This window comes from Pseudooceanicola lipolyticus (assembly GCF_002786325.1).
GTDB classification, from domain to species: Bacteria; Pseudomonadota; Alphaproteobacteria; order Rhodobacterales; family Rhodobacteraceae; genus Pseudooceanicola_C; species Pseudooceanicola_C lipolyticus.
This window is the reverse complement of the sequence record NZ_PGTB01000002.1, coordinates 56,622-113,025: the sequence shown is the minus strand read 5'-3', so window position 1 is coordinate 113,025 and position 56,404 is coordinate 56,622. Positions and strand designations below refer to the sequence as shown.

Genomic DNA, 56,404 nt, shown 5'->3' with positions numbered 1-56,404 from the left:
CGAAATGCGCTCGCCCATGCCGGCAAGAGCAGCCGTCGCGTCATATCAGCCTTCATCGCCACCGCCTTCGCCCAGCCGGACCATGCGGCGGCCAAGACCCAATGGCGAAACGTCGCCGACCAGATGCGGGGCAAGCTGCCCAAGCTCGCGACCCTCATGGATGGCGCCGAGGAGGACGTGCTGGCCTACATGACCTTCCCCCAGCAACACCGGGCGAAGTTACACTCGACCAATCCGATCGAACGTCTGAACGGCGAGATCAAGCGGCGCACCGATGTCGTCGGGATCTTTCCCAATGAAGCCTCGATCCGGCGTCTCGTCGGCGCGATCCTGATGGAGCAGACTGAGGAATGGGCCGTCCAGCGCTCTCGCTACATGACACTGGAAACCTTGGGCCCGTCTGCGATGATCCCATCGTCAGCCTGCCTGCCGCGCAGACGGACTGACCAGCTCGGCGCGCCGAAAACCAGCTGGCCAGCCTTGAGCTACACCACCAATTGGGACGTGATCGATGAATGCGGCGAAGGAGCCTTCCTCTTGGACGACCTCGAAAGTACGGCGAGCGTTGTTGATCACGGCTTCGATCTTGCCTCGATAGCGAACAATTCCTTCATCGGCAAGTAGGCGCTCAATGTCGTTGTCGTCAAAGTTCGCAACTCCCCGAAAGTCGAACCCGGCGAAGGCAGCACGAAAGTTCTCGCGCTTGGCCAGAATGGTGCGCCAGCTCAGCCCTGACTGGAAACTCCGGCGTGACGGCAGCCCATCGGCACCGTGGGCGTCCATCCGTTCCAATTACGGTTGCAGCATCAGGCCGCTGCCGCATAAACTTGAACAGAAACCGAACCAGATCCTCCGTTACGATACAGTCTCAGCTCTCCGAAAAACCCTGACGACGGACAATCGGCGACCGCACTGCTAAAAGCTAACATTACCGCTTGACAGGTCTGAACCTGCTGGCGGCGATCTGGATACCGCGCGCGCCTACGGGAAACGGTTGGCCGAGGTCGCGAGCCGCTGGAACAGCTGATCCAGCTGTCTGAATAATCGGCCCGGCCGCCCGGATCGGATGTGCTGCGGCCGGGTTGCGCTCAGTCCGCGACCCCCGCCCGCCCGATCAGCGCCATGAGCGTTCCGGTCATCGTTGCGACGAGCTTTTCATCCTGGCCCTTCACGGCATAGGCACGCGCCTCGCATATGGTCAGCGTCCTGCCTGGTTTCACCACGTCAGCGACGAAGCGAAACCGTTCGCCGTCCGCCGGGTTGAGTAGGTTGATCTTGAATTCGGCCGTCAACACTGCCGCGTCCGCTGGCATCAGCGAAAAGGCCGCGTATCCGCAGGCGCTGTCCAGCGCTGTCGACACGATTCCGGCATGCAAAAACCCATGCTGCTGGGTCAGTGCAACCTGATGTGCCATTTCCAGAACGATGCGGCCGGGTAACAACTCGGCAATGCTGATCCCCAACGTGTTCATCACCTTCTGGCGATCGAAACTGTTGCGCACGCGTGCGTCATAGTCGGGGTTTTTCGGTTTGAATTGTGTCATGGCGGGTCTTCCTCTTCGATTTCATTCGTCAATGACCAATCTTAGGCGGTCTTTGAGGCGCGTATCTTGTAGCGAAAGGTCAAAACGACGCGGAATAGACAGAGCGCGCAACGCGCCGGGCGGTTTGCCGGCGAAGATCCGGCAAGCGGCGGACAAGTGAGATTGATCGTAATATCCGGCGTCCAGCGCCAGATCGCTCAGCGGCAGGGTCTTTGACGCAAGCTGCCCGAGAGCCCGGCGAAAGCGTCGCAAGGTCGCAAGCCGCCGCCGCGACACGCCGGTTTCCGCCCGCACCTTTCGACGTTTGGTCCGGTCGCTGTAAGCTCCGGGTGGTGCGGCAAAGCGCAGGTCTCTCGCAAGGCCGTCAAGCACCGCGATGAGCGCAGGCAGGTCATCGTCCCCGGTCTGAACCCGGGCCAGTTCTGAGGCCAGCATGTCCAGCCCTTTGGAGTCGGGAAATCGCTGCGGTCGTGACGACAGTCGCAGCCCGGCCACGACACCCTGGAATGGCCTTGGGCGGGGCGAAAAATAGGGGCGCGGTTCTGCCAGCGATACGCGCCCGCCGCCGCTGTCGTCGCGCGTTACCGAAAGGGTAAAGAGGTCGGTTGCGAACCGCCCGCGTCCACCACCGCTCAGCACACCGGTATCGCGGAACACGAACAAATGGTCGATCTGTTTGGCCGCTTCCTCAGGCGGCGCCAGTTCGAGATAAAGCGGCGCCGCCATCAGGTTACTTGACGAAAGCATCCCGGTTCTCGGCGACGAAATCGGCAAATCGGCGCGCCGGGCGTCCCATCACATCGCTGACCGTGGTCTCGATGCCGGCAAGGTAGCCCTTGGGCGCGATGGAAGCCAATTCGACCATGGCTCTGGCGACCTCGTCCTGCATTCCGCCAGCCACCATGCCCGCCTTGGCATTTTCGGCCGACAGGGGTGCGCAGGTGACAGTGCGCCCGGTCACCCTGGACAGGAGGGCGGCGATATCTTCTCCGGTAAGAGCTTCGGGCCCGGTCAGACCAAGAGCCTTGCCTTCGTAACCCGGAGCGGTCAGCGCCTCGGCGGCGACATCCGCGATGTCGCGGGCGTCGATCCAGGCCACGGGGCCGCCCAGATCGTTATAGTACACGGCGCCCTTTGCAATGTTACCGGCCTGCCACAGCAGGTTCTGCATGAAATAGGTCGGCTGGACAAAGGTCCAGTCAAGGCCGCTTTGCTTCAGCAGCTCCTGGGTTTCGGAATGCCACTTTCCAAAGGTCAGCCCCGCCTTGGGCGACGCGCCAAGCCCCGTGGCCACAACGATATGGCGCACGCCCGCGGCCTTGGCCGCCTCGATCACGTTCGCCTTCCACTGGCGCATGTTCAGATGGGCAGGCGTGACCAGGTATATCTTTTCTGCCCCGTCACAGGCCCGCGCCAGCGCGGCAGGGTCCGTGAAATCCGCGACGACCGCCTCGCATCCTTTGGCCTTTAGCGCGTCTAACTTTGAGAGGTCGCTGGTGACAGCGCGCACGGTCGCGCCTTTTGCCAGAAGCGTGTCGACGAGGGGCGCACCAGTCGTGCCCGTGGCTCCGAAAACAGTGATCATGACTTTTCCTTTTGCAGGTCTGCGATGGGCTGAATGGTTTCCGGGTTGCTGATCGACGACAGATCGCCTGGATCTTCACCGAGAAAGGCGGCGCGCACGACACGGCGCATGGTTTTCATGCTGCGGGTCTTGGGCAGCGCTTCGACAAAGTGGATCTCGCGCGGGCGGAAGGGTTTCGAGACGATCTCCCCGACACGATCCTTGAGCCGGTTCACGAGCTCCGCGTCCGGCGACACATTTGGTGCCGCCACGCAGACGCAGACGACAGCCACGCCCTTGATGTCATCAGGTGCCGCGATGGCCGCGGCGTCCACCACCTCTCCGGTTTCGGTCAGGGCCGCCTCGATCTCGGGCGGGCCGATGCGTTTGCCGGCGATGTTCAGCGTGTCGTCCGACCGGCCCAGGATATACCATGTCCCGTCCGGATCGCAGCGCACCCAGTCGCCGTGCCGCCAGAGGCCGGGGAAGGTGGACCAGTAGGTGTCAAGGTAGCGATCGCGGTCCCCCCTGATGGCCGGGGTCAGACCCAGAGGCGGCTGGGTCACGACCAGTTCGCCGACCTCGCCCGGTGCGGCTTCGCTGCCGTCCTGGCGCAGAACCTTGGCCCCGACACCCAGGGCCTGGGCCGAAAATCCGCCGGGCTTGAGCTCGTGCAGCACGGTCGAGGTCAGGATCGCGCCAAAAAGCTCGGTCCCGCCCGAGATGTTCAGCGGCACGGCGCGGCGGCGACAGATATGATCGAGCTGCCAGAGCCAGGCATCCTCGGTCCAGGGCTCGCCGGTCGAGGCGACGATGCGCAGGGACGACAAGTCGTAGCCCGACAAAGATTCAGTATCCTGCGTCATGAACTGCCGTACCAGGGTCGGGGCCACGCCGAGATGCGTGACCTCCATCTCGGACGCAAGACGCAGCAGCCTGAAGGGATCGCCGGGCATTGATGGTGCGCCCTCGGCCAGCACCAGAGTCGAACCGGACAAGAGCACCGATAAAAGGGTGAGCGGTCCCATGACCCACCCCATGTCGGTCATCCAGAGGTGCCGGTCATCCCGTTTCATGTCGAGGCAAAGCAGGAAATCGGCCGTGGCCTTGGCCTGCACGCCCAAATGGGTATGCACGACACCCTTGGGCCGCCCGGTGGTGCCCGATGTATAGGCGATGAGAAAGGTGTCATCGGCACTGACGGGAACGGCGGCAAACTCCGGACTGGCGCGGCCCACTGTTTCGGTCCAGTCCAGATCGCGGGCCGGATCGGCCACCGCATCGCCGAACCGTCGCAGGCTGATCACGGTATGAACCGATGGTACGTCGGTCAAAGCCTGGGCAAGGGTCGCTTCCATCCAGACCGGCTTGCCTCGCCGGGGTGTGGCATCCGCCGTCAACACCGCCACGGCATCCGCGTCGTTCAGGCGCGATACGATGGCATGGGGCGCAAAACCGGAAAACAGCGGCACCGCAACCGCGCCCAGCCGGGCAATACCCAGAAGCGCGGCCTCGATTTCGGGGATCATCGGCATATAGATGCCCACCGCCTGACCGGGCCTTACACCGCGCGTGGCAAGGGCCGAGGCGACGCGGGAGGCTTCGGCGGTAAGGTCGGAATAGGTCCAGCGGCGGCGGCTTCCGTCTTCGCCGACCCAGTCGATTGCGACCTTGTCGCCCAAGCCATCGGCAATTCGGGCGTCAAGACAGGTTTCCGTCAGATTCAAAGTACTCCCGACGGCCCACCGGATCGATTCGGGCCCTTCGGAGATATCTCGCAACCGGCTGTAGGGCCGCGCGAACCGTATCCCGGCATGGTCAATGATCTGGCCCCAGAACCAGTCTGGGTCTTCATTCGAACGGCGGACGAGTTCCTCGTAACTGTCAATGCCGCAGCCCTTCAGAAATGAGGTCAGCGTGCTTGTCCGCTGGATGTCAGAGCCTGGCTGAAACATTCGCAACCTTTCTAGAATGAAAAAGGGCCGCACATAAGGCGCGGCCAGTCGGGGAGGTAACTCTTGGCACGGTATGGCAGCAGCGCCTTGAGTCCGGCGCTGCTGCCAGCGTTTTAACCGTGCATGGACAGGCCGCCCGAAACCGAAATCACCTGGCCGGTAATGAACCCTGCGTCGTCCGACGACAGGAAGCAGATGATGCCAGGGTAATCCGTCGGCTGCGCAAGACGCTTCATCGGAATCGCCCGCTTGAGACCTTCGGCGATCTTTTGACCGGCCTCGCCCTCGGCAACCTGAGCGAACAGCGGCGTATCGGTCGGGCCGGGGGCGACCGCATTCAATTGAATACCTTTACGCGCCAGTTCGCGCGCTACGGTTTTGGTGAACGAGATGATGCCACCCTTGCAGGCCGAATACACGGCTTCGCCGGATGATCCGACGCGTCCGGCGTCGGACGCGATGTTGACCACACGGCCGCCGCCGTTCTTGACCATACCCGGAAGCACCGCGTGATGCATATTCAGCGGACCGTAAAGATTTATGTCGATGACCTTTTTCCAAAGGTCGGGATCGGTGTCGAGGAACGGTTTGATCACGTCCCAGCCGGCATTGTTCACCAGCACATCGACCGGACCCCCGGCCTCGAACTCGGCTACAGCCTTGTCGACCTGGGCACGGTCGGTGATGTCCACCTTGAAGGCCTGCGCCTTGCCGCCGGCCTCGGTGATCAGGCGAACCGTTTCCTTCGCCCCGTCTTCGCTCATGTCAAAGATCGCAATCTCGGCACCTTCTTCGCCGAACCGTTCGCACACCGCGCGCCCGATGCCGCTGCCGCCGCCGGTCACGATCACGCGTTTTCCACTCAACCCTCGCATATGGAGGTCCTCCTCTTCCGCTATCATCTTGGCAAAGAACTTGATTCGGAACGTTCCTTGCGTTATTCTAACATTTGTTAGATTTATTGCAATGGACAGTCTCGTGTCCCGCAAGTATCGAAATGGAATGGTACACAAGACTGACCCACCCAGGACACTGAGCGAAGACTTGAGCAAGTCTGAGAGGACACGTGAGGGTATCCTTTCGGCGGCTGCGCGACTTTTTCGGTATGAAGGCTATCACGCAACGACTATGCGCGACATCGCGCAGGAAGCTGGCATTGAGGCCGGCAGCATTTATTATCATTTTCAATCCAAGGACCAGATTCTGAGCGATGTTCTCGATCTTGGCGTCCGTCAACTATATCAGGCGGTCAGTGAAATCGTTCGGTCGGCACCGACAAGTTCGGAGGATTTTCGCAGGACTTTCAGACTGCTGATTGAAACACACCTTACCTACCTATTGACCGACAGCGACTTCACGTCAGCCAATATTCGGAACTATCCGATGTTGTCGGACGAAACACGCGCCCCGCATCGCGAATTGCGTGCATCATATGCAGGGGCCTGGGGCAAATTCCTGAATGACGCCAAACGCGCCGGCCACCTTCGAAGCGACATATCCACTGCTGTGATCCGCCAGTTCATCCTAAGTGCCATGAACTGGACCGTAGAATGGTACGATGTCGACAAGTATCCGGTGCGCATCCTCGCGGAACGAATGAGTAAGCTGATACTTGACGGAATGTGTCCACATCGCAAGGCGGGTACCGGAGGCTTGAAGCTGTGCCCCGCCACTCCCGCCAAAACCCCGGATCCCGACGGCAAGGCGGCTAAGACCCGTGCAGAAATTCTAAAGGCCGCAGCGCGCGTTCTGAGGGACAATGGCTACAAGGCGACCACGCTGAGAAAGATCGCGGAAGAAGCGGACATGAAAGCGGGAAGCGTCTATTACCATTTCAACTCCAAGGAAGCGATCGTTGACGAAGTTCTAAACGCCGGACTGAGGGACTTGCTAGCAGGTGTCGAAGCCGCCGTTCGGAAATTCGATGCCCCGTACGATCATCACGCCAGGATAGCGACTGCAATCTGGGCGCACCTGGATTTCCTCTTCAAGGCAAGCGAATTCACCTCGGCGAATATCAGAAGCTATGGAATGCTCCCCAATCATTTCAGGGAGAGGCACAGGGGTATTCGCCATGAGTATGGAAAACTCTGGGATCGGATACTCCGTGAAGCTCAGGACGACGGTGCCATACGGTCGGATATCAAGATCGTCCCCTTGCGCCAAGTGATGTTGGGTGCCTTAAACTGGACGGTGGAATGGTTCGACCCGAACAAGGCAGGAGTGGAAGGATATCTATCACTGCCTGAATTCTCCAGCATGCTCATCAATCTGCTATTGGAAGGCATTTGTAACCGGGAAGCGACCCCGTCCACAGGACAAGGTAGGCCTGAAAGCGGTTGCCCCGGTCAGACCAGAAGGAAGTGATACAGCCCTTCGGCAACCGCCTTTTCCCGATCCGTCTGCCAGCTGAGCACGCTGACGCTTGCCATCCGCTTGCCTTTGCGCGTGACGTTAGCGCGCGCAAAAAGCGGTCCCTTCACACCGGGTCTGAGGTAATCGACGGTCAGGTTGATCGGCTTGGCCGGAACGTCGGCGAAATCGGGCTGTACCGCGATGGCGGCAGTGGCCTCCATAAAACTCGCGATTATGCCGCCATGGTAGTACTCCATGATCGGGTTACCGATATGGCGGTCATCAAAGGTCATTTCCGCCTCAGCATGGAGACTGTCTAGACTTCTGACCTCAAAGTTGAGAAATCGGAAGAACGGCACCCGGGATACATTGGCATTGACAGTTTGCACGTCCATCACGAGGTTTTTCCTTTTGTCATTGCGTCAAACAGGCTGGTTTCGCCGCGCGTCAATGCAAACGAGGCGGTTCCCCTAGCTATTTCAGCATCCTCATGGCCCGCGAACCAGACGCTACCGGAATTGAAGGCGATGTGGCGGGTCTTGCGAAAACAATGCGCTTGAACGATGACATCCGCGCGCGAACGGGCCGGGCGCAGGTAATCAACTCTGAGGTCAAGAGTGGCCATGGTACTGACGCCTTCGATGGCAACAAAGTTCGCCAGTCCAAAGACACTGTCCAGAAGTGCCGTCAGGATACCACCGTGGAGCAGCGATTGTTCCGCATCGACGCAAAAGTCCGGATTGAACGGCATCCGAACCCGAACACCTTCGGTCGAGACCTCTTCGATCTCAAGCGCCATATGCGTTATCAGACCCTTGCCGCGCGCATTCCACATCTGCGCGATTTGCTCCATCTTCTTTTGGGTGATGTCTGACATGCGATCTTTCCTTTAACGCCCCGTGAAATTGGGTTTTCGTTTTTCGACGAACGCAGCAACCGCCTCGTGGTGGTCTTCGGTCTGATGCATGAGCGCCTGATAGGCCGCCGCGGAATTCAGGAAATCCGGCAGGTCCATCCGTTCGGCATTGCGCATCAGACGCTTGGCGACCCGCACCGCGCGCGGCGGTTTCGCGGCAATGACAGCGGCCCGTTCGCGGGCCCGTTCCATCAATTTTTCATGAGGCACAAGTTCAAGCACCATACCAAGCTCCAGCGCTTCCTTGGCCTCGACCATGCGCCCTGAGAAGGTCAGATCGGCGGCCTTCTGGTGGCCCAGACGACGCAACAGGAACCAGCTGCCCGCATCGCCCGGAATGATTCCGAGATTCAGAAACACCTCGCCGAACCTTGCTTTTGCCGACGCGATGCGCATGTCGCACATCATGGTCAGGTCGCACCCCGCGCCCACCGCCGGGCCGTTGACTGCGGCGATGGTCGGAATATCCATGTTGTAGAGCGCAAGCGGCAGCCGCTGCACCCCATCAACATAGCTCTGCGCCGCCGCCAGCGGCTCCTTGCGGAACACGCTGTCGGGATCGTTCATTTCCTTGATGTCGCCGCCGGCACAAAAGGCCGGGTCGGCGCCGGTCAGGATCATCACGCTGACCTGAGGATCGGCCTGCACCTTGGCGAAGGTCTCCAGAAGAGCAGCGATCATGTCGTTTCCGGTGACCGGGTTGCGCCGCTGGGGATCGTTCAGCGTAACCGTGGCGATCCTGTCGGAAATCTCCAGAAGGACTGGGTGTTTACTCATTCTTGCCATCTCCCCGTTCGCGTTTCTCGAACATCGCGGGGTTGATCATGTCCCGCGCGTCATGACCCATATGCAAGGTCTCACCGCCGTCTACATAAATGTCTTCTCCGGTGATGAAACCGCCAAGTTTCGAGGCCAGGAAAATGATCGTGCCTGCGATGTCCTCGGCCGCCCCCATCCGGTTTAGCACCGAGCGGTTCAGCTTTTTCCACTGTTCCGGCGGAATCGGATAGCGGCCAAGCGCATCGGTCTTGATCGTGCCCGGCGCGACACAGTTCAGCCGGATGCCGTACTCGCCCCATTCGGCGGCCAGCGTTTTCATCATGCCCGTCACACCGGCGCGGGCGGCGACAGTGTGGGTGAAACCGGTCAGCGCGGTGCGCGCCGAGATGGCGGTGACAAACACGACCGATCCGCCATTGTCGTACATGAAGTGATCCGCCGCTGCCCGGGTCATCTGCCAAGACCCGATCAGGTTGTTGCGGATCACGGCTTCGAAGCCCTTGTTGGTGATATCGCGGGCGGCCGCGATATACTGGCCGCCGGCATTGTTCACCAAAACATCCAACTGCCCATAGTGGTCCTTGATCCGCCCCATCGCAGCTTCGATACTGTCTTCGTCGCGGGTGTCTCCGGGCACGACAAAGGCCTCGCCCCCCGCCGCCCGGATCATTTCGGCGGTCTCTTCCAGCGGCTCTTCGCGGCGCGCGAACAGCGCAAGCCTGGCCCCGCAAGCGGCCATTTCGATCGCCGTCGCCCGGCCCATTCCAGATCCGGACCCCGTGACCAGGGCAACCTGGCCCGCCATGAGATCCGACGCGTAACACCTTGATTTCGCTTCGCTCATGTTCCGCCCCTAGTTCTTCAGCAATTCGCCAGAGATGATGAGTTTGCGAACCTCCTGGGTGCCTGCGCCGACCTCAAGCACGCGACCGGTCCGGTACAGCCGGTTCACTTCTGTATCACGCATGTAACCCGAGCCGCCATGAATCTGGACAGCTTTGTCCAGCACGAAGGATGTCGCCTCAGCGGCCTTGTAGATCGCCGCAGCGGTGAGCTTGTGGATTTCGCCGCGCCCGCCTTCGCCCTCTTCGAGGCCTTCACACATGGCAGCGGTGCGCAAGGACAGGCTGCGCGCGGCCTCGATCTGCGTATACATGTCGGCCAGCATCGCCTGAACCATCTGGAAACTGGCGATCGGTTTGCCGAATTGCTGGCGTGTCTTGGCGTAGTCGATGGAAATATCCAGCGCCCGCTGCGCAATGCCCAGAGCGTTGAAACAGACGATGGCACGTTCCAGATCAAGTCCGGACATGGTCACGGCAACCCCGCCATCCAGCTTGCCGACCATGTTTCTGGCCGGAACGCGGCAGTCCTCGAATACCAGTTCGCCCGTCGGCGAGCCCCGGAATCCCATCTTGTTCAGCTTCTGCGCCACCTTGAAACCGGGCGTGTCGGTTTCCACGATGAAAGCGGAAATGCCCTTGGCCCCTTTTTCGGGCGATGTCTTGGCATAGACCAGCACCAGATCGGCAATCGGCCCATTGGTGATGTAGATCTTGGCGCCGTTCAGGATGTAGTCGTCGCCATCCTTTTTGGCCGTGGTCCGCATCGAGCCAAGCGCATCAGACCCCGCGCCGGGTTCGGTCAGACCCAGGGCACCCACCAGCGTGCCGTCGCACAGACCTGGCAGGTATTTTCGGCGCAACTCGTCATTGGCGTTGCGATAGATATTATTGACGCAGAGGTTGTCGTGCGCCACATGGGTCAGTCCGATGGCCGCCGAGGCGCGCGACATTTCCTCGGTGATGATACAGGCCGAGGTAAAATCGAGCCCGGCACCGCCGAATTCCGTCGGCACGTTCAGTCCCAGGTAGCCCATTTCGCCCAGCTTGGGGAAAACCGAAGACGGCAGGTCATCAGTATCGTCCATTTCCGCGTTCAGATGGTGGAACTCGGACATGAAGAACTTGCCGGCCTGATCGGCCAGCGCCTGCTGTTCGTCCGTCATGAAATGGGTCGGCAGAGCGGTGTCGTTGCGAAGTTGCGTGTTCATGGTTTCGTCCCCCTCAGGCGCGCAGCAGTTCTTCGGCGATGATGATCTTGCGCACCTCGCTGGTGCCCGCGCCGATTTCCAACAACTTGTTGGCGCGGAACAGCCGGTTGATTTCGGTGTCCTGCATGTAACCCGAACCGCCATGGATATGGCAGGCTTCGGTTACCGCCTTGTTGAATGCCTCGCCTGCGTACAGGCAGGCCGCCGCTGTCAGTTTGTGGATTTCGCCGCGGCCACCGGCCCCTTTCGGCAACCCGGTACAGGCGGCCAGCGCCCGATAACTGAAGGCACGCGCGGTTTCGACCTCGGTGTAGATCTCGGCCAGTTTCGACTGCATCATCTGGAAACTTGCAATCGGCTTGCCGAACTGTTCGCGAATCTTGGCGTATTCCAGCCCTAGTTCCAGCGCGCGTTCGGCCATGCCAACGCAGACTGAGGCAACCATAGCACGCTCCAGGTCCAGCCCGCTCATTACCACCGAAACGCCGGTGTTTTCCGGTCCAACCATGGCGGATGCGGGTACGCGGCAATCCTCAAACACCAGTTCTCCGGTTGGCGAGCCGCGAAAGCCCATCTTGTCAAGCTTTTGCGCCACCTTGAAACCGGGATTGTCCGTCTCGATTATGAAAGCGGAAATGCCCTTGGCGCCCTTCGATTTGTCGGTTTTGGCATAAAGCAGGATCACATCGGCAATCGGCCCGTTGGTGATGTAGATCTTCGAGCCGTTGATGACGTAGTCATCGCCGTCGCGGCGGGCGGTGGTTGCCATGGACCCAAGCGCATCGGACCCCGCGCCCGGTTCGGTCAGGCCCAAAGCACCAACCAGCTCGCCCGAGCAAAGACCCGGCACGTATTTCTTCACATGCTCTTCGGATCCATTGCGCAGCAGGTTATTCAGGCACAGGTTGTCATGCGCCCCGTGTGAGAGGCCCACAGCCGGATTCCACTTCGAAATCACCTCGGACACCAGCGCCTGGGTGAACTCGTTCTGTCCCGATCCGCCCAGCTCTTCGGGTGCGGTAATCCCCAGCAGGCCCAGCTCGCCCATCTGCTTGAACAGATCATCGGGCCACCATTCCTCGTCATCCATACGCGCTTGCAGCGGGTGTAGCGCCTCGCGCGACACCCGATCCACGTGATCGACAATCTGGCGTTGCTCATCAGTCAAAGAATAGTTCGCCCTGATGGCTTCCAGATCAGCCGAGATGGCCTCACTTTGAGTGGTCATATCGTCCTCCCGAAAAATGTTGTTTGCGTTGTTGACCAAAATCAAACACATGTTAGAAAATAGATCAAGCCAAGCTTTTAACGACCTGACGTAAGAAAGCATGGTGTTCTGAATACAGGGGGGGACTTCGGAAATGACTGAGAGCATTGTTCAATCGCAGGCGCTCGGCAAAGAAGTGCGTATCACGATTCGACGACCTGAGAATCGAAATGCCCTAAACCGTGAAGTCGCAGACGGGATCATGGCCGCCATATATGCTGCCGAGAAGAACAGCGATTGCCGCGTGATCGTTCTGACCGGCGAGGGCGATCGCGCCTTCTGCGCCGGAGGCGACATCAAGGCGGGTGCGGATGGCGGCCCGTTTGTTCAGGATCCCTCGGACCCGGATCATTTTGCCGGAAAGTTATTCGAAACGATACAGGCGTGTCGAAAGCCAACGATCGCGCGCATCAACGGCGTCGCGATGGGTGCGGGGGCGGGCATCATCTGTGCATGCGACCTTGCGGTGATGGCCGATCATGCCCGCATCGGAACGCCGGAAGTAAAAGTGGGCCTGTTTCCCATGACGATCGTGCCACCGATGATGCGTGTTTTGCCTCGGCGGAGGCTGATGGAGATGTTCATCACTGGCGTTCCTCTGACGGCCGAAGAAGCCCTGCAATTCAATCTGGTCAACTACGTGACCGATGCCGCGGGGTTGGACGACAAGGTTGGAGAACTGGTTGCCCAGATTGCCGCGCAGTCGCCGAGCGCGATCCGGCTGGGAAAATACGCCTGTCACGCGATGGAGGATATGACCTATCCGCAGCAAATGCGGTTTGCAGAAACACTTTTACCGCGTGTGGCGCAGACCGAAGACGCGCGCGAAGGCTTTGATGCCTTCATTGCGAAGCGCAAACCTGAATGGACGGGCCGCTGATCAAGCGGGGAGGAGAGGAATATGTCGGAACGAAAGCTGCGCATCGGATGCGCGTCGGGCTTCTGGGGCGATACGCCGGAAGCGATCGGTCAACTGGTTTCAAAGGGCGAGATCGACTATCTGGTGTTTGACTATCTGGCAGAGGTGACAATGTCGCTGATGGCGCGGGCCCGCGCCAAAGCGCCCGAGTCGGGCTATGCGCCGGACTTCGTCAAGGCGCTGGCACCCTGGTTGCCGGATATCAAGGCAAAAGGGATCAAGGTCGTTGCCAATGCAGGGGGCGTGAACCCGCGTGGCTGCAGCGATGCGCTTGCCAAAGCCGCCGCCCAGGCCGGGATCGATCTGTCCATCGGAGTCGTGCTAGGCGATGACCTGTTGCCCAGGGCCGATGAAATTCGCAAAAACGGTCAGACGGAAATGTTCTCGGCTGTCGAATTTCCAGACGATATCTGGAGCATGAATGCCTATCTGGGTGCCCGGCCCATCGCGACCGCGCTGGATGCCGGGGCCGACATCGTGATCACGGGGCGCTGCGCCGACAGCGCGGTGGCGCTTGGCCCCTTGATGCACGAATTCGGCTGGGGCGATGACGACTGGGACAAGCTCAGTCAGGGATCGCTGGCCGGCCATCTGATCGAGTGCGGTCCCCAGGGAACGGGTGGTAATTTCACCGATTGGCGGGACGTGCCGGGCTGGGATGATATGGGAATGCCTATTGTCGAAGTGTCGGAAGACGGCAGTTTCGTCATGACCAAGACACCGGACACAGGCGGGCTGGTCGTACCCGGGTCAGTCGGAGAGCAGATGCTCTATGAAATCGGGGATCCGCGCGCCTACCTGTTGCCCGACGTGATCTGCGACTGGTCCGGGGTCACCCTGGAGCAGGTCGGACCCGATCAGGTGCTGGTCAAGGGCGGCAGGGGGCTTGGGCGCACCGACAGCTACAAGGTGTCGGCGACCCATGCCGATGGCTGGCGCGCGGTCTCTACCCTGACACTGGCCGCGATTGATGCACCCGCCAAGGCCGAACGTGTGGCCGAGGCGATCCTGACCCGCTGTTGCCGGATTTTCCGCGACCGCAACATGGGCGATTTTCGGCAGGTCAGCGTCGAGGTGCTGGGTGCCGAGGCGGCCTATGGCGCAAATGCGCGCGCCCGGACCCGCGAGGTGGTGCTCAAGATCGGCGCGGTCCATGACGATCGCGCTGCGCTGAACATCTTTGCCGGCGAAATCGCACCGATGGCGATTTCGACCGCGCAGGGTCTGACCGGGTTCTTCGCCGGACGGCCCAAGGTGCAGCCGGTGGTCCGTCTATTTTCCTTCCTTCAGAGCAAGGCCGAGACCCCCGTCGCGGTCGAGGTCGACGGCAAGGATGTGCCCGTGAGCGTGGCCGCCACGCCAGTCCACCTTGATCCGCCTGCCGCACCGCCCGCAGATAGCCGCGAGCCCGGTCCGGACGTTGTCAAGGTCCGCCTCGTCGATCTGGCCTGGGGCCGCTCGGGCGACAAGGGGGACATCGCCAATATCGGCATCCTCGCGCGCAAGCCGGACTACCTGCCATATATCCGCTCGGCTCTCAGCGAAGAGGTGGTGAAGGACTATTTCGCCCATGTCTGCGAAGGCAAGGTCGAACGGTTCGACCTGCCCGGAAGCCATTCGCTGAATTTCCTGCTGCATGAATCGCTGGGCGGGGGGGGCATCGCTTCGGTCCGCATAGACCCGCAGGGCAAAGGGTTCGCGCAGATGCTTCTTGATATCGAAATTCCCGTTCCCGCCGATCTGGCCGCACGTGACGGACTGAATGCCGCGAACCCGAACTAAGAGGACGACTCCATGACCATTTCGAAACTTCTGGTCGCAAATAGGGGCGAGATCGCGGCGCGCGTGTTGCGCACCGCCAAGGCCCGCGGGCTTGCGACGGCCGTGTTGCGCCACGCCACGGAACAAGAGGGGCCTGCCCATCTGATCGCGGATGAGGTTGTTACCATCGACGGCCCGACACCGGTGGCAGCCTATCTCGATATTTCGCAGATCGTCGAAGCCGCCAAAAGGATCAGCGCGGACGCGGTGCATCCCGGCTATGGCTTTCTGTCAGAGAATGCCGGTTTTGTCGCGGCCCTGGAAAAAGCCGGTGTGACCTTCGTCGGCCCGACGCCCGAGGTCATCGACCTGATGGGGGACAAGGTCCGAGCCCGCGCCTTTGTGGAGGAACGCGGGTTTCCCGTCGCCCCCTCGGCGATCGAGGATGACGATCCGGCGAGCTTTGTAGAACGCGCCCGCGCTGTTGGCTATCCGCTGCTGATCAAACCGTCAGCCGGCGGTGGCGGTAAGGGCATGCGCGTTGTGCGCGAGGACAGCACGCTGGAAACCGAAATCGAAACCGCGCGCCGCGAAGGCGAACGGTATTTCGGTGACGGTCGTCTGTTTGTCGAACGCTATATCGAACGCCCGCGCCATATCGAGGTGCAGGTGATGGGCGACGGGCAGGGCAACGTGGTCCATTTCTGGGAACGCGAATGTTCGATCCAGCGCCGGTTCCAGAAGATTATCGAGGAAACGCCCTCACCGGCGCTGACCCCCGAGCAACGAGATGAGATCTGCGAGACCGCTGCCGGAATTGCCCGCGCCGTCAAATACCGCGGGGCGGGGACGGTCGAATTCATCTATGCGCAGGATGGGGCCTTTTATTTCCTGGAAATGAACACCCGCCTTCAGGTCGAACATCCGGTGACCGAACTGGTGACCGGCTTCGATCTGGTTGCCGAGCAGCTGCGTGTCGCGGCGGGCGACGGGCTGAGCGCCGTGCAGGCGGATATTCCCCAAACCGGACACTCGATCGAACTGCGCATCTGTGCCGAGGATGCGACGGCCGATTTTCGCCCCGCGATCGGCAATATCCTGCTGCTGGACGAACCCCAGGGCGAGGGGGTCCGCGTAGACAGCGGCATTCTGGATGGCGGCAAGGTAACGACCGACTTCGACCCAATGTTGTCCAAGCTGATCGTGCATGGCCCGGATCGCGCGCAGGCCATCGCCCGTGCCCGGAGCGCGGTGCAAAACTATGTGATTCTCGGGCTAACGACCAACACCGGTTACCTGGATGCAATCCTTGCACATCCGGATTTCGCCTCTGGTGACGTTTCAACTGGCTTCCTGGCTGAACAATCCGAAACGCTGACCGCGCCGGGCGAAGATGTCTCTGACTTGCTGATGGCGGCGGCGGCCCTATCGGACGAGCGCCTGGTGAGTGACGTAATGCAGATACCGGAAATGTACCGCAAGATGGGTGGGTGGAGAAACTGATGCAACGGATTTTTCAGATGGACGGAGAAGAGACTGATTGCTGGCTGGGTCATGATGGCAGCCGGTTCGTGCTCAATACCCCCACTGGCGCTGTTGCCTGCCAATTGGACCCGACGGGTCTGCCGGGCGGTTACAAGCTGAGGGCCAAGGGTGTTGTGCGCGAATTGCGACTGGCCGTGGGGCCGGAAGCAACTTTTGTGCACATGGACGGGCGAACCTACGAAGTCGGGCGGGTTGATCCCGCCGAACGCCTGGCCGGAAGCGACGGTGGCGCGAGCGACGACCGATTGGTGGCGCCCATGCCGGGTGTCGTGGTGTCGGTTGCGGTTAAACCCGGCGATGCGGTTGAAGAAGGCCAGCCGCTTCTGGTGATCGAAAGCATGAAGTTGGAAACCACACTGACGGCGCCGCGCGGCGGGGTCGTTGCCGAAATGCCATTCGCCGAAGGCGACAGTTTTGGTCTGAAAGACATCCTGGCCCAATTGGCCCCGGAGGAGGAGTGACAATGCGCAGGATTGAAAGTCAGATCGACACCAATGCCGCCGACTACAAGGCAAATTTCGCCGCCATGTCTGAACGGCTGAAGGAATTCCACGCCCGCCAGCACGCGGCGCGTTTCGAACGTCCGCAACGCGATATCGACCGCCTTGCCCGCCAGAACAAACTGGGCGTGCGCGAGCGGTTGAAACTGCTGCTGGACCCCGGCACTCCGTTTTTGGAGTTTTCCACACTTGCCGCCTGTCGCGAATACGATGGCACCGTGCCTGGCGCCGCTGTGGTGACGGGCATCGGTATTGTGCAGGGTCGCGAGGTCGCCATCCACGCCAACGACGCTAGCGTCAAGGGCGGGGCTTGGTATCCACATACGGTCAAAAAGGTCGTGCGTCTTCTGGATGTCGCGCTGGAAAACCGCCTGCCGGTCATCCATATCTGCGACAGCGCGGGCGGTTTCCTGCCGCTGCAGCACGGGGTGTTTCCCGACCGGTATCTGGGCGGGCGGGTGTTCCGCAACCAGGTCAAGCTGAGCCAGGCCAATATCCCGCAGATTGCCGTGGTCGGCGGACACTGCACGGCTGGCGGTGCCTATGTGCCGACGCTGAGCGACTACAACATCATCATCGAAGGCACAGGCGCGATTTTCCTTGGCGGTCCCCCGCTGGTCAAGGCGGCCACCGGCGAAGAGGTCGGTGTTCAGGAACTTGGTGGGGCGGTTATGCATACCTCGGTTTCGGGAACCGGCGACTACCGAGCCGCCACTGAACAGCACGCCTTTTCACTGGCGCGCGAGATTGTCAGCCAATGGAAGCGCACCCCGAAAACGATCATCGAAACCGCCGCTTTTGAAGAGCCATACTACGACCCCAAGGAGCTTTATGGGATCATCCCCAAGGACCGGAAAACCCAGTTTGATATGCGCGAGGTTCTGGCGCGGATCGTCGATGGCTCGCGCTTTCACGAATACCAGCCCGACTATGGCACCACGATGGTTTGCGGCTTTGCCCATATCTGGGGTTACAAGGTTGGCATCCTTGCCAACAACGGGGTGTTGTTCAACGACAGCTCGCTGAAGGCGGCGCATTTCATGCAGCTTTGCAATCAGAACCGCACACCTCTGGTCTTCTTTCAGAACATCACTGGCTATATGGTGGGCCGCGAATACGAAGAACGCGGCATCGCCAAGGACGGTGCCAAGATGCTGATGGCGCAGGGCGGTTCGGTCGTGCCGAAGTTCACAGTGATCGCCAATGCCTCGTACGGGGCAGGCAATTACGGCATGTGCGGGCGGGCCTGGGATGCGCGCACGCTGTTTATGTGGCCGCAAGCCGAGATCGGCGTGATGGGGGCGGATCAGGCCGCTAATACCATGGCGGACGTCAAGATTCGGCAGCTTCAGCGCGAAGGCAAAGAGCTGACCGAAGAAGAAATCGCCGCGATCCGCGAACCGGTGCTGGAAAAATACAAGCGCGATGTCGAAGCCTATACCTCCACCTCGGAACTGTGGGATGACGGCATCCTCGATCCGGCGGACACACGCAACGCGCTTGGCATGTCGATTTCTGCCTCGCTCAATGCACCGATCGACGATCCGCACTACGGGATCTTCCGTCTGTAAAGGCTTGAGGGACGGCACACCGGGTCGGGGAGTGCCGTTCCGCGTCAAGGCGCTTCCATCTGGCGCTTTCGGAATCTGAAGTAGTCCTGACCGGTCCGGTTCCCGGACAGGTCAGGACGATGTCCGCCGCGCCTCCTGAATGGAGACGACGTCAGAGGCCGCCATGCCGGGCCGGTCTGCCTCGACCGCCTTCAGCGGTTCGACCGGCGTCAATCCGGCCAGACAGTCGCGCGCAAGTTGCTGGTATTCCGCGGTGCCGCGCGTTTTCCACGCGACTTCTTTCTCGCTGACCTCGCGGATCACCTTTGCCGGCGATCCCACCACCATCGAACGCGGCGGAATCACGGTTTCGCCACGCACAAACGCCTGCGCGCCGACAATCGATTCCGCCCCAAGCTCTACACCATCCATAATGACGGAATTCATTCCGACCAGAGCGTTCCGGCCCACTGTGCAACCGTGCAGGATCGCGCCATGGCCGATGTGGCCGTCGCTTTCCACCACGGCGTCGCGGCCGGGAAAGGAATGGATGATGCAATTGTCCTGAACATTGGCTCCATCCCCGATCACGATCCTGCCGAAATCGCCCCGCAAGCTTGCTCCGGGGCCGATGTAGCATCCATGACCCAAGATGACATTTCCGATCAGAACGGCCTGGGGGTGGACATATGTATCCTCGGGCACGACGGGTATAAAACCCTTGAACTCATAACAGTATGCCATTCCGACCACCTTTCGTAAGCTGAGTGCTAAACGCTTGTCAGCGGTTGCGCCGGGACCAGAATCCCTCAATTGTGCCGCCGATCAGGGCGTGTGGCCCGAAAACAAACACAAGTTAGAAAATAGCGCAAGCTCCCTACGTCACAGCTTGGCAATATTGACACTTCCCAAGGTTGGGATTTAAAATCTAACAAATGGTAGAAAATAGGCTGGCGGACCGATTAGGGTGGCCTGACCGAACTTGGGAGAGAGAGAAATGACAGACAAAGCCTATGTTGCAGGCGTTGGGATGGTCCCGTTCCAGAAGCCGGGAAAATCCGAAAGCTACGATGTGATGGCGACCGCTGCGACCCGGTCCGCTCTGGCAGACGCAGGGTTGGATTATGATAAAGTCCAACAGGCCTATGTTGGCTATGTCTATGGCGACAGCACCTGCGGTCAGCGCGCCCTGTACCATGTCGGAATGACAGGCATCCCGGTTCTGAATGTGAACAACAACTGCTCGACCGGATCGTCCGCCCTGTTCCTGGCCAGGCAGGCAGTTGAAAGCGGCGCGGTCGAATGTGCTCTGGCACTTGGGTTCGAACAGATGCAGCCCGGCGCAATCGGTGCGATGTTCCATGACCGGGTCAGCCCGTTTGCGGCATTCGACAGAGAAACCGACGAACTGGTTGGCAGTGCCGAGATCCCGCTGGCGCTGCGGTACTTCGGCGGTGCGGGCAAGGCGCATATGGACGAGTTCGGCACCCCCCTGGAAACCTTCGCAAAAATCCGCGCCAAGGCCAGCCGACATGCTGCGAAGAATCCGGTTGCCCTGTTCCGGCAGGAGGTGACGGCGGAAGACGTCATGGCCGCCCAGGTCGTCTGGCCCGGCGTCATGACCAAGCTCATGGCCTGTCCGCCAACCTGTGGCGCGGCCGCCGCGATCATTTGTTCCAAGGAATTCGCCGACAAGCACGGACTGGACAGTTCGGTTCGGATCGCGGCGCAGGCCATGACGACGGACGGCCCGGAAACTTTCGAAGCCCATGACATGCGCGAAGTGGTCGGCTTTTCGATGGCCAAGCGCGCCGCCGATCAGGTTTACGAGGACGCGGGCATCGGGCCCGAGGACGTGGATGTGGTCGAACTGCACGACTGTTTCGCCCACAACGAGCTTATCACCTATGAGGCGCTTGGCCTTTGCAGTCGCGGCGAAGCGGCGAAATTCGTTGATGATGGCGACAACACCTACGGCGGAAAATACGTGACCAACCCGTCGGGCGGTCTTTTGTCCAAAGGCCATCCGCTTGGGGCGACCGGCCTAGCGCAATGTACCGAGCTCGTTCAGCAGCTTCGCGGCCAGGCAGATGCGCGCCAGGTTGATGGCGCACGTCTGGCGCTTCAGCACAATCTGGGCCTCGGCGGGGCCTGCGTCACCACGCTTTATGAAAAAGCCTGATAGCGCCTTTCGGGAGGAATCAATATGACTGGAAAACTCGACGGGCGCGTGGCGCTGGTCTCGGGCTCGGGCCGGGGCATTGGCCGCGAAATCGCTCTCAAACTGGCCTCGGAAGGGGCCCGGCTGGTGATCAACGATCTGGACGCCGATCCGGCCAATGAAACCGCCGAGGCGGTGCGCGCAATGGGTGCTGAGGCCGTGGTCTGTGCCGGCAGCGTTACCGAAGACGGTTTTGCCGAACGGTTCATCAAGACCGGCGTGGACAGCTTTGGCGGGTTAGACATCATCGTGAACAACGCAGGCTACACTTGGGATAGCGTCGTTCAGAAGATGTCCGACGAACAGTGGCAGGCGATCATCGACGTCCACCTGACGGCACCTTTCAAGATCCTGCGCGCTGCCCAGCCGGTGATCAGCGCCAAGGCCAAGGAAGAGGCCGCCGCCGGGCAAGAGGTGTTCCGCAAGGTAGTCAACATCTCGTCCATCGCAGGGACCGGCGGCAATGCTGGCCAGATCAACTATTCCGCCGCCAAGGCCGGTATCCTAGGGGTCACCCGGACGATGGCCAAGGAATGGGGCCGCTACAAGGTCAACGTCAACGCCGTCGCCTTCGGCCCGATCCGCACCCGCCTGACCGAAGGCAGCGCGGATGGCGACAGCACGATCAAGGTCGAAGAAAAAGAGATCAAGGTCGGCGTGAACCCCGATCTCCTGTCCCAGATGGAGCGCATGATCCCGCTGGGCCGGGTCGGCACTCCGGAAGAAGCTGCCGGTGCCGTCTATCTGTTCTGTGCGCCGGAATCGAACTTCATTTCAGGCCAGCACGTCATCTGCGGTGGCGGTTTCGTGATCTAAAGCATTTGCCCGGAGCCGATAACGGGGTCCGGGCAAGCACATTGTTGTCTGGGCGGCCTCTTGGCGGTCGCCCATGCGGAATTTCCCGCAAACTCCAATCGGGCACGATTAAGACGATTGACTCACTTGCGCTATTGACCTAACAGGCGTTAGTTAGGCGCTGAGGCGAAACGAAGGTCTATGGCACAAAGCACTGCAAGCAAAGTCAACGAGACATCGCGCAGCGCGGTCGGACGGGACGGGGTGCTGGACATTGCCGCGCGGCTTTTCCGCGAACAAGGCTACGGGTCCGTTTCGCTCCGAAAAATTGCCGAGGCCGCCGGGATCAAGGCGGGTAGCATATACTATCATTTCGGTTCCAAGGACGAGATCGTCGCGGCCGTTCTTGATGCAGGGATTCGGGTCGTTCACGCGAGTATGAGAGACGCCATCACCGACCTGCGGGCCGATACCGACGGCGAAACGGTACTGCGCGCCGCGATCCGGGCGCATCTGCGCGCACTTCTTGATGTGAGCGATTATACATCGGCGAATGTGCGTATTTTCGGGCAGGTGCCGCAATCCGTCCGGGATGCCAACTTGCCTACGCGAAGGGCCTATGAGGCAGAGTGGGACAGTCTTCTGTCCCAGCTTAAGAAAGACGGCACGCTGAAGCAAGACGTCGATATCCGTCGCCTGCGCCTGATGCTGATCGGTACATTGAACGCCACGCTCGATTGGTTCGACCCGGACCGCGGTAGCGCCGATGCGTTGTCACGCACCTATGCCGATGTGTTCCTCAACGGGATACTCCAAAGACAGGATACCTGACTTCATGGCACGTCTTGAAACAGCGGTGCCGACCGCATCAGAGACCTACACCCGCAACCACGCCGCACTAAGCGAGCGCGTCGAAACGCTGCGCGCGCGGATCGCCGAAGCAACGGCTGGCGGCCGCCCCGATATGGTCGCGCGGCATCGCAAGCGCAGCAAGCTGTTGGTCCGCGAACGGATCGACCTGCTGGTGGATCCGGGCACTGCGTTTCTTGAGCTGTCGTCGCTTGCCGCCTACGGTCAATACGGGGGCGAGGTGCCCGGTGCGGGGATCGTGACCGGTATCGGGATCGTCCACGGGCTGCCCTGCGTTGTGATCGCCAACGATGCGACAGTGAAGGGTGGGTCTTTCTATCACGAAACCGTGCAGAAACACATCCGCGCCCAGGAAATCGCAGCCGAGAACCGGCTGCCCTGCCTCTATCTGGTGGATTGCGGCGGTGCCTATCTGCCAGAGCAGGACCGGGTTTTCCCCGATGCCCGCCATTTCGGCAATTCCTTTTATCGTCAAACCAACATGTCCGCGAGCGGCCTGCCGCAGATCTCGGCGGTCTTTGGAGGCTGCACGGCCGGTGGGGCCTATATCCCGGCCCTGTCGGACGAAGTCATCATGGTACGCGGCAACGCACGCATCCATCTGGGCGGCCCCTCGATCGTCAAGGTGGCGATCAACGAAGAGGTTGATGGAGAAACATTGGGGGGGGCCGAGATGCATTCGCGCGTCTCCGGTGTGTCTGACCATCTGGCCGAGGACGAGTATCATGCGCTTGCTCTGATGCGCGACATCGTATCCGAACTGGGCCTGTCGCGCCCGATGGGTCCCGATGCAACCTGCGCGCCGCCGGCGCGCAACCCAGAGGAACTGCTTGGCGTCATCAGCGCCGATCGCAAACAGCCCTATGACATGCGCGAGGTTCTGCTGCGCATGATCGACGCCGGCGAATTCCGCGAATTCAAGCCCGGATGGGGTGAGACGCTGGTCTGCGGCACCGCGCGGATTCACGGCTATCGAGTGGGCATTCTCGCAAATAATGGGGCGCTTGTGTCCGACAGTTCGCTCAAGGGCGCGCAATTCGTGTCGATGTGCGATCAACGCAACATCCCGCTTTTGTTCCTCCACAACATCTCGGGCTTCATGGTCGGCACCGAAGCCGAGCGCGGCGGCATTGCCAAAGACAGCGCCAAGCTGGTCTATGCCATGTCGGTTGCCAAGGTGCCGCGCCTGTCGGTCCTCTTGGGCGGCTCATACGGGGCAGGCAACTACGGCATGTGCGGACGTGGTTTCGCCCCGAATTTTCTCTTCGCCTGGCCCACGGCGGAACTGGCCACCATGTCTGCCGACATCGCCACAAATGTGATGCTGGAACTGCGCCGCCAGAAAGGGGGCGACCCGGGCAAGATGGAGGCCGACATGAAGCTAATCGAGGAGCAGGTTCGGGCCCAGTACGGTGAACAGTCCGATGCCTATTATGCCACCTCGCGGCTTTGGGATGACGGGCTGATCGAACCCGCGCAAACCCGCGATATCCTTGGCCTGTGTCTGGCCATCGTGACATCGGTGCCCGAAGCCGGTCGCCATACGCCTGTATTCAGAATGTGAGGCTTCAAGTTGACCAATACCTACAACACGATCCTTATCGAAACCGATGCGCGTGGCGTCGCCAGGCTGACGCTCAACCGCCCCGACAAACACAATGCGCTGAATGGCGAATTGATCGCAGAGCTATACGATGCCGCCGAAAAGCTGGCTGCAGATGACGATGTGCGTATTGTGGTCCTGACCGGCGCGGGCAAGAGCTTCTGCGCGGGCGGCGATTTCAACTGGTTCGCCTCTAATGTCGAGAAAACCCGTAGTGAAAGGGTCGCACAAAGCGCCACGCTGGCGCGGCTGTTGCGCCGCCTTGACACGCTGCCCAAGCCCTTGATCGGGCGGATCAACGGCCCGGCCTACGGTGGCGGTGTCGGCATGATCTCCGTCTGCGACTACACCATCGGCGCCGAAGGCGCGCGCTTCGGTCTGACCGAGGTCAAACTGGGCCTTCTGCCCGCGAATATATCGCCTTATGTGGTGGCCCGCATCGGCAGGGTGCATTCGCGTGAAACCATGCTGTCGGGGGCGTTGTTCGACACGGCCCGCGCCGAGCGGATCGGTCTGTTGACCGAGGTTGTCGCGCCGGGCGACTTGGACGCCACGGTGAACCGGGTGGTGCATGATCACCTTCAGGCCGCGCCGGGTGCCGTGGCCGATACCAAGGCGCTGATCGCCTATGTCGCGTCCCACGATCTGGAGACCAACATGATCTACACCGCCGACCGGCTGGCCGATGCGTGGGAGACGGAGGAAGGTATCGAAGGCATCAACAGCTTCATCAACAAGGGCGTTCCGTCATGGCGGGTGAAATGAGCTTCACCCGCGTTCTGATCGCCAACCGGGGCGAGATTGCCCGGCGCATCCAGCGCGGGTGCCGCAAACTGGGGCTGGAAAGCGTAGCGGTGTTTTCGGACGCGGACCGCGACGCGCCCTTCGTGGCCGAGGCCGATCATGCCGTCTGCATCGGTGGGGCCGCCCCGTCAGACAGTTATTTGAACGTCGAGGCCATCCTTGAGGCCGCGCGGGCGACGGGCGCGGGTGCGGTGCACCCGGGATATGGTTTTCTGTCTGAGAATGCCGGTTTCGCGGCGGCGGTCGAGGCGGCGGGCCTTGTGTTCATCGGGCCGGAACCCGACGCTATCGCGCGGATGGGCTCCAAGATCGAGGCCAAGGCTGCCGCCGAAGCCGCAGGCGTGCCCGTCCTGCCCGGCTATCGCGGCGAGGATCAGTCCGACGCGCGCCTGCTACAAGAGGCCGAGGCGCTTGGCACCCCCTTTCTGGTCAAGGCCAGCACCGGCGGCGGCGGACGCGGGATGCGGCTTGTCTCCGATCTGGGCGACGCACCCGAAGCGATTGCATCTGCCCGGGCCGAAGCGCAGAGCGCCTTCGGCGATCCGGCGGTGTTCCTCGAACGCTATGCGCCCCGTGCCCGCCACGTCGAAGTGCAGGTTCTGGGCGACACTCACGGCACCGTGCTGCATCTGGGCGACCGCGATTGTTCGCTGCAACGCAACCACCAAAAGCTGATCGAAGAAGCCCCCGCCGCCGATCTTCCCGAGGCTGTGCGCGACCGCATGCGTGCGGCAGCGGTGCGGTTGGCGCAGGCGATCGGCTATCGCTCCGCCGGAACGGTGGAATACCTCTATGACCCCGGGCGCGGTGAATACTACTTTCTGGAAATGAATACCCGGTTGCAGGTGGAACACCCCGTGACCGAGGCGATCACCGGCATCGATCTGGTCGAATGGCAGTTGCGCATCGCGCGGGGCGAGCCGCTGGCGCTGACGCAAGGCGATGTGCAGTTTGACGGGCACGCCATTGAAATCCGCATCGCCGCCGAAAACCCGGCCGAGAATTTTCACCCCGAAACGGGCGAGATCACCCTTTGGGCGCCGCCTGCGGATGTGCGGCTGGACACTGGGGTAGAGTGCGGTTCGGTCGTCGGCCACCACTACGATTCCATGATTGCCAAGCTGATCGTCCACGCGCCGGATCGGACCGGGGCGATCCGCCGGGCGATCACCGCGATCGATGCTTTTGCCGTCGGCGGCGTCGGCCTGAACCTGGCCTATCAACGCGCGTTACTGGCACACCCGGATTTTGCGGCGTTCCGTCACCATACCTCGGGCCTGCCCGAGATGTTTCCAGGCGGCTGGACTGAACCGTCCGCTGATCCCCGGGACATGGCCTTTGCCGCGATGGCGCTGCATCTGCGTCTCGTGCCGGCGGGCGCGTCGCCCTGGGAAAGCCTAGGGTCATGGCGACTCACAGCCCCTGCGGGACAGTCCGGCGCGGCCTTCTATTGGGACACAACCAAAGACGAACCGATCCGCATGTACGGCTCCGGGTCGGGGTTGACTGCCATTCAACCGGACGGCCAGACCATCACGGTCGAGAGTGCCGCTTTAACAGGATGCCGTCTGAGCGGACGCATCGACGGGGTTCCGTTTTCGCGCATCGCTTACGTCGTGCGCGCGCCGAGTCACTGGCGAGTGCACCTGCAAACCCCTGCTGGAATGACCGCGACAGACCTGCGTACGCTGGAAGACCAGCATCTGCAACGTGCCACCGGCGGGTCTGGCGTCGCTGACCTGTTGTCCGCACCCATGCCCGGCGCCGTGGCCGAGGTGCGCGTCGCACTCGGCGACCGCGTCAAAGCCGGTGACACGCTGGTGGTGCTTGAGGCCATGAAGCTGTTGCAAAGCCTGCCCGCGCCGGTCGCGGGCGTGGTGACTGAAATCTATTGTGCACCCGGCGATACGGTCGCCGGGCACGCCCCACTTATCAAACTCGATCCAGAGGAAAACACATGACCAGACAAGACAGCATTACTCAGGTCACCGGCCCGTTCAACGAAGACCTCGAGATGATCCGCAACCAGTTGCGCCGGTTCATTGAAGCCGAGGTGACCGCCAAGGCCGAGCCTTGGGAGGAGGAGGGCAAGGTACCCCGCGACGTGCTGCGCCGAATGGGTGATCTCGGCGTGCTGGGGATGCGCTATGACGAACAGTATGGCGGCGCGGGGCTGGACGTGATGTCCAGCGTGGTTTTGGCCGAAGAGGTCGGGCGATCCACTTTCGGCGGGTTCTCGGCCACCGTTCTGGTCCACACCGACATGGCCTCGCCGCATCTGGAAAACGCCGGCACGCCCGAACAGAAGGCGCGCTGGATGCCGTCGATCGTCTCGGGCGAAATGATCACCGCCGTTGCTGTGACCGAACCGGGCGCGGGCTCGGACGTGGCGGGCATGCGCTCCCGCGCGGTGCGGGACGGGTCGGATTGGGTGCTGAACGGCACCAAGATGTTCATCACCAACGGCGTGCATGGCGATCTCTACTTTGTCGGTGCCAAGACCGATCCCGATGCCAAGGGGTCGCGCGGGATCACCATATTTGCGGTCGAAAAAGGCACGACGGGCTTTTCGGTCGGACGGGCGTTGAACAAGACCGGCTGGCTGTGCTCGGACACTGCCGAACTGATCTTCGAAGATGTCCGTATCCCGGCCGAAAACGTCTTGGGCGAGGTCAACCGCGGTTTCTATTCGGTAATGAAGAACTTCCAGAACGAACGCATTGTGCTGGGTGCGATGGCCTGTGCCGAAGCGCAAACCGCGCTGGACATGACCGTGGATTATGTCAAGCAGCGCAGGGCCTTTGGCGGCGTTCTGTGGGACAAGCAGGCCGTGCGCCAACGGCTGGCCGACTGTCAGACGCGGATCGCTGCAGGACGTCAGCTGGTCTATCACGCCGCCGGTCTGGATGCCGCGGGCGGTGACTGCGTGAAAGAGGTCTCGATGGTCAAAGCCTATTGCGGCGAACTGGTGAACAGCGTGCTTTATGACTGCGTCCAGTTTCACGGCGGTATGGGTTATATGCGCGAAACACCGGTGGAACGCATGTCACGCGATGCCCGTGTGCAGGCCATCGGCGGCGGGGCGAGCGAAGTCATGTTGGAAGAAGTCGCCAAGCGCATGTGAGCTTACTATCCAAAAAATTAACAATCTACAGAAACAAGGACGAAAAAGATGAATCTGGAAACCACTCAAAGCCAAACACTCGCAAAACTTACCCAAGAGATCTCGATAATTCTCGTCGGCACAATTCTTCTGACACTATCCGCCAAAATCGTGGTGCCGTTCTACCCGGTTCCCATGTCTACACAAACCCTGGTTGTCTTGGGTCTGGGCCTTTTCCTGGGGCCGGTGCGCAGTAGTCTTGTTGTTGTGACATACCTTTTTGAAGGTCTGCTTGGCCTGCCGGTCTTCGCAGGCACGCCTCCGGCTCTGGCCGGACCGGCGTATATTGCGGGTCCCACAGGCGGATACTTGGTAGGCTTCGCACTTGCGGCGGCCGCCGCCGGGTGGATTGTTCAAGCACTGCAAGGACTTCGGCCTGCGTTCAGAGCATCTGTCGCGGTCTTTTTGGGTTCGATAGTCATGTATTGCGCAGGGCTGCTCTGGTTGGGTGGCTTTGTCGGCTATGGCGAAAAGTTGCTGAACGCCGGTCTTTACCCGTTCCTTCTCGGGGATCTGACGAAGGCGACAATTGCTGTAGTTCTGTATACTGCTTACCATAATCGCCGCGCTGTGTGACTGCCAGCCCAAGACCGTATCAGACTGTTTCAGTCTCATACGGGCTTGGTCCAATGTAAGTTGAAATAGTCCGATGCCGGATTTGACAGGCATCGGACGCCAGCCTGAGGTTTCCGGCGCCATGCGAGAGCAATGCGCAAAACTGTGCGAACCAAATTGTTCGCAATCAATACCTGGTCGCACACAATGAAAAGAAGCAGCATGTTTTTCTCAGAGCCGAAGCCTTGCCGCGCGAAGGGAGTCGAATTGGCCCCTGGAATTCTGAGGATCGTCGCGAACAATCCCGGAAAGATGACCTACCACGGGACAAATAGCTACATCATTGATACGCCTGATGGTCGGTTCATAATCGACCCCGGCCCAGCAGAAGACAGTACACATTTCGGGGCAATCATCGAAAATTTGGGGGCCAAACCATCTGGGATTCTGCTCACACACCACCATTCTGATCATTTTGGAGTCGTCCCAGCCCTGCGAGCACGGACAGACGCACCTGTTTATGCCTCACGGGCATTCCCTGACGATGCATTTCGACCTGACCGGTTTCTGGAGGACGGACAGGTCATTGCCGGTCTTACCGTCCTGCACACACCTGGTCACGCGAGCGACCACCTTTGTTTCGCGAGACCTGACGGAGTGCTCTTCACGGGCGACCACGTTATGAGTTGGAACAGTTCGATCGTCAGCCCCCCTGACGGAAACATGCACGACTACTGCGCGCAGCTACAGCGGCTGATTGAGCGCGACGATAGGATCTACTTTCCGGGGCACGGACCTATACTCCGGGATCCGCAACCTTACGTCAAACGGTTGCTTTCCAACCGCATGCGTCGCGAGGCGGAGATCCTCGCCCACCTCTCAAACACCCCGGATTCGGTCCAGAATATCGCCGCTTCCGTCTACCAGAAAACCGACCCACATATCGCAATGGCCGCAGGACGAAACGTTGCGGCGCATCTGGAGAAGCTGTTGTCTGAGTCGCGGGCGGTACAAGATGGCGGAGTCTGTAAATTAACATAAGATAGATTATGCGAATGCTTTCGGCGCATTGATATCATTGAATTTCGCCCTCTACCACCTCCCTGTGGGCGAAACCTTGGCGGCATCGGCTCCGCCGGTGCCGCCTCTTTTCACCGGAATGGGATTGAGTTTGCCCTGAACGACCAAACAAACGCGGCGGCCCACCTGACAGACAGATTGTACATAGTAAAGGCGATCAAGAACCAGTGAGTGTTGACAAGGAAGAAGCGGCTCCGGTCGCTCGACTCATCCGTAGTCCCGAGGGCCGAACTGTTGGCTGGGTCTATCAATGGAACACATCCGAGCTGTCCATACTCTGGCTCGGCACCGAGCGCGCTGCCGACCAAATAGATCCACTTCTGAGCAAGGACATGCTCGCTGCTGCGAAGGCAGTAGCCAACGATGCAGTCACAGATCTCCTTGAAAAGTTGTCACGTGGGCGATCGATCTCACCGGACCCGCCCTAAACCTGAAACCGCGATAAACAAACTGCGTTAGATTGACATTCTTACAATAATATACTATTGAAGCTCATAACATACGCATATCAGCCGACTGAGAACCTCGTCATGCGCAGTTTCCTTCGACATTTTACTTTTGCAACGATTGTGAGCACGGCTTCCCTCTTCGGCGCCTCGACCAAGGCTTCGGCACAGACCTACCCGATCGATTGCGCCATTCTGCTCTGCCTCTCCGGCGGCTGGCCGGCGTCAGAACCTTGCTCGCGGGCGCGTGCAGAGTTCATCCGTCGGATCACGCCCTGGCCTGTCGAGCCCCCGCTGCAGATCTGGCGTTGCCCCATGGGGGCCTCCTTCGAACCTGTAGACGATCCCGGTCGCACTCCGCGTGTCTTTGACTTCTCCAACGCTTCTCACCTGCCCCAGAGCCTCGCAGAATCTGATCCCGAGAACGCTGGCGCCCTCTTGCCAGCCGTCCTGCGGTCGAAAGGTGTCGACCCCCTACCCCAACCTGACGGGTTCGCATTACATTTGATCCAGAACCGCGCCGATATCGACATCAGTGGGCCGGAATTCAATTTCGTCCGCTCTATCCGTGTCTATGATGTGCGCTACGCGCAGCAAGTCGAGTCCCGTGACAGTGATTGCAGCCGGTACGAACACATCCGTCTCGGAACCTATGGAACCCAGGGCGATTTTTCGTGGTCTCGTTCTTCCGTCGCGGCGTTGCCCGAGGCCCATGTCGGCTTGGAACGTTGGGGCGATCATTGTCCCTCAATCTATCACCGCTCGGTCTTCGTCGACTGGCGAGACTACGAGGGCAATTACGGGTTCGAGCAGGTGAACTACTAAGACGTTTTCCCTGCACCAAACCTGTACCAGAGGCCGTGCGTCGCAGCGCCCCGTAACAATTCGTTGTTATCATTGCCCCTCGGTCCCACCGGGGCTTGAGCTCATCACTCCATAAGAGGCGACGATCCCATCGCCTCGTCCTAAATCCGGTGATTGAGATCCGTCGCCGCCTCGGCTGCCGCCAATAGCGTAACCGGATCGATCTGCAGAGCACGCGCGAGTACGATCAACTCAACCACGTCGACCCTACGCTCGCCGCTCTCCAGACGGGCGACAAAAGACTGGTGACATCTCAGACGCAAAGCGAGCTCCGCCTGCGTTAAACCAGCCACCTTCCGCGCCGCAATCAAAGCGTCGCGAAGTGCTTCATGTCCCGAACTCCTGATCGTTTTCGCCACGTGTCACAAACCTCTTGTGACAGGGCTAATCTACTTTATAGATTATCTAAAAAGTGGATAATGAGCGTTTACATGATGATAGAGACTCCGAATTGCACGCCGCCGATACGGCGGAATGTCACAAGACGGCGGCCCTTCGAAAAGGTCGCGGCCAATTCACTCGTCCATCAATTCCAGGAAGCGTCCGTAGTCCTGGCTCACCTCGCGCGCCTCTTCGAACGCCCGGGCACGCTCCTCCTCCAAGCACCGAAAGTAGCTTTGGATGTCCCGGATGTAGAGCTCAAAGTCGCTGCGGATGAGATCGGCATAGGCTTGCGCGGCTTCGGAATCGCTTGGCACGAACGGCCTGGGCGGCGGCAAACAGGACGCGGCGGAGGCTTCACCCACCAGGCACGTGACCAGAAGTATAGCTTGTGCCACGCTCGATGTGCACAACCTGAGGGCGTCCAAGCCCCCTATTTCCTTGATCAAATGCATGGGAACCGTCTATTCGTTAATTGAGCAAGAATCCGCTTGTCGCATCAAAAGTTTATCTTGTGCGTCAATAATATATCATCGTATGACTTGGTTTCAACACCTGAAGCCCGGTCATTCGCCCTGTTGGAGAACGTGATCCGGGTGATGGACCTAGAAAAAGAAGCCCCGAATGTGGTCACCGAACCCAGATTCCGCGATCTGGTCGCCAGCGGCTATCGCGTCGAAGTTGTCTGCAAGGAAGACGCCTTCAAGAAAGGCCCCAACTGGCATGGGGTCTGGATCATGCGCGCTGTCAGCGACGACGGGATCGAGAAACTTCTGGTCACGGCCCGGACCCGAACCTCGCGCAACGACATCAAGATCCGCGAGATCAAGACCGTCACCGGGGTCATCTCCTTCCTGCAAGGGATCGGTTTCTCGCACGCCGACGTGCCCCTGGAAGAGGGCAAGCGGACGGTTCAGAAGCTTTCCAGCGAAGAGATGGCTGCCAGCCGGGCTTAGCGCCCTTTTCTTTTCCTCCCTGGGCCTCCCGGCATCGGCAGACATGGTCCTGGTGATGGCGGGGGATGGCTCTCTTTCGCCGTCGCGCGCTCAGGAACGGTTCGCGCGCAACTACAATGACGGGGTCGGCGTTGGCTCGACCTCAGACGGGTTGCGCATCCTGGGCGAGGAGAGCCGCACCGAGGGACGTGAAGGGGTGCGCGTCGCGGCGGTGACCCCTCGCGCGCTCACGCCACGCCCGGATATTCTCGCCGCGATCGAGGAGACCGGACTGCGCTATGCGAGCCACCCTGGGCTCCGTGCAGCCGATATCACCGTCACGGACTGGCTCCACCTCTATCGCGCCAATATCGAGATCGAGAGCGCGTACAATCCACACGCCGTCTCCCATGTCGGGGCGGTCGGGCTCGGGCAGTTGATGCCCAATACGGCCCGGGCACTTGGCGTCGACGCTCATGACTGGCGGCAGAACCTCGACGGCTCCGCGCGTTACCTCGCCTTAATGCTGGCCGAGTTTGGCGATGCGCGCCTCGCGCTCGCCGCCTACAATGCCGGGCCCGACGCTGTGCGCGAGCATTCCGGCATTCCACCGTTTCGAGAAACCCAAAACCACGTCCAGCGGGTGCTGGCCGTCTTCAACCGGCTGGAAGGAGCGTCCCCATGAAGCCAATGACGAAATCCCTGATCACCCTCGCCGCTCTCCTCATCGTTTCGGCAGAACCGGCCCTGGCCCAGAGCATCGACCTCTCCCCGATTCAGAGCTTGCTTCAGGGCATCGTGGACGCGCTGACCGGGCCGCTTGGCGTCGTCATCGCCACCCTCGCGGTCCTCGGCGTGTTCCTCAGCTGGTTTTTCAACATCATCGACCTGCGCCAGGCCCTCTGGGTGATGGTCGGCATCGCCGGCGTTGCAGCAGCGCCGACGATCGTTGCCGCCGTCTTTGGTGGTGGTACGCCGTAAGGGGTCGACAACGTGGCAGAGCGATCCCCCCTCTTCCTGGGCCTTGTCCGCCCGCCCAAGCTCCTCGGCCTGCCGATCATGTATGCCATGGTCTGGCTCTTCGGCTCTGTGCTGCTCTTCGTCTGGGTGCAGCACTTGGCTGTCCTGGGCATCGCGGCGGTGCTCTATCCGGTTCTCTGGAAGGCGGCTGACTGGGATCCCCGCTTCATCGACGTGATGATGACCGCGCTCCAGGAGACCCCGCCGACGCGGAACCGGTCCATCCACGGGGGCGACAGTTATGCCCCGTGACGAGACCATGGATGAACGCACCCTCATGCCAGACTGGTATGCCCGCGAGAAACGCCTCGCGCATATGCTGCCCTATGTCAGCCTGGTCGATGACCACACTATCCGGACGCGGGTTAACGAGCTTTTCCAGTGTATCCGGCTCAGTGGGGTCAACAGCTACACCACAGACGATACCTATCTCGACAAGGTGACGGCGCTCTTTGCCCGGATCATCGCGCAGCTGGGCCCCGAGTTCAGCTACTACGTGCACAAGGTCTCGAAGTCGATCACGCCGGACCTGCTCCCGGTCAAGGGGGACGGCTTCGCTCACGCCGTGGATGATGCCTGGCGCGCAAAGCTGGCCTCGGCAGGTCTCCGGGACAAGACCCTCACACTCACCATCATCCACCGCCCGCCGCCCAGGAGTTTTCTTGGCTTCGTGAACCGTTCCGCACCGGAGCGGTTCAAGGAGGAGACCGCGAAACGGGTCCGGCGGCTCAAAGAGGCAGTCGGGGTTTTCACCTCCGGCCTGGCGGAACTCAAGCCCCGCATCCTTTCAGCAGACTCTGGCGAGTTGGTCGGGTTCCTCGGCGCGCTCAACACCGGCCGCGAACTGCCGCTCTATCCGGCAAACCGCTACGGGTTTCTCGCCTACAATGTTGCCAATACCCGGGTCACGTTTCTGGAGGATCACTTCGAGCTATCCGATGGCGTCGTCGGTCATCGCTACGGCAAGAGCTTCACCATCGGCGAATATGCCGAAGGCACCACTTGCACCATGTTCGACATGTTGAACCTGCCGGTCGACATGATCGTCACCCATTCCTTCACACCGATCAATTCGAACCTGATGGCGGGCCGGATCAAGCGGCAGAAACGCCAGATGCAAGCCTCGCAGGATGCCGCGCTCTCGCTCCTCGAAGCGCTCGACATCGCGCACGATGATCTCGAAGCCAAACGCCAGAGCTTCGGCGAACACCACATGGTCGTGACCGTCTTTTGTGACAGTCTCGACGAGTTGCAAACCCTCGGGGCCGAGATCGTCAACGCCGCGGCCGCCGAAGGCGTGAAGATGATCGGCGAGCGGATGGCCGCGAAATCTCACTACTTCAGCCAGCATCCGGGCAACCAGCCAAAACGGGTCCGCGCCAGTGCCGTCACCAACCGCAACTTTGCGGACTTCGCAGCACTTCACCGGACGCAACTCGGCAAGGAAAAACACCAGCTTCCCTGGGGCCAGGAGATTACGCTCTTCCCGACCCCGGAGCAGAGCGCCTACCGGTTCTCCTACCACGAGCAGGGCAGCCCCGAGACGGAGCCCACCAGCGGCCACACCCTCATTCTAGGCCGCCCCGGTTCCGGCAAGTCCGTCCTCTCGGCCTTCCTCATGACGCAAGCCCGGCGGGTCGGCGCGCGCATCTTCGTTTTCGACTACCGGCTCGGGATGGAAATGGCCGTCCGCGCCAATGGCGGGCGCTACGCCTCGATCAAGGCGGGACAGGCGACCGGCCTCAACCCGCTCTGGACCGAGATCGATGAGCGCGGCACGGCCTGGCTTTCGGATTGGCTCGCCTCCTTGCTCTACCGCTCCGACAAGCCCCTGACCCCGGCGCAAACGAACCGCATCCAGGAGGTGGTCCGCCAGAACGCCACAGCCACCAACCCGGCCTTGCGGAACTGGAAGGACTTCGCCTCGCTCTTTGTCTCGACCGACGACAATGGCGATCTTCACCAGCGGCTTCTCGAATGGACCGAGGATGGGCGATACGGCTGGATTTTCGGCCAAAGCCTGGAGGACACTTTCTCGCTTGATGGCGACGTCGTGGGGTTCGACCTGACCGGCATTCTCGAAAGCGAAAGCGAGAAGGAGCGCATGGCGGTGCTCTCCTATCTTTTCCGCCGGATTGAGCGAGAGATCGAGGACCGGCGTCCCACCATCATCGTGATCGACGAGGCATGGAAGGCGCTCGACAACCCATACTTTGCCGAACGGCTCTCGAACTGGCTGGTGACCGCCCGGAAACAGAACACGGTCGCGGTGATGATGACGCAATATGCGAGCCAGCTCGAACGCACGCGGACCGGCAAGACCATCGTCGAGGCGGTGCCAACCCAGATCCTGCTCCCCAACATCCGGGCGCACGCCTCGGATTACGCGATGCTGAACCTCTTCGAGAAGGAACTCGACGTGCTCCTGAACACCGGCAGCGACAGCCGCCTCGCGCTCATCCGTGACGACGGTGGCTCGGTGGTGGTCGATGCCGACCTCTCCGCCCTCGGCCCCCTCCTCACCATCCTCGGCGGCATGGAAAAGGGCGAGGCCCTCGTCGGCCCCGACTACCGCGACCGTCCTGATTTCTGGAGGCTCCCATGATCCGACCCCTTATCCTCCTCGCCGCACTCGGCGTTCTCTCTTCCTGCGCCGAATATCGCGAACCTCAGGCCAACTGCTTCGCATTCCGCGCCTCGCTCGACCGCGCCGAGCCGGATTGCATCTTCACACCCATCGGAAACCCGAAAGACAGCGTTGAGGTCTAGGGTCGCACATATCCTCCTGGCGGCTCTCCTGCCGGCAGCCACGCTCGCCCAGGGCGTTCCCACCAACGATTCCGGGCTGACGGCCCGCGATATCGTCGAGACGGGCGACCGGGACGCCGATCTCGCGGTCCAGCGAGACAAGCTCACCGTCGAAGAGCTCCTGACCGAGATCGAACAGGAACAGCTGGCCGTGCTACGTGCCATCCTTGATGCGCAGACAAGTTTCGGTGGCCAGGGCTTGCCGGGCATGGTCGCCAATCTCGAAAACGGCAGCGGCGATCCGGACCGCTCCGTGGCAGCGGTCTACGGTTCGGGCGATGTCGACCCTAATCCCGGCGGCGCGGGCATGTTTGGCGATGCCGCCGAAAACATCGAGCAGCTGATCATCCGGGTCGCCCAGGAGACCCACGGGCGGCCCGGGGTCGGGCGGGCCGGTCTCTCCGTCGTGCAATGGCGCGCCCTCCTGCAGGCGCTCATCTGGCAGGAGAGCCGCTTCTCCATCGGCGCACGCTCGCCCGTGGGCGCCTTCGGCCTCACCCAGATCATGCCGGGCACCGCGAGCGATCTCGGGATCAACCCGGAATATTATGACAGCCCCTACCTGCAGGTGACAGGCGGCGCGCGCTACCTCGCGGCCCAGCTCAACACCTTCGACGGCAACGTCGTCAACGCGCTCGCGGCCTATAACGCCGGTCCGGGCCGGGTGTTCGAATATGGCGGCGTACCGCCCTTCAAGGAGACCCAACACTACGTCACGGTCATCCCCGAACGCTACAATCTCTACCTCGCGAGGATCGGTGGCATCGAGGCGCTCGGCACGATCGACCCCGCGCTTCTCGCCAACGCCAATCTCTCGCTCAGCGGGTTCGGCGCCGCCTACTACGGCAGCAATTCCCCCGCCGCCATCCGGCAAGCCGCCCTGCGCGTCCAGGACATCGTTACCCGGATCGGCGCGACCCAGGACCTCCAGGAGAGCATGGCGCTCAACACCTATGCCCGCGCCGACCTGGTCCGGCTGATGGCTGCGCGCATTCGCCTGAAAGCTGCCCGGACCCAACCGCTCAGTGCCGCCCAACTGGCCCAGGCCGCCGCCCGCATGGCCGAGAACGAATTCATGGAGTTCACATTGGAGGATCTGGATTGATGCCCCGCAGAATGTTCATTTCAGCACCACTTCGCACGTTGACCCTAGCCAGCGTCTTGGCGCTTTGCTCGCCTTTCGTGGCCAGTCCCCCCGTCCTGGCCCAGGGCGTGCCGGTCGTGGACACCCAGAACATCGCCCAAAACATCCAGCAGCTCCGGCAGATGATCGAGGACGAGATCCTGCAAAACGAGCAACTCGTGCAACTCCGCGAACAGCTTGCCACGCTTACGGAGCAGCTCGCCGAGCTACAACGAACATATGAGGCGTTGACGCGTCTGGCAGAGCTGCCCGAGATCATCCGGACTCAGATGGAAGACGAACTAAACGGTCTCCTGGACCAGGAGTTCGGCGACATCATCGCCACGATTCAAGCCATCAAGACGGGGGATTTCTCCGGGCTCACCGGATCCGGCGCCGGCGAGATCGAAACCCAGATGGATAGAGTGCTGGCCGATCTCGGCTTCGACGAGGACACGCTCTCGGAAATGGCCCGCAGCGGCAATCCCGGGGCCGAGCGCGTGGCGACACAGGCCACGACCGGCGCGCTGGTCTCGGCCGCGGCCCAGAACAGCTACGAGGATGCCGGGCAATCGCTCGAACGTGTCGACCGGCTCGTCGGGCTCATCGACGACATGGACGAGCTGAAGGAGAGCGTCGATCTCAACACGCGGGTTACGGCCGAGCTTGCCATCGCGCTCGTCGCCATGTGGCAGCTCGAAGCGATCCAGACCGTAGGAGATGGCACCGGCGGCGTGATCGATGCCGCCACCATCGCCGAAGAACAACGCTTCATGGAGTTCACGCTCCCGGAACTGAATGCGGATTGAGGGCTGATTGTTGGACGAAGAAACAGCCATCATCGAGGAGGAACTGGTCTACGGCGCGCTGAGACGGGAACGGCTCTGGCAGCGCCTGGGACTCTTCGGCCTTGGCTTTGGCATCCTGGGCTGCCTCAGCGCGGCCGCCGTGGCCATCCTCGATGTCGATCCTCCGCCCGTGGTGGTGCCCTACGACCCCGCCACCGGCTTCGCCCTGCCCGAAGCCTCTGTCGGGGCCACCACCGTCACCGAGAACCGCGCCATCATCGAGGCGGAGGTCTTCCGCTACGTGACCGACCGCGAGGTCTACAACCAGCTCGACAATGACGTGCGCATCCGCAGCGTGTTGCGCCGTTCGGACCGTGCAGCAGGGGCCTCACTGCGCCAGATCTGGAACTCGGCCAATGCCGACTATCCCCCGACCGTCTATGGACCCAACGCCCGCCTCGAAGTCGAGATCCTCAGCATCAACCTGATCGGAAACAACCGGGCCACGGTGCGGCTTCGCAAGCGCCTGACCTCGATTCAGGGGGTTCAGGCGGGCCTCTTCACCGCGACGCTCCTCTTCGAGTTCCACCCCGAGGAGAGCCGCTCCATCGACCAGGTCTGGACCAACCCGTTTGGCTTCACGGTTGTCGAATACGCGATCCGCTCGGACAGATTGGAGAACCAGTAAGTGCGCTTCCGGAACAAGAAATCAGGGAACGCCTTGCCAGCGTCCCAAAAGCGCGAGAAGCGCCAGGCTCTTTGCAATGCGAAACACGCCGGACACGCCAGAGCGTTCCTCGCGGCCTTTTTTTTGGTCTCCCTGTTTGCGCCCCACGCGTCAGCCGAGGCGATCCCGCGCGGGGGACCCAACGACCACCGCGTGCGGGTAGCCTCCTATCAGGAAGGCCAAGTCTACAGGCTGAACGTTTCCCTGACCCATGTCACGACCATCGAGTTCGGGACAGGCGAGAGCATTCGCTCAATCATCGCCGGTGACACCGAAGGCTTCGAGATCGACGGTGTGCCGGGTGGCCGCGCCTTTGCGATCAAACCCGTCGCGCGCGGGGTCCACACCAATGTGACCGTCTATACCAATAGGCGGAGCTACTATTTCAACGTCAACGAGGTCTCGAACCCGACCTTTTACGTGGTTCAATTCCGCTACCCTGAGGATAATCGCCGACCAGCCAATGCCATCGCCCGCGCCGCCCCGAACTACAATTACGGGGCCAGCGCACGGACGGAGTTCACGCCGACGCGGGTTTGGGACGATGGCACCTTCACCTATTTCGCTATCCCGCGAAACGCGCCCGTCCCAGCGATCTTCCGCTACACGAACGGGCGCGAGCGCACGGTGAACACGGGCGCGGTCGAAGACGGTGTGATCCGTGTCTCGGGCGTGGGACGCCAATGGGTGCTGCGTCTGGGAGAGGACGTGGTCTGTATCGAGGCGACCCCGCCCGTGGAGGCCGCCTCATGAGTGACAATAACACCGATCTCGAACAGCGCCTCGCCGCGCTCGAACGGGGCAATCCGCGCCACGGACCCGCCCCGAAACGCCGCTCACCGCTCCTCGCCCTCCTCCTCGCAGGGCTCATCCTGGCGGGCGGCTTGGTCCTCTTGCTGTTTTCGGGCCCGGGCGAAGAGGTCGCCCTGCCGACGGCCACCCCGGACGAGTTCCAAACCGAGGGTGACGGGTTCGGAGAGATCGAACCCTTCGTGCCGCCGCCCGCCCCGGAACCCGAGATCGTTCTCGTCGAACCAGAACTCAACGCCGAACTTCTGGCGCAGATCGCCGCACTCCAAGCCCAGATCGAGGAGCTGCGCGACGCGCCGGACACCGACGCCGGGGCGGACAGCGCGGCAGCGGAGGCGATCGATGCGCTGACCGCACGGATCGCCGCCCTACAGGACGCCTCCGAGAATGCTCAGGAACAGTTCCAGGCCGAACTCGCCAAACGAGATCGGGAGTTGCAACAGCTGCGTATCGACCTGGACCTCGCGCGGCTGGAGGCCAACAAGCCGGCACCCGCACCGCTCGGCCCCACCGACGAAGAGTTGCGCGCCCGCGAAGAAGAGCGGCTGCGGCGTGAAGAAGAGGCGCGGCGGCTGGCCGAGCTGCAACGTCGGGCCGAGGAGGAGCGTGCCTTCCAGGAACGGCGGATTTCCTCCCCCGTTATCGCCTTCGGCGGAACGGGCGGCGCCAATGCGGGCGAGACAGAACTTACCGAACGCACCTTCGGCGAGGTGACAGACTTCGTGCTGAACGGCGCGTTGCCGAGCGCCATCACACAAGCCGAAGTCATCGCAAATCCCTCGAACACGGTCATTCAGGGCACGATGATCCAGGCCGTGATGGAGACCGCACTCGACAGCTCGCTCCCCGGACAGACCCGTGCCATCATCTCCGAAGACGTCTTCAGTTATGACGGCTCACGGCTCCTGATCCCGCGCGGCTCGCGCCTTATTGGACGCTACCGCTCCGGCATCGAGATAGCCCAGAAGCGCGTCACCATCGCCTGGGACCGGATTGTCCTGCCAAACAACCAGACCGTCCAGATAAGCTCCTTCGGGGGAGACGAGTTGGGCCGTTCGGGTGTCACTGGCTTCGTCGATACCCGCTTTGACGAGCGGTTCGGCTCAGCCGCGCTGATTTCGATCATTTCGGCCGCCCCGAGTGTGGCCGCCGCCCAGGTCGAGGATGAGACCACCGCGGACGTACTTGAAGATGTGGGCGATGACTTGGCCGATGCCACCGACAGCGTGATCGGTGAATATCTCTCCATTGGCCCGGTCATCTATGTCGATCAGGGTGCCCGCGTCACCGTCATGGTCGACCGGGATCTGGAGATTTTCTGAGATGACGCTCTCCTACCTCCAGACCTCGCTCGACAAGCTGAAGGACGCCGCCCGCGATGACGTCATCGAGATATGCATCAACCCGGATGGCTCTTGCTGGGGTGAGTTCCAGGGGGATCACTTCATGCGGGCACTGGATAAGCGACTGTCGGTTACGGAGGTGCGCGATCTTGGCAACCAGATCGCCTCCTCAGCCAACACGACAATGAGCAAGGACAAGCCTATTGTCTCGGTTTCGATCACCTATCGTGACCGGCCGATCCGTGCCCAGGTCGTGACCCCGCCCGCCGTGCTATCCGGCATGTCGATCTCGCTCAGGTTCTTCTCGAGCCTACCGATGGACCAGATCGAGCTTCGTTTCCTCTATGGCGAAGAGCGCAAGCTCGAGGAGTTGCGCCAGGAGAAAAACCGAGCGCTGCGCGAGGTCGTCGCCTCCGGTGACATCTACGCGGCCATCCGCTTCTGCGTGGAGAGCAAGCTCAACATGATCGTCTCCGGCGGCACCTCGACGGGCAAGACCGTCGCGGCGCGCAAGATCCTCTCCTACGTTCCCGATGAGGAACGGATCGTCACCATCGAGGAAGCCGCAGAGCTTCTCCCCGCTCAGCCGAATGCGGTTACCCTGATCGCCAACCGCGACGCTGAATTCCAGTCCGCCGACGTGCTCCTGACCGCGACGCTGCGCATGCGGCCCGACCGGATCATCCTCGGCGAGGTCCGCGGAAAGGAGGCCATGACCTTCCTCGAGGCGATCAACACCGGCCATGGCGGTTCGATGACAACCCTCCATGCCGAAACCCCGCAGCTCGCCGTCCAGCGTCTCGCCATCGCCGCGCTCAAGACCGAGATCCCGATGGCCTACCAGGACATGGTCCAATACATCGAAAGCTCGATCGATGTGATCATCCAGGCGGGCCGCGAGGACGGCCAACGCGGCATCACCGAATTCTATCTCCCCGGGACCGAATTACAGGAAAGGTGCAAGGCATGAAGCGGTTTGAGTACGACATCCTCTTCTGCAAGGTGAAGAAGCAGAAGGACTATGAAGACATGCGGCGCGCCCTGAACGAACGGGGCGCCGAAGGCTGGGAGGTGATCTCCGCCGAGGCGGGCGATTATGGCTATACCGCGTTCCTCAAGCGTGAGGTCGCGGACCGGCCGACGGAGACGGCGACATGACACGTGCTCTCGCTCTCGCCTGTTCTTTCCTTCTTATGTCGGGCACCATCGCGTCTGCCGAGCGCAACCTGGTCCCGACGCTCGACAATCAACCCGATGTCTGCCCCGATCAGCCGCCCGAGCCGGATTGGATGCGAGACACCGAGGCTCGCGACGCCTACAAGCGGCTCCTGGTCCAGCAAATCTACCGGTTTCAGAGCATGGGACGCATCGTCGACGCGCAAAGCTGCACCTGCGCCACCCGGTATCCGTCCTGGGAGGCCGCCGAAGCCGTCTATTTTGATCGCTATTCCGCGGCTGACTATTGGAGCGTGGTCGAGGCGACGTCAGACTATCGCCGACGGGCGAACGATCTCCGAAAGCAGGCCATGCCGATCTGCGAAGCGGCCGGCAACTGGTAGCGGGTCATGAGCGTCGTCGCGTATTTCGTGGAAACGGCCGAAGGCTATCTGGACTCGGCGGCGGAAACCCAGTTCGGGGCCGTGGCCGCCACGGTCGGAACGATGCTGGTCCTCGGAACGACGCTCGTGGTCATCCTCGTCTGTCTCAACATGATCTACCAATACCGGTCCATGGACGGCCGGACCGCCTTCTGGCTCGCCGTGAAGATCGGCCTGATTGGTATATTTTCGACCAACTGGGTCCAGTTCAACGCACTCGCATCCGCCATACTGAACGGGATAGACAGCATCGCCGGATCGCTGGTCGCGTCGGTCGGCGGCGGGACGCCAGGTCCGTCTGGGACTTTCGCCGAGGAATTCGATCAGCTCATCGCGGCGCTCGGGGATTACCTGAACGCAGCTGGCTCCGAGCTGAACTGGATGGCTGGCGCGCTTCTCGACACGCTCGGCGTTCTCCTGCTCTCGATCCTCGGAGGGCTGGCAGCCTTCATTGTCGTCGCCTCCAGGCTCATGATCACGCTTTTGATCGGGATAGCTCCAGTGATGATCTTCCTGACCCTCTTCGAGGTGACCAAGGATTATTTCGCGCGCTGGCTCTCGGCGCTGATCTCCTTCGCGATCTACCCCATCGTCATCGCCGGCGTTTTCGCGACGATCACCGGGGTTTCGCGCGCATTGCTCGCCGAACTTGGTGATCCGGAGGGGGCTTCGAACATTGGCGCCCTCCTGCCCTTCTTCATGATGGTCCTCATGGCCAAGGGGTTCATCATCGCCACGCCCTTCATCGTCCGGTCGGTCTCCGGAAACATCATGATGCCGGCGCTTTCGGCGGGCTTTGGCGGAAGCTTCGCCTTCGCCCGAGGCTTGGCAGGAAGTCAGCAAGTCTATAACCGATACGCCATCGGAGGCGCGACAGGCGCCGAATATGCCGCGCTTCGGGCTAGGCAGTTTCTCGGCGTACAGGCGCTCCCGACCCGCCCTAATGCCGCGGGTGGTGCGCCGGCTGCACCTTCAGGCGACTCATCTGGCACCGGTGCACACATGCTTGCGCAACTGGCACGGCTAAGCAGGCTGGGTCGACGGTAGCGCAAACCGGACGAAGCAATTCTACCGGGAACAGGCTGTCCGTGGGCAAAATCTTTGCTGCCTGCTGGGATCATGACAAACAGCATGAATGGTTTTGCGTTGGTGGCATCGTGCTGCGTCTGGGGACGCCACACTGCTATAGGATCAGGCGCTAAGGCATCAGCGCCGGTGTTGCTGTCTGGGACGTCCGTCCTGTATCCCCTTCTCAGATCAAAGCGCGTGATTGCAAGCTTCCTATGAGAAATTGCCGGTAGCGGGCAGCAAATTGCAGCGATGTTTTAGTCGAAGCATTAACTTGTCACTTGACAATTTAAGAGGGTGGAGTATCTAAGGTGCCAAGGAAGAAGCACACATCAAAGGAAATCGAGGCCGTCATCCAGGAGCTCGAAGAGCTGGGATGGAACCTTATTGAGGGCAAGGGGCACGCGTGGGGGATCCTCCGATGCCCGGCCAACGATAAGGATTGCCGCTGTGGCGAGTTTTGTCAGATGTCTGTCTGGTCGACCCCGAAGAATCCACAGCAGTTCGCGAAAAAGATCCGACAGAAGGCCCTGGCCTGCGTGAAGCTTCAGAAGAACGACGAAGGTAATGCCAATGGCTGAAGAATTCGAATTCGAACTGGTCTTTGCACTCCCCGACGGAGAGCACGATGCGTTTTCGCTCTCTGACGCGATCTTCGAGGCGGGTTTTGAAGATGCGCTCGTGGGCACCGGTCACGCCGGTCTTCTGGGTGTAGAACTGGAACTTGAAGGGGATGAGGCCGAGAGCGCGATCCTTGAAGCGGCGCGGGCTCTGATCAAGGCGCTGCCGCAAGGCACAGTCCTGCGCGAGGTCCGTCCCGACCTGGTGTCTCTCGCGGATGTCGCCGAGAAGCTCGAGATAAAGCGACAGGCGCTCCAGCAGCGCAAGATGCCCCTCCCCGTTGCGGGTGGCCTCTACCGCATCGATGAAATGATCGAGGTTCTGATGGAGGCCGCAAACCCGGCAAAGGGGCAGCGTCGTCCGCGCTTTAACCTGGCTTCCGCCGCGAAGTGGTTTCGTGCGGGCCCCGCGGCCCGCAGGGTGAACGCCCAGTTGACGATGCGTGAGATCGACCCTGCGACGATTGAGCGAGCCCCTCGACCAGAGCGCGACGACCCTGGCTTTCTTCACCCGTGACAATGGTCGGCTCAAGGCCGTGGCCACAAGACACCATCGCGACATTCTTTCGTGTCGCCCGCATGGCGGCTCAGCCAAGCCCGAATTTCTCGCCCGTCTCGCTGACGTTTGCTTCCGAACCGGACATCTCCGCCTCCAACCGCTCGAGATCACTCACGGCGTCCTGAACTCGGGCGACGTCGTTTTCGGACGCAGCCTCCACCTCCAGATCTGCCTGCCGCCCGAACTCCATCTCCATCTGCCGCTGATCATCCGCAAGAACAGCGGCGCGGCCGCGCCGAGGCGCTTGAGCCGGACCGGACTCAAGGGGTGCAATCCCTCCGCCTTCTGTTAGCCCCATCCTGGCCTCGAAATCACGTTCCGTGAGACCTGACCCCCGCGGCGCCGTGGGCATCGCCCTGACGCTCAGGGGCAATTCCCCCATCGGAGGGACCGGCCCCGTCGGGAAGGGTAGCTCCCCCTCCTGGGCGGCATGGATGCCCTTGAAGAATGGGTCCTCGAAATACACCACGCGCTTGGCCCGGACCGGCATCTGGGCGTCCACGACGACGACGATCTCGTCGAGCGGCAGGCGCCGCGCCTCATCCTCGGGCAGGAGCGACACCTCCTCCGTCCGCTCCGATTGGCTGCGGCCCTCGAACGGGTTTTTCCCGACCGCGCGGGACCGCGTGACGACGGTTTTCGTGGTCTTGCCGACCGCCTTGCTCAGCTCCTCGACGGTCTTCTCGTCGGAGGGCGTCAGGTAGAGCTTGATCCCGGCGTTGCCCTGCAAGGCGCGCCGCGTGTTCTCGCCGTAGATCTCGTCGATGGCCGGGATGGTCTGGGTCACCACCGCGAGATGCCCGCGATAGGCGCGCAGCACCTCGATGCTCTCGGCCACGATCGGCATCTTTCCGAGCCGGTTGAACTCGTCGAGCATGATCATAACCGGCCAGGGCTCGTCCGGACCCGGTTCCTTGTCCTGAAGCGCCGACAGCAGGTCCGAGAAGAAGAGCCGGATCAGAGGTGCGAGGGGTTTCACCATGAGGGGCTGGACGACGAGGTAGACGCTGAAGGGTTTCTTGCGGATCGTCCGGAAGTCGAAGTCCGAGGTCGCCGTCGCATCGTCGATCGCCGGGTTCTGCCATTGATCGAGGCCCGAGGTCATCAGGAGCGAGACATAGGATGTCAGCGTATCGTTGTTGGTGGACGCCAGCCGTGTGAAGATCAGCCGCGCCGCGGCGTTTTGGACCTCATGGGCGCGCGCGAGATATTCCTTCTGCTTCTGCCCGCCCGAGGCGGCGATGCGGTATATCTCGCCGAGCGTCGGCCTGCGGCGTTGGAACGCGAGTAGCCCGGCCGCGACGAAGAGATCGATCCCCCCTTTGAGAAGCCCCTGAACACGGTCGTTGTCGTTCTGCAGGAAGAGTGTGGCCAGGAGCTGCAACTCCATCTGCTGGCGGGCCGGGTCTTTGAGCTCATAGATGCGCAGAAGTGGGTTGTAGCGATGCGTCCGCCTGTCCTCCCAATCCGTGGGCGCGAAGCGGAACACTTCGTCACCCTGCGCCGCCCGGTGGCGGGCCGAGGCCTCGAAGCATTCTCCCTTTACGTCGAGCACCACCGCTGAGCCCTGCCAGGTCAGGAGGTTCGGAATGACGAAGCCGGTGGTCTTGCCGCGCCCGGTCGGCGCTACGATCAACGCATGGGGAAAGGTCTTGGAACACAGGAACGGCGCACGCGAGCTTGGCTTTCCAAGCTTGCCGATCACAAAGCCCGTGCCCGGCGCGCCGAAGAAGCCGTTCCGCTTCATCTCGCGGCGGGTCTGCCAATGGGTATAGCCGAACCGGGTGAGCGCCGAGCCCGACATCGCAAGGCTCATCATGAGGCCCGCCACCCCGGCCCCGCCCATGATCAGGTTGATCAGGCGGAAGTCGTCGGGACGGGCGGCCCCGATGGCGCGGTAGTTCTGCACGATATAGAAGAAGTCGATCTCGGCCCGGAAACCCAGGTCCCGGAAACTGATCACGGCCGAGGCGATGACATAGCCGATCGCGATAGCGACCAGTGTGACCAGCGCGACGCCGAGGGCGAGGCGGCCCTTCCCTACCCCTCCCATCAGTGCGTCTCCCCGCGCTCGGTCTCGCCATCGACAAGATCGGCGCGGTGGAGCTCGAACTCGCGGTCGGCGATCTCCTCGACCACGGCGCGGGTCGCCTCGCTGTTGGCGGTGGCCGCGTCCGACTGCAGGTAGGTCTTCGCGGCGTAGAGCCGATCGAGACGGTCTTCGATCTGGGTCTTCAGCACGTCGACATCCCCGTCCCGCAGCCGGTCGATCTGCGCCGCGTCGAGCTCGCGCTCGACGGCGTCGCGGTAGGTCAGTCGCTGACCGTCGTCCTGGAACGGCGACTGCAGATTGCCGGCCCGTTCATGGTCGACGACCCGCCGGATGTCCGGATCGGCGATCGGTGCCCCCTCGACAGCGTCCCCCTCGCGCGCGTCCGAAAGCCGCCCGTCGCGCAGGTCGAGCGTCACCTCCCGCAACTCGTTGTCGCGGCGGACCTGGTTGAGGGCCTCGGTGTCGCGCAGATCGGTGACGGAAGCATAGGTCGCGCCAAGCCCGCGGGCGAGATGCGACGGCATATCGGGATAGCGCGCGCGGAACTCGTCCGTGACGGCATCCGCAACGGGGGTCCGCGCGTCGCGACCTTCCATGATCCGGTCGACTTCGCGGGTGATCTCGCGGGCCCGGGCCTCGTCGGTGATGCGCTCCCGGTAGGGCTCGGACCGGTCGATCACGTCGCCCGGGCGCGCGAGCAGTTCGGGATGCGCATCGAGGTAGCTGCGTTGCTCTTCTTCGATACGCCGCTCCGCGCGGGAGACGATCTCCCACTCCCGCGCCTCGATCTGGTCTTCGGTCAGACCTTCCGAACGCATGTCCTGGCGGATGGCGCGCTCCATGTCCTCAGTGGCGTCCCGATGATAATGGACCCTCTCCGTCACGGTGCGATCTTCCACGACACCGTCCTCACGCAAGACCCCTGCCCGCTCCAGCGCGACGCCGAGCTGGACATGGGCCCGGTTGAGGGTCTCGCGCGCCGTCTCCAGATCCGCGCGGCGCTCGAGGTTGAGACCGTCCCTCTCGGCCACCCGCGCCAGATCGTCAGCGATCCATTGCCGCTCGAGCGCGGCGTTCTGCGCGCCGGTTTCCATCCGGGCGACCACCACGGACGAACTGATCCCGGTCCCGCGCAGCGCGGTGTCGACCTGCGCCCGCACCTCGGGGTCTCGCAACCGGTCGAGCCGGGCCGCATCGATATTGGTCTCGGAATAGACCCCGCCCTCCGAGGGCTTTTCGGTCAATGTCACGGATCTGAGCCCTAGCGGCTGCATATGCGCGAGCCGCGACTGGATCTCGTTGAGGCTGCGCTCGAGCCGCGGCCGTTCGGCCTCCGGCTTCGCATCGATCATGCCCTGGACGCGCGCGACCTGATCGGCATAACGGGTCCTCAGATCCTCGAACGATTGCTCCTCTGCCATGTAGACGCCTCCTTCCAAAGTCAGCTTGCCGCCCTTGGCCAGAAGCTCTCCCGAGCGGAACAGGGCATCGGCGATGTCCTCGCGGTTGTCCGCAGAGGCCTCAGCGGCAAGCGAGTGATAGATGATCCGGGTGTTTGCGATCTCTTCGAGGGCGCGATCAAGATCGGCCCCGACCCGTGGCCGTGGCTCCGCGGCCCGCCCCTCAACCTTGGCCGCATAGACCTCGCGGGTGCGCGGCGGGTAGTGCACGACACCCCGATCGAGCCGCCGCGTGGCCTCCAGACGCACGCCGAACCGCTCGGCCTCTTCCACCATGGCGAGGCGGAAATCGTCGTAGTTGAACCGGTGATCGCGACCCAGGAAGAAGAACTCACCCTCCTGCGACCGGCGATTCAAAACTATATGTGCGTGGGGGTGATCGCGATCCTCATGCACCGCGATGATGTAGTCGAAATGTCCCTCTTCGGACTGAAAGAACCGCTCGGCGACATTGGCGGTGATGTCGCGCACGTCCTCGCCCCGGGTGCCGATCGGATAGGACATCAGCATATGCGTCGTCTGTCCGAGCTTGGGCTTGAACCCCGCACTCCAGCGCTTGGCGAAGCGGTCGGTCAGGTCCTTGACCTCCGAACCCACAAGCCTCGTCTTCCCGTCCAGGAACCCGCTGCTGTCCACGATATGCGAGGACTTGGTGGTGAGGTAATCAAGCTGGTTCATGAGCTGGGATTTGGTATGCGTGCCCCCGCCCCGGATCGCCTTGAAGACCGCCGCACGATGCCCCGCAGCGGCGCGCACGAGCTGCCTCTGCCGGGACGCCTGCAGCCCTTGCATCGAGCCCCGTATCCGGCTCCAGCCATCCCGGAAGATCTCTCCGGTGACGTCATGGACGGCATCATTCAGCCGCATGGGCGAACTCCCTCAGAGCGGCAGTGGCGGAGAGCCGCATCCCATCCCGACGACGGCGCAAAAGCAGGTCGATCTCGTCAGCGGAATCGAGGATGAACCGCGCCAGCGCACGCATCTGCACGAGGCGCAGTTCGGACAACTCTGCGTTCGGCGCGGAGCCTTCCCCCTGCCCCTCCCGGCTGGCTTTCATCATCTGCTTGGCGACCTGCACGACGCCGTTGCCGACCTCGTGCAAGGAGGCCCGGTAGCGCGCCATCTCAGCCGCCAGATTCGCGTCCGGAACGAACGTTCCCCCCGCCGCCTGGATCAGCCGCCGGACCCCCTCCGTGCGGGTCTCGATCCCCGCCGCGGACAGCACCTCATCCAGCGCAGCAAGCTCTTCTGGTGTCAGCTTCACCGTCACCGCGGCCGTCGCCACGGCCGCATCCTTCTGGCGTTCTTCGTCCGCCTTCAACGTGTACTGGATGGCCCGCGGCGTGACCCCGAACCGCTCCGCGAGCGCGGAAGTCCCCACACCTGCTGCGGCCTCACGGATAATCTCCGCCCGCTCCGTCTGTGTCAGTCTCTTGGTCCGGCTCATACGAAGAAAGCCCCCCTATTTCCTGCCACCTTCATTCAAGGTCGCCTTCATCATACGAAACTATATCTAACGGTCAATACAATATTATTGCAGATTGCCCCCAGGCGACCTTGAATTCCGCTTCGAGCCGAGCACCGCAGGTGCGAGGCCCGGCCCGAAGGGCCCAGAAAACCCGACCATCTCCAACCGCACCTCGGCCGCCCGTTGTCATGCCCGCGCCCGAGGGTCTGGCCGAACACGGACCCGTGTTCGGACGGAAGCGAGGGGCGGCGCATCCCTCCACCGACGGGGCTGACGGACAGGGTCAAGGGCGGCCAGATTTGGCTCGGCCCAAATCTCTGCCGGAAAAACCGGCGGGCGTAGCCCGACTGTTATTCCGGATGGCCCCCTTGAGGCTGGCCGGCAGACCTGTTCCAGGCGATCTCTGATATCCCCCGTCAGGACCGCTTGCGGTCCTGACGCCTTCCCGGGGACGCCGGCCGAAGGCAGGGGTTCCCGGGTACAGCGCAGCCTTCCCTGAAACAGGGAAAGGGCCGCCCCTAGGGCGGCCCATCTTTGAGGCGGACTATTCCTGCGGTTCCTTCGCGCTCGGCGGGAACATCACCAGCTCCTGGACCGCGACGGGGAAGTCGAGTTTGAGGCTGAAGAACTCCGAGCCGTCCCCGTTGCGAGTGTTGCGGAACATCGCGCCGACGCGCTGGAAGCGGGTGCGCTCCTGACCTTCGTTGTCGGTGAACTTGACGGGAACGGTGGCGACGTAGTGGTTGGTCATTTGGGTCTCTCCTTTTTGCGATGGGGATCACCCGGCACGGGGGGCAAGGGAGGTCCGCAAACACAAATGCGGAGGGTCCGCGCGCCCCGCGCGTGGAAACCGTATTTGTGTTTGCCGGAGCGTGAGCGGAGGGCACGGACCGCCCGACCCCGTGCGATCCACATCTATGAGCAAAGAGGGGAGACCCAAATGTGCACCCCGCTCCTCAGCCGCCATCGGTCCTGTCGAGTTATGTCAGACGTGACCAGGTCCGCCCCCGCTTCCAACGCGTCGGCGCGATGGTTCGCGTGCGCCCGATCGGCACGACCGCGATCGTCTGCCTCAAGCTCGGCTTCCCCGTCGCCTGTGTGGCGATCCGGGGCGGTGATACAGCCGCAGGTCTGGCAGCAGAGTTGTCGGCCCGGACGGGTCGCCGTCATCGGGCGGCGCGGTCGATGCGCTGCGCCCGCCCCAGCGATCTGCACCCGGACGGGCGGATCGCGGGGTTTCTGGCGCGCATGAGGGCAACCCCGCCGGCTGGCTCCGTCAGGAGACCGCCGCCGGGGTATGCCACTCAGCACGTCCAGGGGCCTCGTGTTCCGGGTGGAGGCCGGCACGGCCGGAACCTGCGAGCGCGGTGACGGCGGTGCAACCGCCGGCAGGGGCCCGGCATGACCGACGATCGATCACCACCGACCTTCATGTTATTTGCGTCTGACTGAGGGGCCACAGACAGTTGAGGAGCGCAGCAGCCCCGCCCGGCCTTAGCCGGGCGGGGCTGCACTTATGGATGGTGTCGCAGTCGTCGAGAGCGTGGAAGGGTTAGAGAGAGGGATCACCGGGCGACGGGGCCGCCCGATGAAAGGTACTGTTCAGGCGAAGAGAGACTCGCTGAGGTGCGAACAATGCGCACAGGCCTCCCGCCAGTGGAAATTGACGCTCCCGCCATCGATAGTCTCCCAATCGGTCCGCAACGCGTCTTTCCCGCAGGCGACGCAGGGGACGACATGGCCGCCAATATCGTGATGGTCTTTCCCGGTGGAAGTTCCGCGCTGCGACGTGCCTGTGCGGTCGCAGTGTCGGCAAAGGTCGTCCTCGGTCTTGTTCTCGTCGGTCATGATCTCATCTCCAGATGTTCGTGGACCACCACGTGAGTGTGGTGGCAAGGCCGAATGCCTGGTTGCCGAAACTGTCCGGGTCAGGGACGGCGCAGCCGCCGGCGTGCCGGGCGCAAAAGTTTTCCGGGCGCATCGCCCACCACGGGGGCGTCATCGAACACTGGACCGCCCTCTCCTCCCCGGCCCCCCTAGCCGAAAAGTCTTGCGATCCTTGACGCGGACGGGTTCGGGGGCCATCCGGAGGATATGCTTCCGCACTCATGTGTGTGTGATTAACGACAGGTTTGCCCGACGCGAGCAGGCAAAGGGTGCTGCCCGGACGCGGGACACGAATGGAGCGGCGGGATCGTTTTGCCCCGCAAAACAGACCGGAGCGTAATCCGGTGGAGCGGCCGGGGCGCGACGTGCTCGCGAGACGGGCAAACCGGGACGCCGGGTGCTGCGCCGTGGTGAGGCCGCATGGCCGAATGCGCGATCGGCCATGGGCCGATATCTCCCCTGCGACACGCGCAGGCGAGCGAAGGAGGCCGTCAGTTTAAGCACACGCCGATGGAAACGCCGAAAGGGCCGCCCAAAGGCGACCCTCTCTCATTCACGCGTCTGCCGTCTTCTTCGCCGGATCGGCGACCCGCATCACCGTCAGGCCTTTCGCCTCCGCCTTCTGCCCGAGGTTGAGCGCGACCCCGTTGCCGCCGAAGAGCACGACCCCGGTCGCGGCGAACTTGTCGTCCAGCATCTCGTCGTTACACTTGAAGGGTGCCGCCCGCCCATGTGCGGACCAACGCGGATCGAAGCGCGCCTGCGCGACGCCGCGCGCCCGAGCCCACCGTGCGGCGATCATCTCGGCCCCGTGCTTGCCACCCTTGTGGCAGAGGAAGATCTCCTGGTTGCGGTTCTGCCGGATGCGCTCGCGAACCCTGTCGAGTGTCGAGAAGATGACGTCGATATCGGTCCAGTCGGTCGCCCCCGATACGATCAGGGGAACCCCCTCGAGCTTCGACTTCGCGGCGGTTTCGCGGTCATGCTGCTCCAGGAGCTGCCGGGCCTCGAAGACCGCCCCGGTCTCCTGAGCGCGAGCACTGGCGCGCGATCCCGATGCCGGGATGAAGGCATGGCCGGTCTCGACCTCGTAGCATTCCGCCGCCGCCTCGCTCATCACCTCGATGGCCCCGACGATCTCGCGGACCTGCAAGAAGCGGGCCTGCGCCTCTTCCAGCGCGGTCTCGGCGATCTCCGATCCATCGTGGGAGTTTGCCAAGGCGCCGATCTTGTCGGCGGTGCGGTCGAGCTCCTTGCCGAGAGCGATCTTGCGGCGCTGCAGGATGGTGGCGAGCCCGTGCGCGAGCGGTTCGATCTCGGTCTCGAGGCCGGTGCCGCGCAGCTGGCCGAGCAGGGCCTCGAAGGTCTCGCGGACGATGCTGTCGATCAGGATGTTATCATCGGGGATCGGCAGCTCGGCGTCTTTCTCCGTGAGGCCGAAGAGTTCGATGGTCTCGTAGGCGTTCGCGTTGTCGTAAGTCATGTTGGTGTCTCCAGATGTTCGGGGAACCACCACGGGAGTGTGGTGGCATGGCCGTACGTCTGGTTCACCGAATCTGTCCGGGTCAGGGACGGCGAAGCCGCCGGCGTGCCGGGCGCAAAAGTTTTCCGGGCGCATCGCCCACCACAGGCGCGTCATCGAACACTGGACTGCCCTCTCCAGACCCGCCGCCCTCGCCGAAAAGTTTTGCGATCCTTGAGGCGGGCTGATTTGGGGGCCATCCGGAGGATATGCTTCCGCACTCATGTGTGTGTGTTGTTGACGGTAGGTTTGCCCGACGCGAGCAGGCAAAGGGCGCGACCGGACGCGGGAGACGGATGGAGCGGCGGGATCGTTTTGCGCCGCAAAACAGACCAGAGCGCAATCCGGCGGAGCGGCCGGGGAGCGGCCTGCTCGCGAGACGGGCAAACCGGGGTGCCGGGCGCTGCGCCGCGGTGAGGCCGCATGGCCGAATGCGCGACGGACCGCAGGGCCGTTCTCGCCTGCGACACGCGCAGCCGAGCAGGGGAGAAGGCCGCAAGGCTTAGGAAGACATGTTCAGGGATCAAGCCACTTGCTATGCTGCTCCACCCGCATGTCCCCGAGGTCCGCGTCGAGCAGATCGATCGTAGGATCGCCCAGGGTGACGAAGCCGCCGTCGACCGCGCCTCGTTCGATCGACAGGATCGCCTCGGCATAGGGAATCTCGGTGACGGTGACGCCGAGCGCCTCCAGTGGGCCGACGACGAGGCCGCGCGCCGGTTCCGCGAACCTCGGAATCCGTAGCTTGAGGCCCTGCAACACGTCCACGCCCTCAAACTCCGGCTCAAAGACCGTGTCAGCGCCGAACACATTCCGGCCCTTGTCCGGGTCGTAGAGCAGGATCAAGGGGGTGATGGATTGCTGAACCCTGGCCCAGTCGATCCGACGCAACACCACCCGGTAGGCATCGCTGCGCGCCTGTCGATCCGGATTCTGGATGAAGACTGTGTAGTACCTGTCCGGGAACACCACCGAGACGGAACTGTGCCTCGTGACCTCCAAATCGTTTGCTGCGGTGGCCGTGGCAGATACCGAATACGTCCCGGGGACCAGGAACCTGCACATGAGTTGCGCGGCCACGGCGTCACATTGCGCGACATGAGAGCGCCCCACCGGCTGCCCCGCCACACGCCATGTCAGTGTCCTCACATCCGGATCCGCAGTCGAGTTGAATTCGGTGTCGAGCCCAACCTGTGCCGTGACGCTTGCGGGGGTGATCTCGAGGGAGGGCGGCTCCGCAGGGGCGACCGCCCGTCCCAGGACAGACCCGCCGATCCCCACGATCGCGGCCACCGTCACACCGACCAGAATCTGCCCGCCAAGACTCTCTGAGGACATCGGCCTACTCCGAGACGGTCATCACGATCGGACAATGATCGCTCGGATAGGCTTCCGCAAAGGTCAGGACCTTCCCGTCGGCGAAGGGCTGAAGGCTCCCATCACAACGGGTCAGCGCGGCGCCGGGATCGCGGAACACGTAGTCACCCGTAAGCTCGATCTGATCCGCCGTCAGCGTCACACCTTCCGCGAGGTTCTCCACGACGAAGAAGTCGATCTCGGCGCTGCTGCGGGGCGTGTAGAGCCATGGGCGCAGCCCCTCGGCCTCGAACTGCGGGTTGTTCGCCATGGCCTCCTCGCCCAATCGAGCGAAATCGAACGCGAACGAGGACCAGCACGCGCGTGTCTCGGCACCCGGCAGGATGTGCCCCTGCGGCACGTTCGGGAAGAATTCCGCCCGGATGTTGTCGGCCCCCTCCAGGAGTTGCCGGTTGAAATCCCCCGCCAAGATGATCGTCGCCTCGTCGTCCTGGGCGTCCATCCAGGCACGCAGGCGTCGCACCTGCTCGCGCTGCGTCGCACAGTCGTCCTCCGTTCCGGGCTCGACAGAATTGTTCTTGCAGGTCGCCTTCAGGTGGATCGACGGCACCAGATAGCGTCGCCCGTCGACCGACAGATCGACGCCCACGCCGCCGCGTACCGGGCGCGCGGGCGCGCCGCATTCGTTCTGATGCGGCACGGCGAGCTCATCGATCTGGAAGAAACGGTGCGCGAACGTGTCCCTGATCGCGATCGCGTTGTATATGTCGTCAGCATCCGCCGCGCACTTCTGTGCGTTCTCATAGCAGCGGGTCTCGAACCGGAAGCTGTACCCGTCGGGGAGGACCGCTTCCAGCGCCGCGACGCTGCCAATCTCCTGGAATGCGATCACGTCCGCATCGATGGATGAGATGATCTCCCGGATACGGGTGTAGTCATTCGCGTCGCGGTCGAACCCGCGCAATTCCGAGCCCGGCGCGCCCAGGTTCGCAATGTTCCAACTGGCCACCGTGAAAGGTTCCGCGAAACAGACGGTCGGCACGAGCAAACATGGAAGGACGAAATGAAAGCCCCGCATCTAAAACCCTCTTCTCGGAATTGAAATCATAGGAAAATCGTTGGTCTTGAGACCACGATACGACAGTATCGATGGTTTCGCGACCCGAGATCCTGTGAGGATTTCAATAGGGAAAAAGAAAGACGCCATCCCGGGAGGTGGGATGGCGTCTGATCTCTTCTGCCCGCGCCACGGGAGGAGGTGTGGCGCAAACCTGAGGCCGATCTCCAGGGAGGAGGAGAGGAGAGCAACCTCAAAAGTAGGCTAGCCTGAAATGCTGCGGTGCAACAACGCCAAATGCTGCAATGCAGCTATGCGCTTCATGCAAAGCTACATTCGGAGACCTTTCGTATACTATTGTCGAGCGGCAAATATGGGTGACCCGTCAATATTCGATATGTGCCCATAGGCGTTTGTCTAAGTACTTGCGAACGCGGAACCACTGGTTACGCGACGCCTGTTCATCCGGCATTTGCCCGGAAAGGCCGACGGAGATAGGCTTTTGCAAGTTCAAAGGAGAGAGTCTCAGGTGTTGCGAAGGGTTCAATACATAGACCGCCCCAGCTTCCCTGACGAGCTGTTCGCAGACGTTGACTCGGCACAGTTGCGGATGGCGTTGAGAAACCTCCAGTCCGCGGTGCGTGCCGTCACCGGTGCCATGCGAGACATGTACGCCTTCCCTGACGGCAGCGATCTCAAGGTTGGCGTCACTCCGGAGACCCACCTGAACGCAAGGGCCCGCCAGTCGCG

At 62.0% G+C, this 56,404-nt stretch carries 56 protein-coding genes and 2 pseudogenes (2 of these 58 only partly in view); 35 read left to right on the top strand and 23 right to left on the bottom strand.

Features of this window, described 5'->3' with window-relative positions; genetic code table 11:
- A pseudogene (locus CVM52_RS01745) lies at window positions 1-446 on the top strand (IS256 family transposase); it begins 756 nt to the left of the window's first position.
- A 67-nt stretch (window positions 447-513) separates the two neighbouring features.
- On the opposite strand, the pseudogene CVM52_RS01740 reads toward CVM52_RS01745, so the two are convergent.
- The 6 genes and pseudogenes from CVM52_RS01740 to CVM52_RS01715 form a co-directional block, all read right to left on the bottom strand.
- Window positions 514-783, bottom strand: a pseudogene (locus tag CVM52_RS01740) (DNA-3-methyladenine glycosylase I); the annotation flags it as partial.
- A gap of 305 nt (window positions 784-1,088) precedes the next feature.
- A complete protein-coding gene (locus CVM52_RS01735; protein ID WP_027264411.1) occupies window positions 1,089-1,544 on the bottom strand; it encodes a PaaI family thioesterase in 456 nt (151 codons plus the stop codon).
- Between the two features lie 21 nt (window positions 1,545-1,565).
- Window positions 1,566-2,270, bottom strand: a complete 705-nt coding sequence (locus CVM52_RS01730) for an AraC family transcriptional regulator (RefSeq protein ID WP_229669253.1) — start codon at window positions 2,268-2,270, stop codon at window positions 1,566-1,568.
- Between the two features lie 4 nt (window positions 2,271-2,274).
- Window positions 2,275-3,129, bottom strand: a complete 855-nt coding sequence (locus CVM52_RS01725) for an SDR family oxidoreductase (RefSeq protein ID WP_100160960.1) — start codon at window positions 3,127-3,129, stop codon at window positions 2,275-2,277.
- Entirely contained in the window at window positions 3,126-5,063 is a 1,938-nt protein-coding gene (locus CVM52_RS01720) for an AMP-binding protein (protein ID WP_027264414.1), read from the bottom strand. The genes CVM52_RS01725 and CVM52_RS01720 overlap by 4 nt, the downstream gene beginning before the upstream one ends.
- Window positions 5,064-5,176: 113 nt before the next feature.
- Window positions 5,177-5,938 carry a glucose 1-dehydrogenase gene (locus tag CVM52_RS01715; protein WP_027264415.1) on the bottom strand — a complete coding sequence of 254 codons (762 nt, stop codon included), beginning with the start codon at window positions 5,936-5,938 and terminating at the stop codon, window positions 5,177-5,179.
- A gap of 91 nt (window positions 5,939-6,029) precedes the next feature.
- Between CVM52_RS01715 and CVM52_RS01710 the strand changes: the two genes are divergently transcribed.
- Window positions 6,030-7,430, top strand: coding sequence for a TetR/AcrR family transcriptional regulator (locus CVM52_RS01710; RefSeq protein ID WP_276308625.1), 1,401 nt, complete (start codon window positions 6,030-6,032; stop codon window positions 7,428-7,430).
- Here CVM52_RS01710 and CVM52_RS01705 read toward each other — a convergent pair.
- The 6 genes from CVM52_RS01705 to CVM52_RS01680 are packed head-to-tail and all read right to left on the bottom strand — an operon-like array spanning window position 7,412 to window position 12,542.
- Window positions 7,412-7,813, bottom strand: coding sequence for a PaaI family thioesterase (locus tag CVM52_RS01705; protein WP_028093915.1), 402 nt, complete (start codon window positions 7,811-7,813; stop codon window positions 7,412-7,414). The two genes, CVM52_RS01710 and CVM52_RS01705, sit on opposite strands and share 19 nt — an antisense overlap.
- Entirely contained in the window at window positions 7,813-8,295 is a 483-nt protein-coding gene (locus CVM52_RS01700; RefSeq protein WP_027264417.1) for a PaaI family thioesterase, read from the bottom strand. Before CVM52_RS01700 ends, CVM52_RS01705 begins: the two co-directional genes overlap by 1 nt.
- Window positions 8,296-8,307: 12 nt before the next feature.
- Window positions 8,308-9,111, bottom strand: a complete 804-nt coding sequence (locus CVM52_RS01695) for an enoyl-CoA hydratase-related protein (protein WP_100160959.1) — start codon at window positions 9,109-9,111, stop codon at window positions 8,308-8,310.
- A complete protein-coding gene (locus CVM52_RS01690) occupies window positions 9,104-9,919 on the bottom strand; it encodes an SDR family NAD(P)-dependent oxidoreductase (protein WP_268920936.1) in 816 nt (271 codons plus the stop codon). The genes CVM52_RS01695 and CVM52_RS01690 overlap by 8 nt, the downstream gene beginning before the upstream one ends.
- Before the next feature lie 48 nt (window positions 9,920-9,967).
- Complete coding sequence (locus tag CVM52_RS01685) at window positions 9,968-11,167, bottom strand: acyl-CoA dehydrogenase family protein (protein ID WP_100160957.1); 1,200 nt, start codon at window positions 11,165-11,167, stop codon at window positions 9,968-9,970.
- 13 nt (window positions 11,168-11,180) lie between these two features.
- Complete coding sequence (locus CVM52_RS01680) at window positions 11,181-12,542, bottom strand: acyl-CoA dehydrogenase family protein (RefSeq protein WP_240620822.1); 1,362 nt, start codon at window positions 12,540-12,542, stop codon at window positions 11,181-11,183.
- Between CVM52_RS01680 and CVM52_RS01675 the strand changes: the two genes are divergently transcribed.
- From CVM52_RS01675 to CVM52_RS01655, 5 genes are read left to right on the top strand one after another with little or no spacing between them, the layout of a single operon-like run.
- Window positions 12,529-13,314, top strand: a complete 786-nt coding sequence (locus CVM52_RS01675) for an enoyl-CoA hydratase-related protein (protein ID WP_100160956.1) — start codon at window positions 12,529-12,531, stop codon at window positions 13,312-13,314. The genes CVM52_RS01680 and CVM52_RS01675 overlap by 14 nt on opposite strands.
- Window positions 13,315-13,335: 21 nt before the next feature.
- Entirely contained in the window at window positions 13,336-15,135 is a 1,800-nt protein-coding gene (locus CVM52_RS01670) for an acyclic terpene utilization AtuA family protein (protein ID WP_100160955.1), read from the top strand.
- Window positions 15,136-15,147: 12 nt separating this feature from the next.
- Entirely contained in the window at window positions 15,148-16,617 is a 1,470-nt protein-coding gene (locus CVM52_RS01665; RefSeq protein WP_100160954.1) for an acetyl-CoA carboxylase biotin carboxylase subunit, read from the top strand.
- On the top strand, window positions 16,605-17,120 hold the full coding sequence (locus CVM52_RS01660; RefSeq protein WP_100160953.1) for an acyl-CoA carboxylase biotin carboxyl carrier protein subunit: 516 nt from the start codon (window positions 16,605-16,607) through the stop codon (window positions 17,118-17,120). Before CVM52_RS01665 ends, CVM52_RS01660 begins: the two co-directional genes overlap by 13 nt.
- A 2-nt stretch (window positions 17,121-17,122) precedes the next feature.
- A complete protein-coding gene (locus tag CVM52_RS01655; RefSeq protein WP_027264426.1) occupies window positions 17,123-18,730 on the top strand; it encodes an acyl-CoA carboxylase subunit beta in 1,608 nt (535 codons plus the stop codon).
- 111 nt (window positions 18,731-18,841) lie between these two features.
- Here the strand turns inward: CVM52_RS01655 and CVM52_RS01650 are convergent, their stop codons facing one another.
- Window positions 18,842-19,522 carry an acyltransferase gene (locus CVM52_RS01650; protein ID WP_240620821.1) on the bottom strand — a complete coding sequence of 227 codons (681 nt, stop codon included), beginning with the start codon at window positions 19,520-19,522 and terminating at the stop codon, window positions 18,842-18,844.
- A 184-nt stretch (window positions 19,523-19,706) separates the two neighbouring features.
- On the opposite strand from CVM52_RS01650, the gene CVM52_RS01645 reads away from it, so the two are divergent.
- The 10 genes from CVM52_RS01645 to CVM52_RS01600 all read left to right on the top strand — a co-directional run bounded on the left by CVM52_RS01645 (window position 19,707) and on the right by CVM52_RS01600 (window position 31,071).
- A complete protein-coding gene (locus CVM52_RS01645; RefSeq protein ID WP_027264428.1) occupies window positions 19,707-20,891 on the top strand; it encodes a lipid-transfer protein in 1,185 nt (394 codons plus the stop codon).
- Window positions 20,892-20,915: 24 nt separating this feature from the next.
- Window positions 20,916-21,746, top strand: coding sequence for an SDR family NAD(P)-dependent oxidoreductase (locus CVM52_RS01640; RefSeq protein WP_027264429.1), 831 nt, complete (start codon window positions 20,916-20,918; stop codon window positions 21,744-21,746).
- Between the two features lie 180 nt (window positions 21,747-21,926).
- A complete protein-coding gene (locus CVM52_RS01635) occupies window positions 21,927-22,556 on the top strand; it encodes a TetR/AcrR family transcriptional regulator (RefSeq protein WP_100160952.1) in 630 nt (209 codons plus the stop codon).
- Between the two features lie 4 nt (window positions 22,557-22,560).
- Window positions 22,561-24,159: an acyl-CoA carboxylase subunit beta gene (locus CVM52_RS01630; protein WP_100160951.1), complete on the top strand. Its 1,599-nt coding sequence runs from the start codon at window positions 22,561-22,563 to the stop codon at window positions 24,157-24,159.
- Between the two features lie 9 nt (window positions 24,160-24,168).
- Window positions 24,169-24,963, top strand: coding sequence for a crotonase/enoyl-CoA hydratase family protein (locus tag CVM52_RS01625; RefSeq protein WP_100160950.1), 795 nt, complete (start codon window positions 24,169-24,171; stop codon window positions 24,961-24,963).
- Window positions 24,960-26,963, top strand: coding sequence for an acetyl/propionyl/methylcrotonyl-CoA carboxylase subunit alpha (locus tag CVM52_RS01620; protein ID WP_240620820.1), 2,004 nt, complete (start codon window positions 24,960-24,962; stop codon window positions 26,961-26,963). The genes CVM52_RS01625 and CVM52_RS01620 overlap by 4 nt, the downstream gene beginning before the upstream one ends.
- The gene (locus tag CVM52_RS01615; protein ID WP_100160948.1) at window positions 26,960-28,126 is read left to right on the top strand and encodes an acyl-CoA dehydrogenase family protein; all 1,167 of its coding nucleotides are present in this window, start codon (window positions 26,960-26,962) and stop codon (window positions 28,124-28,126) included. Before CVM52_RS01620 ends, CVM52_RS01615 begins: the two co-directional genes overlap by 4 nt.
- A 48-nt stretch (window positions 28,127-28,174) precedes the next feature.
- Complete coding sequence (locus tag CVM52_RS01610; RefSeq protein WP_043753595.1) at window positions 28,175-28,741, top strand: biotin transporter BioY; 567 nt, start codon at window positions 28,175-28,177, stop codon at window positions 28,739-28,741.
- 201 nt (window positions 28,742-28,942) lie between these two features.
- Window positions 28,943-29,761, top strand: a complete 819-nt coding sequence (locus CVM52_RS01605; RefSeq protein ID WP_100160988.1) for an MBL fold metallo-hydrolase — start codon at window positions 28,943-28,945, stop codon at window positions 29,759-29,761.
- A gap of 569 nt (window positions 29,762-30,330) precedes the next feature.
- The gene (locus tag CVM52_RS01600) at window positions 30,331-31,071 is read left to right on the top strand and encodes a hypothetical protein (protein ID WP_205964846.1); all 741 of its coding nucleotides are present in this window, start codon (window positions 30,331-30,333) and stop codon (window positions 31,069-31,071) included.
- 140 nt (window positions 31,072-31,211) lie between these two features.
- On the opposite strand, the gene CVM52_RS01595 is transcribed toward CVM52_RS01600, so the two are convergent.
- A complete protein-coding gene (locus CVM52_RS01595; RefSeq protein ID WP_027264437.1) occupies window positions 31,212-31,469 on the bottom strand; it encodes a helix-turn-helix domain-containing protein in 258 nt (85 codons plus the stop codon).
- Between the two features lie 156 nt (window positions 31,470-31,625).
- On the bottom strand, window positions 31,626-31,946 hold the full coding sequence (locus tag CVM52_RS01590; RefSeq protein ID WP_240620819.1) for a hypothetical protein: 321 nt from the start codon (window positions 31,944-31,946) through the stop codon (window positions 31,626-31,628).
- A gap of 144 nt (window positions 31,947-32,090) precedes the next feature.
- Here CVM52_RS01590 and CVM52_RS01585 point away from each other — a divergent pair, with 144 nt between their 5' ends.
- The 17 genes from CVM52_RS01585 to CVM52_RS01510 all read left to right on the top strand — a co-directional run bounded on the left by CVM52_RS01585 (window position 32,091) and on the right by CVM52_RS01510 (window position 44,848).
- Window positions 32,091-32,447, top strand: a complete 357-nt coding sequence (locus CVM52_RS01585) for a hypothetical protein (RefSeq protein WP_027264439.1) — start codon at window positions 32,091-32,093, stop codon at window positions 32,445-32,447.
- A 43-nt stretch (window positions 32,448-32,490) separates the two neighbouring features.
- On the top strand, window positions 32,491-33,111 hold the full coding sequence (locus tag CVM52_RS01580) for a lytic transglycosylase domain-containing protein (protein ID WP_027264440.1): 621 nt from the start codon (window positions 32,491-32,493) through the stop codon (window positions 33,109-33,111).
- Window positions 33,108-33,407 (top strand): TrbC/VirB2 family type IV secretion system protein, encoded by a 300-nt coding sequence (locus CVM52_RS01575; RefSeq protein WP_027264441.1) that lies wholly within the window; start codon window positions 33,108-33,110, stop codon window positions 33,405-33,407. Before CVM52_RS01580 ends, CVM52_RS01575 begins: the two co-directional genes overlap by 4 nt.
- A gap of 12 nt (window positions 33,408-33,419) precedes the next feature.
- Window positions 33,420-33,698, top strand: coding sequence for a VirB3 family type IV secretion system protein (locus CVM52_RS01570; RefSeq protein WP_100160947.1), 279 nt, complete (start codon window positions 33,420-33,422; stop codon window positions 33,696-33,698).
- Window positions 33,688-36,051, top strand: a complete 2,364-nt coding sequence (locus tag CVM52_RS01565; protein WP_100160946.1) for a VirB4 family type IV secretion/conjugal transfer ATPase — start codon at window positions 33,688-33,690, stop codon at window positions 36,049-36,051. The genes CVM52_RS01570 and CVM52_RS01565 overlap by 11 nt, the downstream gene beginning before the upstream one ends.
- Complete coding sequence (locus CVM52_RS26760; protein ID WP_172720885.1) at window positions 36,048-36,215, top strand: hypothetical protein; 168 nt, start codon at window positions 36,048-36,050, stop codon at window positions 36,213-36,215. Before CVM52_RS01565 ends, CVM52_RS26760 begins: the two co-directional genes overlap by 4 nt.
- 10 nt (window positions 36,216-36,225) lie before the next feature.
- Window positions 36,226-37,359, top strand: a complete 1,134-nt coding sequence (locus CVM52_RS01560) for a lytic transglycosylase domain-containing protein (RefSeq protein WP_370741352.1) — start codon at window positions 36,226-36,228, stop codon at window positions 37,357-37,359.
- 11 nt (window positions 37,360-37,370) lie between these two features.
- On the top strand, window positions 37,371-38,186 hold the full coding sequence (locus CVM52_RS01555; protein ID WP_240620833.1) for a type IV secretion system protein: 816 nt from the start codon (window positions 37,371-37,373) through the stop codon (window positions 38,184-38,186).
- A 10-nt stretch (window positions 38,187-38,196) separates the two neighbouring features.
- Window positions 38,197-38,853 carry a VirB8 family type IV secretion system protein gene (locus CVM52_RS01550; RefSeq protein ID WP_100160944.1) on the top strand — a complete coding sequence of 219 codons (657 nt, stop codon included), beginning with the start codon at window positions 38,197-38,199 and terminating at the stop codon, window positions 38,851-38,853.
- 123 nt (window positions 38,854-38,976) lie between these two features.
- On the top strand, window positions 38,977-39,645 hold the full coding sequence (locus CVM52_RS01545) for a TrbG/VirB9 family P-type conjugative transfer protein (RefSeq protein ID WP_100160943.1): 669 nt from the start codon (window positions 38,977-38,979) through the stop codon (window positions 39,643-39,645).
- Window positions 39,642-41,024, top strand: coding sequence for a TrbI/VirB10 family protein (locus tag CVM52_RS01540; RefSeq protein WP_100160942.1), 1,383 nt, complete (start codon window positions 39,642-39,644; stop codon window positions 41,022-41,024). The genes CVM52_RS01545 and CVM52_RS01540 overlap by 4 nt, the downstream gene beginning before the upstream one ends.
- Before the next feature lies 1 nt (window position 41,025).
- On the top strand, window positions 41,026-42,015 hold the full coding sequence (locus tag CVM52_RS01535; RefSeq protein ID WP_100160941.1) for an ATPase, T2SS/T4P/T4SS family: 990 nt from the start codon (window positions 41,026-41,028) through the stop codon (window positions 42,013-42,015).
- Window positions 42,012-42,203: a hypothetical protein gene (locus CVM52_RS01530; protein WP_017468583.1), complete on the top strand. Its 192-nt coding sequence runs from the start codon at window positions 42,012-42,014 to the stop codon at window positions 42,201-42,203. Before CVM52_RS01535 ends, CVM52_RS01530 begins: the two co-directional genes overlap by 4 nt.
- Window positions 42,200-42,604 carry a hypothetical protein gene (locus CVM52_RS01525; RefSeq protein WP_088626508.1) on the top strand — a complete coding sequence of 135 codons (405 nt, stop codon included), beginning with the start codon at window positions 42,200-42,202 and terminating at the stop codon, window positions 42,602-42,604. The genes CVM52_RS01530 and CVM52_RS01525 overlap by 4 nt, the downstream gene beginning before the upstream one ends.
- A 6-nt stretch (window positions 42,605-42,610) precedes the next feature.
- Window positions 42,611-43,690: a TrbL/VirB6 family protein gene (locus CVM52_RS01520; RefSeq protein ID WP_088626507.1), complete on the top strand. Its 1,080-nt coding sequence runs from the start codon at window positions 42,611-42,613 to the stop codon at window positions 43,688-43,690.
- A gap of 332 nt (window positions 43,691-44,022) precedes the next feature.
- A complete protein-coding gene (locus CVM52_RS01515) occupies window positions 44,023-44,292 on the top strand; it encodes a hypothetical protein (protein ID WP_017467932.1) in 270 nt (89 codons plus the stop codon).
- The gene (locus CVM52_RS01510) at window positions 44,285-44,848 is read left to right on the top strand and encodes a hypothetical protein (protein ID WP_017467933.1); all 564 of its coding nucleotides are present in this window, start codon (window positions 44,285-44,287) and stop codon (window positions 44,846-44,848) included. The genes CVM52_RS01515 and CVM52_RS01510 overlap by 8 nt, the downstream gene beginning before the upstream one ends.
- A gap of 70 nt (window positions 44,849-44,918) precedes the next feature.
- Here CVM52_RS01510 and CVM52_RS01505 read toward each other — a convergent pair whose 3' ends face one another.
- From CVM52_RS01505 to CVM52_RS01470, 8 genes are all read right to left on the bottom strand, one after another.
- Complete coding sequence (locus tag CVM52_RS01505) at window positions 44,919-46,943, bottom strand: type IV secretory system conjugative DNA transfer family protein (protein WP_027264453.1); 2,025 nt, start codon at window positions 46,941-46,943, stop codon at window positions 44,919-44,921.
- Window positions 46,943-49,270 carry a relaxase/mobilization nuclease domain-containing protein gene (locus CVM52_RS01500; RefSeq protein ID WP_100160940.1) on the bottom strand — a complete coding sequence of 776 codons (2,328 nt, stop codon included), beginning with the start codon at window positions 49,268-49,270 and terminating at the stop codon, window positions 46,943-46,945. Before CVM52_RS01500 ends, CVM52_RS01505 begins: the two co-directional genes overlap by 1 nt.
- On the bottom strand, window positions 49,257-49,850 hold the full coding sequence (locus CVM52_RS01495; protein ID WP_027264455.1) for a helix-turn-helix domain-containing protein: 594 nt from the start codon (window positions 49,848-49,850) through the stop codon (window positions 49,257-49,259). The genes CVM52_RS01500 and CVM52_RS01495 overlap by 14 nt, the downstream gene beginning before the upstream one ends.
- A 565-nt stretch (window positions 49,851-50,415) precedes the next feature.
- On the bottom strand, window positions 50,416-50,622 hold the full coding sequence (locus CVM52_RS01490; protein ID WP_027264456.1) for a hypothetical protein: 207 nt from the start codon (window positions 50,620-50,622) through the stop codon (window positions 50,416-50,418).
- An 851-nt stretch (window positions 50,623-51,473) separates the two neighbouring features.
- Entirely contained in the window at window positions 51,474-51,719 is a 246-nt protein-coding gene (locus tag CVM52_RS01485) for a hypothetical protein (RefSeq protein WP_027264457.1), read from the bottom strand.
- Between the two features lie 592 nt (window positions 51,720-52,311).
- A complete protein-coding gene (locus tag CVM52_RS01480) occupies window positions 52,312-53,241 on the bottom strand; it encodes a DUF2493 domain-containing protein (RefSeq protein ID WP_100160939.1) in 930 nt (309 codons plus the stop codon).
- Between the two features lie 555 nt (window positions 53,242-53,796).
- On the bottom strand, window positions 53,797-54,618 hold the full coding sequence (locus tag CVM52_RS01475; RefSeq protein WP_100160938.1) for a hypothetical protein: 822 nt from the start codon (window positions 54,616-54,618) through the stop codon (window positions 53,797-53,799).
- A 4-nt stretch (window positions 54,619-54,622) separates the two neighbouring features.
- The gene (locus CVM52_RS01470; protein ID WP_100160937.1) at window positions 54,623-55,675 is read right to left on the bottom strand and encodes an endonuclease/exonuclease/phosphatase family protein; all 1,053 of its coding nucleotides are present in this window, start codon (window positions 55,673-55,675) and stop codon (window positions 54,623-54,625) included.
- Window positions 55,676-56,183: 508 nt separating this feature from the next.
- Here CVM52_RS01470 and CVM52_RS01465 point away from each other — a divergent pair.
- Window positions 56,184-56,404, top strand: the beginning of a protein-coding gene (locus CVM52_RS01465) for a hypothetical protein (protein ID WP_088626559.1). The gene runs 898 nt beyond the window's last position; only the first 221 of its 1,119 coding nucleotides appear in the window; it begins with the start codon at window positions 56,184-56,186; its stop codon lies off the right edge, out of view.

Coding starts and splice junctions, on each gene's coding strand:
- CVM52_RS01735 (WP_027264411.1), bottom strand. CDS start 1,544: ATGACACAATTCAAACCGAAAAACCCCGACTATGACGCACGCGTGCGC.
- CVM52_RS01730 (WP_229669253.1), bottom strand. CDS start 2,270: ATGGCGGCGCCGCTTTATCTCGAACTGGCGCCGCCTGAGGAAGCGGCC.
- CVM52_RS01725 (WP_100160960.1), bottom strand. CDS start 3,129: ATGATCACTGTTTTCGGAGCCACGGGCACGACTGGTGCGCCCCTCGTC.
- CVM52_RS01720 (WP_027264414.1), bottom strand. CDS start 5,063: ATGTTTCAGCCAGGCTCTGACATCCAGCGGACAAGCACGCTGACCTCA.
- CVM52_RS01715 (WP_027264415.1), bottom strand. CDS start 5,938: ATGCGAGGGTTGAGTGGAAAACGCGTGATCGTGACCGGCGGCGGCAGC.
- CVM52_RS01710 (WP_276308625.1), top strand. CDS start 6,030: ATGGACAGTCTCGTGTCCCGCAAGTATCGAAATGGAATGGTACACAAG.
- CVM52_RS01705 (WP_028093915.1), bottom strand. CDS start 7,813: ATGGACGTGCAAACTGTCAATGCCAATGTATCCCGGGTGCCGTTCTTC.
- CVM52_RS01700 (WP_027264417.1), bottom strand. CDS start 8,295: ATGTCAGACATCACCCAAAAGAAGATGGAGCAAATCGCGCAGATGTGG.
- CVM52_RS01695 (WP_100160959.1), bottom strand. CDS start 9,111: ATGAGTAAACACCCAGTCCTTCTGGAGATTTCCGACAGGATCGCCACG.
- CVM52_RS01690 (WP_268920936.1), bottom strand. CDS start 9,919: ATGGCGGGCCAGGTTGCCCTGGTCACGGGGTCCGGATCTGGAATGGGC.
- CVM52_RS01685 (WP_100160957.1), bottom strand. CDS start 11,167: ATGAACACGCAACTTCGCAACGACACCGCTCTGCCGACCCATTTCATG.
- CVM52_RS01675 (WP_100160956.1), top strand. CDS start 12,529: ATGACTGAGAGCATTGTTCAATCGCAGGCGCTCGGCAAAGAAGTGCGT.
- CVM52_RS01680 (WP_240620822.1), bottom strand. CDS start 12,542: ATGCTCTCAGTCATTTCCGAAGTCCCCCCCTGTATTCAGAACACCATG.
- CVM52_RS01670 (WP_100160955.1), top strand. CDS start 13,336: ATGTCGGAACGAAAGCTGCGCATCGGATGCGCGTCGGGCTTCTGGGGC.
- CVM52_RS01665 (WP_100160954.1), top strand. CDS start 15,148: ATGACCATTTCGAAACTTCTGGTCGCAAATAGGGGCGAGATCGCGGCG.
- CVM52_RS01655 (WP_027264426.1), top strand. CDS start 17,123: ATGCGCAGGATTGAAAGTCAGATCGACACCAATGCCGCCGACTACAAG.
- CVM52_RS01645 (WP_027264428.1), top strand. CDS start 19,707: ATGACAGACAAAGCCTATGTTGCAGGCGTTGGGATGGTCCCGTTCCAG.
- CVM52_RS01640 (WP_027264429.1), top strand. CDS start 20,916: ATGACTGGAAAACTCGACGGGCGCGTGGCGCTGGTCTCGGGCTCGGGC.
- CVM52_RS01635 (WP_100160952.1), top strand. CDS start 21,927: ATGGCACAAAGCACTGCAAGCAAAGTCAACGAGACATCGCGCAGCGCG.
- CVM52_RS01630 (WP_100160951.1), top strand. CDS start 22,561: ATGGCACGTCTTGAAACAGCGGTGCCGACCGCATCAGAGACCTACACC.
- CVM52_RS01620 (WP_240620820.1), top strand. CDS start 24,960: ATGAGCTTCACCCGCGTTCTGATCGCCAACCGGGGCGAGATTGCCCGG.
- CVM52_RS01615 (WP_100160948.1), top strand. CDS start 26,960: ATGACCAGACAAGACAGCATTACTCAGGTCACCGGCCCGTTCAACGAA.
- CVM52_RS01610 (WP_043753595.1), top strand. CDS start 28,175: ATGAATCTGGAAACCACTCAAAGCCAAACACTCGCAAAACTTACCCAA.
- CVM52_RS01605 (WP_100160988.1), top strand. CDS start 28,943: ATGTTTTTCTCAGAGCCGAAGCCTTGCCGCGCGAAGGGAGTCGAATTG.
- CVM52_RS01600 (WP_205964846.1), top strand. CDS start 30,331: ATGCGCAGTTTCCTTCGACATTTTACTTTTGCAACGATTGTGAGCACG.
- CVM52_RS01590 (WP_240620819.1), bottom strand. CDS start 31,946: ATGCATTTGATCAAGGAAATAGGGGGCTTGGACGCCCTCAGGTTGTGC.
- CVM52_RS01585 (WP_027264439.1), top strand. CDS start 32,091: ATGGACCTAGAAAAAGAAGCCCCGAATGTGGTCACCGAACCCAGATTC.
- CVM52_RS01580 (WP_027264440.1), top strand. CDS start 32,491: ATGGTCCTGGTGATGGCGGGGGATGGCTCTCTTTCGCCGTCGCGCGCT.
- CVM52_RS01575 (WP_027264441.1), top strand. CDS start 33,108: ATGAAGCCAATGACGAAATCCCTGATCACCCTCGCCGCTCTCCTCATC.
- CVM52_RS01565 (WP_100160946.1), top strand. CDS start 33,688: ATGCCCCGTGACGAGACCATGGATGAACGCACCCTCATGCCAGACTGG.
- CVM52_RS26760 (WP_172720885.1), top strand. CDS start 36,048: ATGATCCGACCCCTTATCCTCCTCGCCGCACTCGGCGTTCTCTCTTCC.
- CVM52_RS01555 (WP_240620833.1), top strand. CDS start 37,371: ATGTTCATTTCAGCACCACTTCGCACGTTGACCCTAGCCAGCGTCTTG.
- CVM52_RS01540 (WP_100160942.1), top strand. CDS start 39,642: ATGAGTGACAATAACACCGATCTCGAACAGCGCCTCGCCGCGCTCGAA.
- CVM52_RS01535 (WP_100160941.1), top strand. CDS start 41,026: ATGACGCTCTCCTACCTCCAGACCTCGCTCGACAAGCTGAAGGACGCC.
- CVM52_RS01530 (WP_017468583.1), top strand. CDS start 42,012: ATGAAGCGGTTTGAGTACGACATCCTCTTCTGCAAGGTGAAGAAGCAG.
- CVM52_RS01525 (WP_088626508.1), top strand. CDS start 42,200: ATGACACGTGCTCTCGCTCTCGCCTGTTCTTTCCTTCTTATGTCGGGC.
- CVM52_RS01520 (WP_088626507.1), top strand. CDS start 42,611: ATGAGCGTCGTCGCGTATTTCGTGGAAACGGCCGAAGGCTATCTGGAC.
- CVM52_RS01510 (WP_017467933.1), top strand. CDS start 44,285: ATGGCTGAAGAATTCGAATTCGAACTGGTCTTTGCACTCCCCGACGGA.
- CVM52_RS01505 (WP_027264453.1), bottom strand. CDS start 46,943: ATGGGAGGGGTAGGGAAGGGCCGCCTCGCCCTCGGCGTCGCGCTGGTC.
- CVM52_RS01500 (WP_100160940.1), bottom strand. CDS start 49,270: ATGCGGCTGAATGATGCCGTCCATGACGTCACCGGAGAGATCTTCCGG.
- CVM52_RS01495 (WP_027264455.1), bottom strand. CDS start 49,850: ATGAGCCGGACCAAGAGACTGACACAGACGGAGCGGGCGGAGATTATC.
- CVM52_RS01490 (WP_027264456.1), bottom strand. CDS start 50,622: ATGACCAACCACTACGTCGCCACCGTTCCCGTCAAGTTCACCGACAAC.
- CVM52_RS01485 (WP_027264457.1), bottom strand. CDS start 51,719: ATGACCGACGAGAACAAGACCGAGGACGACCTTTGCCGACACTGCGAC.
- CVM52_RS01480 (WP_100160939.1), bottom strand. CDS start 53,241: ATGACTTACGACAACGCGAACGCCTACGAGACCATCGAACTCTTCGGC.
- CVM52_RS01475 (WP_100160938.1), bottom strand. CDS start 54,618: ATGTCCTCAGAGAGTCTTGGCGGGCAGATTCTGGTCGGTGTGACGGTG.
- CVM52_RS01470 (WP_100160937.1), bottom strand. CDS start 55,675: ATGCGGGGCTTTCATTTCGTCCTTCCATGTTTGCTCGTGCCGACCGTC.